Source organism: Amycolatopsis sp. 2-15 (genome assembly GCF_030285625.1).
GTDB lineage: Bacteria > Actinomycetota > Actinomycetes > Mycobacteriales > Pseudonocardiaceae > Amycolatopsis > Amycolatopsis carbonis.
In genome coordinates this window covers 8,941,979-8,997,261 of record NZ_CP127294.1, presented here as the reverse complement: position 1 = coordinate 8,997,261, position 55,283 = coordinate 8,941,979, and the positions used below count along the sequence as shown (strand labels likewise).

The window sequence follows — 55,283 nt, the reverse complement described above, 5'->3', positions numbered from 1 at the left end:
AGAACACCTGGCCGTGGGCCGCGCGCAGCCGGTTGGCGAAGATGCGGTCGAAGTCCTGCGGGGTGGGGGCGTTCTGCAGTTCGTTGAGCCAGCCCATCTGCTCGGCCGACGGTTCGGCGGGCAGCGCGACGTTGAGCTTCGCGGCGAGCTGGCGCGTCATCACGTCGAGCCGGCCGTGGTCGACCATGATCGCGGCGCCGACTTCCCGCACCTTCGGGCTCGCGCCGCGGGTTTCGGCCCACGTCCCGGCGGGCATCTCCCACAGACCGGCCTGGCGCACCTTCACGAGCAGCAGCTGGTCGCCGGCGTCGACGCCGGTCTGGGCGGACGCGGGGGCCGGCTGCAGCACCACGACAGCGGCGAGCACGACGAAAACAACGCGGAGGAACCTTCGGGCGAGCTCAGATCCGGAACGCATCGGTCCGCCAGGTATCGGTCGTGGTTTCGATCTTGCGGCCGTCGGGCGACAGCGGGAACCAGGCGCGGTCGGCGCCCTGTCCGGCGGTCTGGCCCGGCATTTCGTCGCCGGTGAAGCGGTAGAGCGGCCAGCCGGCGAGGGTGACCTGGTCCGTGCCGTCGGGGCGCGTGACGCTTCCCACAAGGTCGCGGTCGATGCCGGTGAGCGTCACGTCACCACTCGCGCGGACGGGTAGCCACTTCTGCGCGCACTCGTCGGTGCAGCGGGAACGAGACGGCTTGGCGCTGTCGCGGTCGTAGCGGTAGATGGCGAAACCGCTTCCGTCCACGACCACCGGGCCGAGGTCGAACGCGCGCGCGGCCCGCAGGGCGGCTTTCGCCGGGTCGGTCTGGTCGGCCGGCATCTCCATCGGCATGGTCATCGAGCCTGCTGCGCTCGAAGAATAGCCACCGGGAGCGGTTCCGGACTGACAAGCGGTCAATACTGTGAATGCGGCCAGGCACACAGCGGGCGGTCCCGCTGTGCGGAACAAGCGGTTCACGGCTTCCTCCAGGGGGCGGAACTGCGCACCGTCGCGGGGGAACGACGGGAAAAGGGCGCAGTTGATCCACTGTGGACAGTAAGCCCAGGGTGAATGCGGCGCGTCGCGGGGGAACGACGCTTTGTCGGGGTCTTCGACGGGGGATACGGACACGGGTTCGACACGGTTCAAAAAACTTTCGTGACCAGTGCCCGTGAATTTGGTACTGGACGAAATGGTGCCGTTGCCACAAAGATGTGCGGCGTGGGACGGCACAATCGAACGCTGAGCCCGACGGACGATCATGAAACCGAAACCCCCGGAGTTCATGACGACCTGGCCAAAGCGTTGTACCAAGAGTTCGGCGGAGCCTTGATGGGCTTCGCGCTGCGCCTGACCGGTCACGACCGGCAGTGGGCGGAGGACGTGGTGCAGGAGACCTTGATCAAGGCGTGGCGCAACGCCGACAAGCTCGACCGGAGGCCGGCGATGCTGCGCGCGTGGCTGTTCACCGTCGCTCGGCGCATCGTCATCGACGGCTGGCGCAGCCGCAGTGTCCGTCCGCAGGAGCTCGAGGAGATCGAGTCCGACGCCGTGTTCGTGTCCGACGAGTCGGACAAGACCGTGGCGGCCATGATCCTTTACGAGGCGCTGCAAGGGCTTTCGCCCGAGCACCGGGAGGCCGTGCAGCAGACGTACCTGGCCGACCGGACCGTGAACGAGGTCGCCGCCACCCTGGGGGTGCCGCCCGGCACCGTCAAATCGCGAATCCACCACGCCGTCCGCGCCTTGCGGAAGGCGATGCGCGAGCGGGGGTGAGGTGACGGTGGCCGAGTCCCCGCACACCGACCTCGCCGCGTACGTGCTCGGCGTGCTCAGTGAAGCCGACAACACGCGGTTCGAGGAACACCTGCTCGACTGTCCGCACTGCCAGCTCGACCTCGTCGAGCTCCATCAGCTGCCCGACGTGCTCGACTTGGTGAAGAAGAACTGGCCGGAGCCGCCGGTACCGGTCACGCCGGGCCGCACGCTGGCGCCCGGCCCGCGCGTGCTGCGGGCGTTGATGGCCGAGGCGACGGTGAAGCGCAAGCGGCGCCGGCGCGCCGGGCTCGTCGCCGCGGCGGCCGCGGCCGCGCTCGTGGTGGCGGGTCCGCTCGTGACGCTCGCGGTGCGCCCGGCCGACGCCGCCGGTCCGGCCGTGAGCCTGGCCGCGCCGACGTCGGTCCCGCCGTCGCCGGCTTCCTCGCTGTCCGCGCCCGGCGGTGGCACGTCGTCGGGTCAGGGCGCTTCGGCCTTGACCGCGCGCGTGACCGTGACCCCGCGCGAGTGGGGCAGCTCCGTGGACCTCGACCTGAGCGGGGCCGCGGGACCGATGAACTGCCAGCTGCTCGCCATCTCCTCGGCCGGCGACATCCGCACGGTCACCGGCTGGTCCGTGCCCGCGAAGGGCTACGGGATCCCGGGTTCGCCCGACCCGCTGCACGTGACCGGCGGCACGTCGCTGCCCGCCGACGAGATCACGCGGTTCGAGGTCCGGTCCGACGACGGCACGCTGCTCGTGGTCGTCGACCGCTGACCCTTCTCCCTGGGGAAATATTCCGTCCTTTGTGGATTTGAAGGGCGGAAATCCCGATCACGTGCGGATAACGCGGCGATTTCTTTTTGAACCACTTCGCCTTCCCGTCCGTATTCCCCAGTGCCGGCACCGGATTCCCCCGCATCCGAGGTGCCGAGCGTCTTGACTCCAAGTAGTTCACACCCGGGCCGCGGCCGTAGTTCGGCGCGCCCGGAGGATCGAACGAGGTGAGCACAGCACCATGACCAGGAACCATCCCCGGCACCGGTCGTCGAAGCGCGTCACGATCGTCACCGGTGCACTCGGCCTGGCCCTCGCGGTCGGCGCGCTGGCCGTGAACGCGACGTCCGGCGAGCCCGACCGCGCCGGCGCCGACCCGGCCGACAAGTCTTTCTTCCTGGACATCAACAAAGTCCCGAAGGGCTCGAACCTGAGCCGGACGCAGAACCGCGGTGCGCGCGGCACGTTCACCGTCGACTGTGGACGCAACGAGAACGGCCACTTCAACCCCGACAACTTCATCGCGCAGCCGGGTGTGCGCAACGGCGCCCAGCACCTGCACGACTACGTCGGCAACCTCTCCACCAACGCCGACTCGACCAACCGCAGCCTCGCCAAGGCCGGCACGACGTGCAAGAACGGTGACAAGTCCACCTACTACTGGCCGGTGGTCCGCATCGACACCGACGACGAGGAGGAAGCTCCGGCTTCGTCCGAAGCCGCTGCCCCGACGGAAGGCGAGGACGTGGCCGCCGACCGCGCCGACGCGGCCAAGGACGCCGCCGCGCCGCAGGTCGAGTGCCCCGACGTGGTGAGCGAGCTGCCCGACGTGCCCGACGCGGCGATGGACGCGGTGAACACCGAGCTCGACGCGATGGACGCGCAGGTCGACCAGGCCGACAAGCAGGTGGAGACCGGGCAGGACGCCGATGAGGTACTGAGCTCGTTGAAGGGCAAGCGGTCCGCGTCCCTGAAGAAGATCTCCGACACGATGACCGCGCAGGGCGTGAAGCCGGAAGACCCGGCTGCGCTCGCGGGCTGCGCCGTGCAGGACCCGGACGACGCGGGTCTCGACAACGGCGGCGCCAACAGCGACCCGGCCGCCGGCGAGAGCGCCACGGAGCAGAAGCAGAAGCAGGACAACGGTGCGGCCGCCGAGCTCCCGGGCGTGAACGACGAGAACGAGGTCGCCGGCAACGACGGCGAGATCCAGCGCGTGGTGTCCGCGACGCTGTCCTTCGGCAGCGGCGGCGCGCGCCGGGTCGTGGCGATGCCGCGGTTCCTGCGGGTGCTCTACGGTGACGCGAAGGAAGGCGCCAATGGTCCCGCCAACGCCCGCGCGAGCTGGACGTGCTCCGGCTTCGAGGACCGGCTGACCGACCATTACCCCATCTGCCCCGACGGCAGCAAGGTCGAGCGCATCCACGCCTTCCCGAACTGCTGGGACGGCAAGAACATCGACAGCGCCAACCACCGCACCCACATCGTCTTCTCGGATGCGAACGGCAACTGCAAGCGCGGCTTCAAGGCGGTGCCGCAGCTGAAGATCACCCTGGTCTACAACATCCCGCACGACGTGCAGGTCAAGGGCCAGTACAAAGTGGACGCGTTCCCCGAGGAGAAGCACAACCCGCGCTCGGATCACGACGACTTCGCCAACGTCATGACGCAGTCGCAGATGAACCGTGTGGTCACCTGCATCAACACGGGCAAGCGCTGCAACGAATGACCCGGGGAGCGGGCGGCTCGGGGTGGTGTCTCGCTCGGACACCATTGGGACCCGGGCCGCCCCCGCCCCGCCCAGCGCCACGACCACCCGCACGGCACCCGTGGCGCCGGTCGCGGCCCGGCCGGTGGAATTTCGGCCGGGCGAGGAAAGGAGTTTCGATGCGGATGTCCCCGAGCCAGGCGGAGTTCACGGCCCGCCGCCGTCGGGTGGGCACCCGGGTGCTGCGCTTCGGCCGCCCGGGCCGGCGGCGCGATGTGGTGCCTCGCTCGGGCGCCGCGCCCCTAGCGTTGCCGGAACACGGAAAGACCCAGGAGCAGTGATGAATTTCCCATACCACACAGAGGATTTCGACCGGGACGCTCGCGAGGATCCGGCGCGCGACACCGCTGCCGAGCTGCCGTGGCGTGACGGAAGCGGACGGGCGGCAGGTTCCGGCCGGTTCTCGGGTGTATTGCCCGTGCCCCCGGTGTCCACTTCGGAAACCGGCTGACCCCTCCGGAAAAAGCTCCGATCCGGCGAGGTTCCCTCTCCTTCACCCACCCCCCACTCGCCGGGTCGGGTTCCTTGCCGGTCCGGCGGGCGCTTCCCTCCCACATCCCCCCGCACCCGCCGGACCGGTCAAGGGTTTTTCGTCACCGGGGACCAGAAGTCCAGGGGGAGGTGGCCGGCGGCGAGGCCCTCGTCGTCGAGCAGGTGGCCCATGAGCTTGATCCCGCGCAGGGTCACGGCGCGGTCGACGATCTCCAGCCACGGCAGCTTGGCCGCCAGGGACCCCTCCAGTGGCAGCAGGTCGTGCTGGGAACCCAGCCACACCACCAGCATCAGGTTCGCCGCCCCGCTGAGGGCGGCGCACATGCGCACCTGCGGCAGCATCGCGAGCGAGCGCGCGGTCGTCTCGAGCTTGTCGGGCGGCACGCGCAGCCACAGCATCGCCGTGACGGGTGCGGGGGACAGGGGCCGCGCGATCTCGCAGCGCAGGCGGACGGCGCCGCGGGCCAGCAGGGCGTCGAGGCGGCGCCGGACGGTGCTCGCGCCCATGCCCAGCTCCACCGCCAGCGAAGCGGCCGACGCCCGGGCGTCCTCGCCGAGAGCCAGGATCAGTGCGCGGTCGAGCTCGCCGAAGCGCAGTGGTCCGGACGACCGCGCAGCGGGCGACACCAGAGCCTCCCGCTCACCCGGCGAGATCGCGCGGACGCGCCACCGGCTGCCCTCGGTGAACAGCCGTGGCGACACCACCGTGCGCGTCGCCGTGATGCCCGGCAGCGCCGACAAGTGGTGCAGCACGTAGTCGGAGATCGCGCGGAGTGTTGGCGCCACGAGGTGGATGTGCAGGTCGCAGTGCCCGGCCAGGTACTCGACCGTCGCCACGTGCGGGTCGGCCGCGAGGCGCTGCGCCACCGCCATAGCCGAGCCCGGCGCGCAGTCGATCTCCACGAACGCCAGCGCCAGCTGCGCCACCAGCTCGCCGCCCGGGTACGCGGTGAGCCAGGCCTGCCCGCGCGACACCAAAGTCTCCCAACGGCGCGCGGCCGTCACGGCACCGATGCCCAGCGCCTGGCCCAGCACGGCCCACGTCGCACGCGGCCGGGTCTGCAGCGCGTCGAGGAGTTTGAGGTCGCTCTCGCTCAACATGGCCGATCCTTCGTCCGCGCGGCGCCGATTTGGCGGATTCCTGCGATCCGGGCGGCAGGAGCGTTCGACACTCGCATCATCTTCGGGCCAGCATATGTCGATGTTCCAGCGAGGGAGACCCATGTCCTTGCACTCCGACGCCGCAGCCCTGCGCCCCGACCTCGTCGCGCTCCGCCGATCACTGCACCGCACCCCCGAGATCGGCCTCGACCTGCCCCGCACCCAGGAAAAAGTGCTCCAGGCACTCGACGGCCTCGGCCTCGAGCTGAGCCTCGGCCGCGACCTGTCCTCCGTGACCGCCGTGCTGCGCGGCGGCGGGGGGCCCGGCGGCACCGTGCTGCTGCGCGGCGACATGGACGCGCTGCCCGTCACGGAAGCCTCCGGTGAGGAGTTCTCCTCCGAGATCGACGGCGCCATGCACGCGTGCGGCCACGACCTGCACACGGCCGGGCTCGTCGGCGCCGCGCAGCTGCTCGTCTGCCGCCGCGAGCAGCTGGCCGGCGACGTCGTGTTCATGTTCCAGCCCGGCGAAGAAGGCTGCGACGGCGCGAGTTACATGATCGACGAAGGTGTGCTCACCGCCTCGGGCCGTCAGGTCGACGCCGCCTACGGGCTGCACGTTTCGGCCTCGCGCCACGCGCGGGGCCTGTTCACCTGCCGGCCCGGGCCGCTCATGGCCGCGTCCGACGCGGTGAAGGTGCGCGTGGTCGGCGCCGGCGGCCACGGTTCGGCGCCCGAGGCTTCGCGGGACCCCATCCCGGCCGCGTGTGAGATGGTCACCGCTCTCCAGACCCGCATGACCCGGGCGTTCGGCGCGTTCGAGCCGGTGGTGCTCACCGTCGGCAGCTTCCACGCCGGCACCCGCCGCAACGTGATCCCGGACGACGCGGTGTTCGAGGCGACCGTGCGCTCGTTCGACCCGGAGGTGCGCGAGCGCATCCGCACGCAGGTCGTGCGCGTGTGCGAGGGCATCGCCGCCGCGCACGGCCTGGACGTCGAGATCACCTACGACGCCGAGTACCCCGTGCTCGTGAACCACGACGCCGGCCACGAGTTCATCGCCGGCACCGTGCGCGAAGTGTTCGGCGAGGAACGGTTCGAGCTGCTCGAAGAGCCGATGACGGGGTCGGAGGACTTCTCCCGGGTGCTCGGGAAGGTGCCGGGCGCGTTCGTGTTCCTCGGCGCGTCGCGGTCGGACGATCCGGTCACCGCGCCCAACAACCACTCGCCACGCGCCGCGTTCGACGACTCGGTGCTCGCCGACGGCGCGACCCTGCTGGCCGAGCTGGCGTGCCGGCAGCTCGCGGTCCTGGCAGCGTGATCACATGCGCAGCTACCACCTCCCCCGATCATCCCGGTGATCGCGCTGGTCCTCATGCCGTTCCTGCCGTTCGTCAACTCCACCGGGCTGTGGCTCGGCCTGCCGAAGATGCTGGTGTGGGGCGCTTTCTGGTGCCTCATGTTCACCCCGGCCCTGGTGCTGAGCGAGCGCATGATGGCGCGCGCGGGAGCGGGTGACGACTGATGATCCTCACCTTCACCCTCGTTGGCATCGTCCTCATCGGCGTGCTCGGCTTCGTCGGGCGCCGCAAGCCCGCGGCGGACCTGAGCGAGTGGACCGTCGGCGGCCGCAAGTTCGGCGCGCTCACGATGTGGTTCCTGCAGGCCGGGGAGGTGTTCACCACCTTCACGTTCCTGGGCATGGCGGGGCTCGCGTTCTCCGGTGGTGTGGCGGCGATGTACGCGCTGCCGTACGTGCCGATCGCCTACGTGGTCCTGTTCTTCCTGGCCAAACGCCTGTGGCGGATGGGCAAGGAGCGCGGCTACCTCACGCAGGGCGATTTCCTCGAGGACCGCTTCTCCAGCAAGTTCCTCGGCACGCTTTCGGCCGTGCTCGGCGTGATCTTCGTGCTGCCCTACCTGCAGTTGCAGATCACCGGCCTCGGCCTGATCGTGCGGCTGGTGACCGGCGACGCGGCGTCGGGCACCCTGAGCATGGTGCTGGGCAGCGTGCTCATCGTCGCGTTCGTGCTGTGGGCCGGGCTGCGGGGCGTGGCCGCGACGTCGTACTTCAAGGACGCGATCATGCTCGTGGTCCTCGTGGTGCTGATCATCGCGGTGCCCGCGCACTTCGCCGGCGGCGTCTCGGGCGTGTTCCACAAGATCGAGCAGCTGCACCCGGAGAAGCTCTTCGTCCACGCCGGCGCCAACGACCACACGTGGTTCATCACCAGCATGCTCGTGAGCGCGATCGGCGTCGGCCTCATGACGCTGCCGCACTCGTGGCCCGCGCTGATGGCCGCGCGCGACCCGAAGGTGCTGCGGCGCAACTACACGTGGATGCCGATCTACGAGCTGTGCCTGCTGCTGCCGATGATCATCGGGTTCGCCGCGATCTTGGTGGTGGACAAGACCAGCGACCCCAACGGCGTGCTCCTGACCCTGAGCAAGGACGCGCTGCCGGGCTGGGTCACGGGCCTGGTCGTCGTGGCGGCCACGGCCACCGCGATGGTGCCCGCGGCCGGCATCCTCATCGGCATCTCGTCGCTGGTGGCCCGCAACATCGCGCGGGTGCGCGGGGAGCGCAAGCAGTTCTGGATCAACCACGGCACGGTCGTGCTCGCGAGCGCGCTCGCGTTGGTGCTCGGCATCTTCCGGCCCGATCTGCTCGCGAACCTGCTGCTGCTCACGTACTCCGGTTCGGTGCAGCTCGCGCCGGCCAACCTGCTGGGCTTCCTCAAGAAGGTGCCGGTCGGCAAGGGTCCGGTGCTCGCCGGGCTGATCGCCGGCGAGATCGTGGTGATCTGGCTGACGTTCTTCGACACCAAGTTCGCCGGCACCGTGAACGTCGGCCTGATCGGGCTCGCGGCCAACGTCGTGGTGCTCGCCGTGGCCGCCGGCATCGAGCGTGCCGTGACGCGGCCCGGTGTTCCCGTGAAGACAGGAGAACCGGTATGACCCGCACGGTGTTCAGCGGCGGCTCGGTGTTCGACGGCACCGGCAGCGCCCCCGCCCCGGCCGACGTGGTGGTGGAGGACGGCCGGATCGTCGAGGTCGGCTCCGGCCTCGACGGCGATCGTTCCGTCGACTGCACCGGCGCGACGCTGCTGCCCGGCCTGTTCGACTGCCACGTGCACGTGACGGTGTCGGACCTCGGATTGCTGCCGCGTGTGCAGAAGCCGTTCTCGTACCAGTTCTACGAGGCCGCCCGAAACCTTTGGACCACGCTCAAGCTCGGCATCACGACCGTGCGCGACGCGGCCGGCGCCGACCTCGGCATCAAGCAGGCCGTGGCCGACGGGCTGATCCCCGGGCCGCGGCTGCAGATCGCCATCGGCCTGATCAGCCCCACCGGCGGCCACGGTGACGGCTGGATGCCTTCGGGCCACTGCGTTCCGCTGACGCTGCCCCACCCCGGCCGTCCCGACGCGACGGCCGACGGCCCGGACGAGATGCGCCGCGTGGCCCGGACGCTCTTGCGGGCCGGCGCGGACGTGCTGAAGGTCTGCACCACCGGCGGCGTCCTGTCGCCCCGCGACGACCCGCGGCACTCGCAGTTCACACTGGAGGAGCTCGACGTCCTCGTCACCGAGGCCCAGATGCAGGGCCGCGCCGTGATGGCCCACGCCCAGGGCGCAGAGGGCATCAAGAACGCCGTGCGCGCCGGCATCCGCTCCATCGAGCACGGCATCTACCTCGACGACGAGGCCATCGAGCTCATGCTGGCCCGCGGCACCTGGCTCGTGCCGACGCTGGTGGCGCCGGTGAACGTGATCCGCGCGGCCGCTGCGGGTGCCTCGCTGCCGGATGCCGTGGTGCAGAAGGCGAAGGAGGTCGCGGAGGTCCACGCCGATTCGGTGCGCCGGGCGGTTGCCGCGGGCGTGCGGATCGCGATGGGGACCGACAGCGGCGTGGGTCCCCACGGGACGAACCTGGAGGAGCTGGAGCTGATGCGCTCGTGCGGCATGAGCCCGGCCGACGTGCTCGTGGCGACGACGTCGTCGGCCGCCCGGCTGCTCGGGATGGACGGTGAGCTGGGCCGGCTCGCGCCGGGCCATCGCGCGGATGTCGTGGTGGTGGCCGGGGATCCGTACGACTTCGCGAACCTGGCGGCCAATGTCCGCGAGGTCTGGCAGGACGGCGTGCGGGCGGTCTGACGCGTCTGTGGTGCTCCGGTTCTTCCGGGAGCCCGAGCACCACGGCATGCCATGCTCGGCTGATGACCATGAGCAGAGTCCCGGCTTGGGACGGGTTCCACAACACTCGGGATCTCGGCGGCTTGCCCACGACCTCAGGCCGCACGACCCGCCACGGCGCGTTCTTCCGCTCGGGCGACCTCCGGTTCGTCACGGCCGAGGGCTGGGCCCGGGCGCACGAGGGCGGCGTGCGGACCGTGATCGATCTGCGCAACGCCGACGAGATCACCGCCGCGGAATCCCACGCCGGTTCGGCGCAGTTCGCCGGCGCGGCGGGCGTCACCACGCCGGCCGGCCTCGAGCGCGTCGAAGTACCGCTCGACGACGTCGCCGACGTGGCGTTCTGGGAGTATGTCAACGACGAGCAGCTCGACGGCAGCCCGCTCTACTACCGCCCCTTCCTCGAACGCAAAGCCGAGCGCTGCGCCGCCGTCGTCACCGCGCTCGGCCGATCCGGGCCGGGCGGTGTCGTGTTCCACTGCGGCGCGGGTCGCGACCGGACCGGCCTCGTCGCCCTTCTGCTCCTGGCTCTCGCCGACGTCGAACCCGCCGCCATCGCCGCGGACTACGACCTGTCCACCGAAGCCGTGAAGCCGCTGTTCGCCGCGCTGGGCAAGGAGGATCAGGGGCCGCTCATCAAGACCTTCCTCGCGAACCGCGGTACCACGGTTCGAGGCGCGCTCTTGGCCGTGCTCGACGGCTTCGACGCCGAGCGATACCTCCTCGACGCCGGCGTCAGCAGCGCCGACCTCGCGGCGATCCGCCACCGGCTCCTCGGCTAGAACGCGCCGAGTCCCACCGGCACGCCCAGCCCGGTCGGGCCGTCCCAGCCAGGGCCGGCGGAGCAGACCACGGGCTTGAACTGCGCGCAGTCGGCGGGGCCGTGCTGGGCGTTGGAGCCGGACGAGACGTCGGCGAGGGTGCCGAGAGGGGCGCTGTACAAGGTGTTCGGACCGTCCACACCGGACAGTCGGCCGCCGCGGGCGTAAAGGCCGGCGACGAAAGGCGAGGCGGCGCTGGTGCCGCCGACGATGAGCCAGCCGGCTTTGCCGTTGTTCGGTGCGTAGGACCGGTAGACGGCGACGCCGGTGAGCGGATCGGCGACCGCGGAGACGTCGGAGCCCGCGCGATGGCCCGAGCAGTTGGCGGCGATGCCGGCCGGCTGGCCTTGCGCGGGACCTAGATCGAGCGCGCAGCCGCTGCCGGCGCCGACCCAGCGCTGCTGTTCGCCGTGCGGAGCGAACAGGCTGCCCCAGGCCTTCTGCACGAACGAGCCGCCGGCGCCGCTCAGCGACGTGCCACCGACCGACGTGACCCACGGCAGTTCCTGCGGCCACAGCTGCGGCCCGCCGAGATAGCCCTTGTCGCCCGACGCGGCGACCACGGCCATGCCCGGGTGGTGCAGCGCCACGGCGGGCGCACCGGTGCCGAGGTAGTCGCCCTGCAGGCCGGTGGGCACGCCGTAGCTCATGCTCACGGCGCTCGAATGTTGGCTCGCCGCGTAGCTCACGGCCGTGCCGAAGTCGTCGGCGAGCAGGCCCGGCAGCTGCAGCAGCACGGCGTTGAGCAGGCGCCCGACGTCCATCGGGATCTGGACCATCGTGATGCGGCACATCGGGCACGCGGCGGAGGCGAGGTCGACGTCGAGCGCGGTCTCGGTGGCGTAGGCCTCCTCGATCTCGCCGAGCCCGCCGACGGGCTTGAGCGCCGGGCCGCCGTGGTAGTCGGCGATCTTGAGGCAGCCGTTGGCCGTGGTGCACTCGGGCAGGCCGAACTGGCTGCGGTAGGTCGTGAGGTCCGCCTCCAGCGTCGGGTACGCGCCGATGCCGACGATCGTCACCATGCCGCGTTCGCCGGTCTTCGCGTCCGGCAGGTGGTAGGCCCGCGCCAGATCGGCGGGCGAGAACCCGGCCGGCGCCGGGGTGGTGAGGGGATCGGCCGACGCCTTGTCGCGCGTGACGACGTTCGTCAGGCAGCCGAGGTCCACCTGGTGCCCCTGCACGACACCGGTGCACGAGTCGGCGACCCCGTGGCCCTGCCCGAGCGTCCCCGCGCGGACGGCCTGCGCGACCTGAGCCGTCGCGACGTCCGGCGGCGTGGCGGTGGCGGATGCGGCGTCAGGCGGCGTCGCCGTGGCGGGTGCGGCAAGCGGAACAGCGACGACCACGGCCAGCACGAGCGCCCGACCCAGCTTCATGCCCACTCCCCTCGGCGGCGACCTCCTCAGGCCTACACCGCCCGGCCGCATACGGCAGGAGCGAACGCGTCCTCGCACCCGCACGAGTGAACCGTCACCGGCCGAAGGTGACCGCGGCCCGGATCGTGGCGGGGCTTTCGTGCGCAGCTCGGGGTCGGGCGCCGCGCGGAGGGCGCCGTTGACCGTCGCGAACGCCGGCCGCAGCGCGATCCACGTGGTGGCGTCGAAGATCTCGCGGTCGTCCAGACCGGCGATGCGCAGCTGGGCCACGTCGACGGCGGTTCGGCCCTCAGCGCCGCGATCACCGGGTTCTGTCGGGGTGGCCGATGGAATGGACATGGGCGCGCCCCCTTGGGAGGCGGTTTCCACGGGTGGTTGCAACACAGCTGCTGGTCGGTGGTGAGTGACTGTGTCCTGCGTTCGGCGGGGCTGTCCCAGCCCAGGGTCATGCGAGGCTGGTTGTTGAGCTCGAACGCAAACGCGTCCAGGTGCTCGGTGTGGACCGGCAGATCGGTGCTCTTGGGCAGATGCGGTCGATGCTGAATGCGCCCGGTCCGCGGCCAGGTTGCGGCTTCTCGACATCACCACCGGGACCTCAACCGGCGCGGCGGCAAACAACCCCCCGATCACTCAGGTGTTGCAACCGCCCCCAGAAACCGCCGACGACGGGGTTTGTCTGGTCCGGGGGACTGTCCGATGTCCTCAGTGTGCGTGAGAGTCCCACCAACCGAGCACCCTCGTCGCGTGGAAGGTGAGCCACTTCGACGGTTTCCCGGCCGGCGCGTCGATCTCGAACCAGACTTCGCCGGGGTGGCGCCGGGCCTGCAGCCAGGTGCCGTCGGGTTGCTGGGCCGCGCGGATGAGGTCGAGGGCTTCGGCCATCCGCGGATCCGGGGTGGTGCCGTCGAACAGTGCGGCGGCGCGGAAGTAGTCGGCGGCGTTGAGGACGTCGTAGAACCAGCGGAACGGGTAGCTGAAGTGTCCAACCCACGGCGCGATCGGCTCACCCGTCGACAGCCGACGGAAGAGGCTGCGGGACAACAGGTATTCCTCGCCGCCGCGGCGCGCGTCAGCGGCGGAGCCCACGGGATCGCCGGCCTTCTCGTGGTCCAGCAAGGCCTTCAGCGCGTTGAGGGTCGAGTGGACGGACGAGCGCTCGGCCCCCTCGACCCAGAGGCAGTTCCAGCCGTCGTCGGGCAGGCGGTGCTCGACGAACCAGTCGGCGATGCCGTGGACGTCCGCGCCCAGCCAGAGGCCGTTGGACAGCGTCCACGAGTTGATGCAGACGTCGACCTCGCCGTCCCAGTAGGGCAGGTTCTCGTACTCCCACCGGCTGTTGCGCTCCAGCAGCTCGGCCGTGCCGCTGAGCACCGACGCGTCGAGGCCCCAGTCGCGCAGCGCGTTGAGCGACCACGTGGTCGCGGTCCACGGCTGGCCGTCTTCCGGCGAGCCCTTGAACCCGGCCGGGAAGAACGCGCCGCCGGCCCACTGGCCGTCCGGGTCCTGCAGTGCGAGCAGCCGTGCGCCGAAGCCCTCCGTGGCGACGCGGGCGCGCGTCGCTTCCCAGACCTCCGGCGGCGAGCCCGCCAGGTCGCGTTCGACCTGCCAGCGCAGTGCCGGGTCGGAGTCGAGCAGCCACGCGAGCACCTCAGCCATGGCCCGGACTCTACGGGTGCCTCATCCCGAAGTCAGCCCGTGGCGGTAGGCGTAGCCGACGGCCTGCGCCCGGTCGCGCGCGCCGATCTTGCCCAGGATCCGGTTGATGTGGGTCTTCACGGTGGCCTTGGCGACGAAGAGCCGCTGCGCGATCTCGGTGTTGGACAGGCCGTCGGCGATCAACGTGAGCACGTCCACTTCGCGTGGCGTCAGGCCGTCGGGTGCTTCGGTGGACGGCGGGCGGGGCGCGCCGGACGTGAGCGCGTCCACGAGGTGGTGTTGCACCGCAGGGTCGATCACGGCGGCACCTTGCGTCACCTGGCTCAGTGCGCGCCGGATGTCGTCGGCGCCGGCGTTTTTCGTGAGGTAGCCCCGGGCGCCGGCCTGCAACGCGTCGAGCACGGACTTGTCGTCGGCGTAGGTGGTCAGCGCCACGACTTGCACGTCACGGTCGCGGGCGCGGATGCGGCGCGTGGCCTCGATCCCGTCGCAGCGCGGCATGCGCAGGTCCATCAGCACGACGTCGGGCTTCAGCTGCCCGGCCAGCCTGAGTACCTCATCACCGTCGGCCGCGGTGCCGACGACCTCGACGCCGGGCAGCAGCCCGAGCAGCATCGACAGGCCGTCGCGCACCACGCGCTGGTCGTCGGCCACCAGCACGCGGATCACGCCGGCGCCCACAGGCTCACCCGGAACCCCGTGCCGGTCGGCGCGGCGTCGAGCTGCCCGCCCAGCAGCTCGGCGCGTTCGCGCATGCCGCTCACGCCGTAGCCGTGGTCGCCAGGCTCCGCACCCGGGCGGCCGAGGTCCTCGACGGTCAGCAGCGTGCCGCCCGGTTCGTAGCTCAGCAGCAGGTTCACGCGCTCGGCGTCGGCGTGCTTGCGGACGTTGGTCAGCGCCTCCTGCGCCACCCGGTACAGCGTCAGCCGCGTCTGCGCGGCCAGCTCCGGCGCCTGCCCGCTCACGGTGACCTCGCACGGGATCCCGGTGTCGCGTTCGAACTCCGCCGCCAGCACCGGCAGCCGCTCCGGGCCAGGCAGGTCCTCGCCCCGCAGCGCGCCGATCGCCTGGCGCGCCTCGGCGAGCCCGCTCTGCGCGAGCTGGTGGGCGCGTTCCACGGTGTCGGTCAGCCGCGGGTCGGATCCACTGTGGACGGACAGCAGCCGGGCTCCTTCGAGGTGCAGCAGCAGGCCGGACAGCGAGTGGGCGAGCACGTCGTGCATCTCGCGCGCGAGCCGCTGCCGCTCGGCGAGCGCCGCCGCGCGGACCTGGGCCGCGCGGGTCTGTTCGAGCTCTTCCGTGCGTTCGCGCAGCTTCCGCATGTAGACGCCCAGGCGGTAGAACGCCAGCATGCCGAGCGCGCTCAGCAGCGTCGGCACAGCCTCGTGGCGCGCGCCGAACAGGCTCGCCGCCACGAGCGTCGCCACGACCAGGCCGACGACGATCCCGCCCCTGCGCGGGTCCAGCCGCGCGGATGCCGTGGCCGCCAGCAGGAACCCGCCGAAGAACCCCGTGCCGTTGGGCTCGAGCCACACGAGCGTCACGGAGCTGGCCAGCACGAGGAGGAACAAGCCGATCTCGATCGGCGCCGGCAGCCGCCACTGCTGCACGCCGTACATCAGCATCGCCCCGCCGAGCAGCACGCCGAGCAGGCCGAGCAGCACCCCGAGGCCCTGGCCGTGCAGCGCGGGGTGTGGTTCGGACTTCGCCGCGAGCCACGTGAGCAGCACCAGGATGAGCACCGAGACCAGCCGCTGCACGCGGTGGTCGGCGCTGTTCACGGGTGCGTCGGACACCCGGCCGACGATATCGGCGCGGCGCGCGGGAGTCGTCAACCCTCGGGTGTAGATCCCCGGACCACGACCGCACCGCGGCCATACTGTCCGCCATGACCACGACCGAGAAGAGCGAGGAACGGCACGCATCCTGGCTCGAGCTGTTCTTCGACCTGGTGGCCGTGGCCGGGGTCGCGCAGCTGGCGCACCTGGTGCACGGCAGCACGTCCTGGGGCGACGTCGGGCTGTACGCGGTGTGCTTCCTGGCTTTCTGGACGGCGTGGATGTGCTTCACGGTCTACGGGAACGTCGCGAAGGGCGCCGCCCACACGATGCCGGTGCTGCTGGCGATGGCCGGCCTCGCGTTCATGGCCGCGTCGGTGGAGGACATCCACGGCAGCCACGCGAAGGTGTTCGCCATCGCCTACATCGCGGTGCGCGCCCTGGCCTCCGCGTGTGGGAGAGCCGGCGCGGCGGCGTACGCGTGATCGTCGACTGGCCGGTGGCGCAGCTGGGCTTCGGCGTGGTGCCGTGGGTGGTGTCGCTCTGGGTCGACTCACCGTGGCGCTACGGCCTGTGGGCGCTGGGGCTGGCGCTCGACCTGGTGATCACGTTCGCGGTCTCGGGCGACCGGCTGGTCGCCAACATCACCGCCAAGCTCGCGCACCGCGAGGGCCCCGTCCAGCGCCCGACGCCGGCCCGCCTCGACACCGTCCACTTCGGCGAACGGCTGGGCCTGTTCACGATCATCGTGCTCGGCGAAGGCGTCCTCACCGTCACCGATGCGATGGCGTCGACACCCGAGTGGCGCGCCCGCCTGTTCTTCACGGTGATCGCCGCGCTGGCCCTGCTCGCGACGCTGTGGGGCACCGCGCTCAACCAGGGCTTCGGCGGCATTCCCTACCTGGCCGCCGACGCGCTCGGGCCCCGGCTGCTGCTGCCTCTGCATTGCCGGGTCGCCGGCCTGCTGGCCGCGTTCGCGGGGGCGCTGGGCGATGCCGTCGAGTCCGTGTCGGACGGCCACGTCGAGACCGCCACGCGCTGGCTGCTGTGCGGCTGCATCGCGGCGTTCGCGGTGATCGGCTCGCTGGCGGGTCACGCGGCGGGCCGCGGCGTCCGGTGGGCGGTCGTGACGGCGATCCCGGGCCTGGCGATCCCGCTGGCGCTGGGTCTGGCGGGCGAGCGGATGGCGCCGGGGGTGTTCCTGTGGCTGCTGGTCGTGGCGGCGGGCGCCGGGCTGCTGCGGCGTCGATCCGCGAAGCCGGCGGCCGCGTAGACCCGTAGGTGGAGAAGGATTTCCCACCCTGGCGCCGACGCGGTGAAGGTGCGCCGAAGGCCACGCTGAGCAGGTCCGCGTCACCGAAGGGGAGGACCTGCCCGTGAAACCCGAACTGCTGCGCCGACTGCTGCCGAGCCTCGTGCTGAACATCGCGCTGCCGCTGGTCGTGTACGTGCTGCTGAAGCCCGTCGTGGGGAGTGAGGTGGTGGCGCTGGCGATCTCCGCGGCCATCCCGCTGCTCGTCACGGTGGGCGAGTTCGCCGTCCGCCGGCGGCTGGATCCGGTCGGGGTGGTGGCGATCGCGGGGTTCGTGGTGATGCTCGTGGTCCTGGGGCTCACCGGCGGCAACGAGCTCGTGCTGAAGCTGCAGGACTCTGTGCTCACCGGACCGGTGGGGATCGTGCTGCTCGGCTCGGCGGTGGCCGGGAAACCCTTGCTGCTCCTGGTTCTCCGGTTCACCGGCCGTCCCGTGCCGGCGCCGGGCCAACGCCGGGGGATCACCGTGATGACCGCCCTGCTCGGCGGGGTGCTCACGCTGCACGCGGCGGTGCTGCTGGTGCTGGCGATCTCCCTGCCGACCACGACGTTCCTGGCCGTGGGCAAGCCTGTCGGCTACGCCGTGATCGGCGCCGGGCTGCTGGCGATGTTCGTCTACCGCAACCGGCTGCGTGCGGCGTGAGCGAGCCGTGGGTCGTGCGGGTACGCGGAGGACAAGCGGCTCTTCGCCGACCCACGGCTGGAGCCGCTGCCCGCGCGTGACCCGGCCGAGCACCGGCGGATGCGCCGCCTGCTCAGCGGTGCCTTCGCGGCCCGGCGGCTGGCCGTGCTCCGCGACGACGTCGAGGCGCTGGCCGAGCGGCTCCTCGCGGAACTGCCCAGCCCGCCGGTCGATTTCCAGGCGGCTTTTTCGGATCCGTTCCCCGCGTTGGTGATCCGTCGGCTGCTCGGCGCTCCGCCCGGGGAAGACCTGGCCGACGTCGCTCGCTTCAAGCTCGACCACCCGGCGGACGATCTGCTCTCCGAGCTCGTCCGCGAAGTCCCGCCCGTCGAAGCCGCCCGGTACGCGACGCTGCTGCTCTATTCCTCTACGCGGGCCACGTCACCACCACGACCGCGATCGACAAGGGTGTCGTGCTGCTCGACAGCCATCCCGCGCAACGCGCCGCCGTCTGGGCCGATCCCGCGCTGGTGCCCGGCGCCGTCGAAGAGATCCTCCGGTTTCCCCTGCACCCGCCGCGAGGTGGCCGCCCCCGCCGGGCCAAGGCCGGGTTCGCCGTCGGCGATCACCGCGTCGACGCGGGCGACCTCGTCTTGCTCAGCGCGGTGGCGGCGAACCTCGACGAGACGGCGTTCCCGGATCCGCGCGAGTTCGACGTTCGCCGCGACGCCACCGGTCACCTCGCGTTCGGCCACGGCCCGTCCTACTGCCTCGGCGCACCGCTGGCCCGGCTGGAGCTGCAGGCGGTCTTCACGGCCGTGCCGCGGCTGCTGCCGGACCTGCACCTCGCCGTGGCGGCCGAAGAGCTGCGGCTGCGCGCCGACCTCGGGCACACGGCGTTCGCCGAGCTGCCCGTGACGTGGTGAACGGTCAGGCCTGCGCCGACGCGAGCAGCTCGCGCAGCGCGGCCGCGAACTTCGGCGCGTTGCGTTGCGGCGCCAGGTGCGCGCCGGGGACCTCGACGAACGGCAGGCCCAGCTCGAGCGCCAGGATCTTCGCCGGCTGGTAGTGGTAGCGGCCGCGGCTGGCTTCGCCGGCGACGGGCACGATCTCGGTGCTCGCGCGGCGCAGGGCGCGCAGGTCCGGCAGGTAGTCGAAGAACTCGGCGAGCTCGCGGTCGAACAAGCGCAGCCAGTCGGCCTCGTTCGGCAGGCGCAGGTTGGGCAGATCGGGCAGCGCCGCGCCCGCGATCCCGTCGGCGAAGCGGGTGACGGCGCCCATCAAATCACCCGAACGGGCCAGCCGGATCTGGTCGTTCGCGGCTTCGAGCCAGCCCGTGGCGTCGGGCATCAGCTGCACCGCGGGCGGTTCGTGCGCGACGAGCACCGACACCCGATCGGGGTGGCGCGCCACGAGGTCGAGGCCGATCTGCGCGCCGGCGCTGGTGCCGAACACGGGGATCGGGCCGGCGCCGACGTGGTCGAGCACCGCCAGCGCGTCGTCCGCCTGGAGCGAAACCGGCACCGGACCCGTGGTGGTGTCGGTGCTGGCGAAGTGGCCGCGCCGGTCGTAGGTGACCACGGTGTGGTCCGTCTGCAGTTGCTTGACGAGCGCGCGCAGCGAGTCCGCGCCGCCGGTGCCCCCGGGAATGAGCAGCAGCATCGGGCCCTCGCCACCGATGCGGACGGCGAGCTCGCCCTCCGCGACCGGGCAGCGGCTTTCCGAGATCATGCCTTGAAGTCAAGCACAACTGCCGTCGCCGAGGCGGCGCAGGATCGCCTCCGCGTCGGCCACGATCCCCTCGATCAGGTCCGCCACCGAAGGCAGGTCGCGCAGCAGCCCGACGACCTGCCCGGACGCCAGCACGCCGGCCGCCGGGTCGCCCTCGACGAGGCCCGCGCGCAGCAGCATCGGCGTGTTGGCGGCCATCAGCACCTGCGCCCGCGTTGGCCCGCTTGTGCGCAGCCGCAGGCCCTCGCGCACGAGCGCGGCCCACGAAAGCCCGCTCGACCGGCGGAACCGGGCGGCGTTCGCGGCGGCGCGCGCGAACCCGGCGAGCCGGCCGGACTTCTCCAGCGCGTCGACGAGTCCGGTGCGCAGGACGCGGTGCGGGAGGCCGTCGACCTTGCGCGTGACGACGGTGCCGGTGAGGTCGTGGTCCAGGTACAGCTGCTTCACGGCGTCGGGAACGGTGCTTTCGCGCGTGAGCAGGAACCGGGTGCCCATCGCGATCCCGGCCGCGCCATACGCCAGCGCGGCCGCCAGACCCCGGCCGTCGAAGAAACCGCCCGCGGCGACCACGGGGATGTCGACGGCGTCGAGCACGGCCGGCAGCAGCAGCGTCGTGGCGACGCCGCCGGGTGTGCCCGCCGCCTTCGCCGCACTGCACGACGACGGCGTCGGCGCCCCAGGCCGCGACCTTCTCCGCGTGCCGGGCGGCGCCGACCGACGGCAGGACGACCACGCCGTGGTCCTTGAGCTTGGTGATCAGCTCCCGTTGCGGGGCCAGCGCGAAGGACGCGCCTTTCACACTCTCGGTGATCAGCAGCTCGGCACGCCGTGCGGCGTCTTCGGCGTCGGCGCGGAGGTTGACGCCGAACGGGTTTTCGGTGCGGGACCGGGTTTCCTTGATCGCGGCGGCCAGCTCGTCGTAGGTCATGGTGGCGGAGGCGAGGATGCCGAGGCCGCCGGCTTCGGCTGTCGCGCAGACGAGCCGGGGGCCCGCGACCCAGCCCATGCCGGTCTGGACGACGGGGTGGCGGACGCCGACGAGGCCGGTCAGCGCGGTTCTCACGACGGAACTTCCTTGTCGCGCAGGGACTTCGGGTCCGGCACTTCGCGCAGCAGCCGGAGTTCGTCGTCGCTGGGCGCGCGCGTCTGGTCGGTGCCGGAGGTGTCGAGCGGGAACGACGTCGCCGCGGTGACGTCCTCGACGGCGACCCCGGGGTGCACGGAAAGCAGGCGCGGCGCATGGTCGGTGCCGCCGAAGTCGAGCACACCCAGATTGGTCACCACGCGGTACACGTCGTGGTACGGCAGGGCCTCGGCCCGCGCGTAGCCGACGCCCGACACCACGTCCACGCGGTCGACGAACACGCGCCGGCTGTGGCGCGGCACCCAGTAGCTCGTGCGGTGGTTCACGGTGTTGCCGGGCCCGCCGCGTACGCCGAGAAGCTGCTTCGCCGGCTTCGTGTGCGGGCCGATGGCGGAGATATTCTGGTTTGCCTTCGCAGTCGAGCTGGTTCGCGCCCATCACGACGTGCCGTTTTCCGTGCGGGACCACGGTGTCGAGCACCTTGCGGAACGGCTGCCAGCCTTCGACGACGCCGTCGGCGGTGACGAGGGCGGCCTCACCGTCGGCGAGCAGCAGGTCGGGCTCGAACGTCAGCCGCGCCAGTTTCGCGCCCAGCGCCGGGATGAAACCCATGGGGCTGACCAGGATCTCGCCGTCGCCGCGGAACAGCTCCGCGCAGGCGATCACGGCGTACTCGGCCCGCGTCACGTCGGTCATGCGGCTTCCTTGGCGAAATGGGCCGCTTCACGCTGGTACTGGGCTTCGTCGCCGGAGAGGAACCGGTCGGCGAACGCCGGCCACCGATCCAGGTCCTTGGCCGAGACCACGTAGTGGCGCTGGAAGTTCTCGTCGCGGCCGTAGTCGGGCGCGGCGCTGGTGAAGTGCGCGCCGTGCGGGGTTTCGACGACGCCGTGCACGCTCGCGCGGTTCAGTAGCAGGCTCTGCAGGGGTGCGGCGGACAGCTCCGCAGTGGGGACAACGCGTTCGGTGGCGACGTAACAGCGGTCGGCGGCGAGGGCGAACAGTTCGTCGAAGTACGGGTTGGGGCCGAGGTACCGGGCGTTACCGCGGGCGTCGGCGCGGTTGAGGTGGACGAGGGCGACGTCGAGCTTGAGCGCGGGGACGGCCAGGCGTTCCTCTCCGTCGGCGTAGGGGGAGTGGATCGTGCGCAGGTGCGGGTTCAACGGCACGACATCGGAGCCGCGGCCGGCTCGGGTCGGCAGGAACGGAAGCCGTTGTGCCGCGGCGGAAGGCCGGTGCCGAGCACACCTTCGTCGTATTCCGCCACCTCGAACGCGCCGGGTTGGCGGGCGCGGGTGAACCATTGGGTCGTACGGGATGGAGTCGAGCGTGACGAACCCGAAGACCAGCCGGCGGATCTTTGCCCGCGGCGGCGAGGAGGCCGACGTCCGGGCCGCCGTAGGAGAAGACGGTGAGGTTCTGTAGCGGCGAGCGCAGGATCGCGCGCACGAACGCCATCGGCTTGCGCCGCGAACCCCAGCCGCCGAGGCCGACGGTCATGCCGTCGCGCAGATCGGCGACCACCTCGTCGGCCGTCATCCGCTTGTCGCTCAAGGCTTTCTCCTCCGTCGAGGAACTGCTGACGGGCGGCGCCGGACACGCCGGCGAGGTTGAGCTGGAAGGTGAAGCCCGGCTCGAAGCGGCAGCCGCGGTGCACGGGCTGCACGTCGATGCCGTTGATGGCCTGCTTCGCGGCGCGGATCACGCGGGTGTCCTTCGCGGCGATCCTCCGGGCGAGGGCTGTCGCGTCGAGCTCTTCGCGGGGTACGACCGCGTACACGGAACCGTGGTGGTGAAGCTGCTTCGCGGAGATCGTTCGGCGGTGCAGTACAGCGCACGCATGAGGTGCTGCGGGACGAGCCGCGCGAGGTGTGTGGCCGCGCCGAGCGCGCCGCGGTCGACTTCCGGCAGGCCGAACTCGGCGTCTTCGCTGGCCACGACGACGTCGGCATTGCCCACCAGCCCGACCCCGCCGCCGAGGCAGAACCCTTGTACGGCAGCGATCACCGGCACTGCGCAGTCGTAGACAGCGGAGAACTCGGCGGCGCAGCCCTCGTTCGCGCCGATGAGCGCGGTGTGGCCGGGGTCGCGCTGGATCTCGTTGATGTCGACGCCGGCGTTGAAGCCGCGGCCCTCGGCGCGCAGCACCACGACGTGGGTTTCGGGATCGCGGCCCGCGTTGGTGACGGCTTCGGCCAGGGCGAACCAGCCGCTCACGGTGAGTGCGTTGACCGGCAGGGCGGCCACCGTCACCACGGCGACGCGGTGTTCCGTGACGTGGGCGCGCGGGTCGTCGTGTGCGCGCGAAGCGGTGCCGGCCCGGATTTCGTGCGCTGCGACGTGCGTGAGCCGGCGGAGGTGACGCGGCTGGTTTCTTTCGTGGTGACGGAGTACGGCCGGCTCGACGTGCTGGTGAACAACTCAGGGGGAGCGCCGTTCGCGGACACGGCCACGGCATCGGCGCGGTTCCACGAGAAGGTGGTCGCGTTGAACCTGCTGGCACCGCTGGGGGTGGCGCAGGCGGCGATCGCCGTGATGCAGCAGCAGGAAACCGGCGGGGTGATCGTGAACGTGAGCAGTGTCAGTGCGACACGGCCTTCGCCCCGGACGGCGGCGTATGGGGCGGCGAAGGCGGGGCTCGACAACCTGACGGCGACGTTGGCGGTGGAGTGGGCGCCGAAGGTGCGGGTGAACGCGCTCGACGTGGGGATGGTGGGGACCTTGCCTTCGCTTTGTGACCCCTCGGTTGCCGCGACCGTGCCGTTGGGGCGGCTGGCGACGCCGGCGGAGGTGGGGGCGTGTGCGGTGTTACGGGGCGGGTGTTCGAAGTGGACGGTGGCCGCGTGTCCCTCGCGGACGGCTGGCGCCACGGCCCGTCGCGCGACAAGGGTGCGCGCTGGGCGCCGGCCGAGCTGGGCCCGGTGGTGGCTTCGTTGCTGGCCTCGGCGCCTTCACCTGAACCGGTGTACGGCGCTTGAGCTCGTTTTGTCGGTGGCGCGTGCTTGACTCTTTCGCATGACCACCTGGCAGACCTTCGCGGCGGCCGCCCCCTCCCTGGCCGAGCGCGTCCACGAACGCTTCCTCAGCGGCGAGTCCCACGTCCTGGCCACCCTGCGCCGCGACGGCTCACCCCGCGTGAGCGGCTCCGAAGTCTCCTTCCGCGACGACGGCTCCCTGTACATCGGCTCGATGCTCAACGCCCGCAAAGCCCGCGACCTCCAGCACGACGGCCGCTTCGCCCTTCACGCCTTCCCGGGCATCGAAGAAAACGGCCCCGGGGACGCGAAACTCGCCGGCGTGGCCCGGGAAATCACCGACTCCCGCGCTGATGCCGACAGTCATCTCTTCGAACTGGATATCCACGAGGCGGTCTATACGTGGGTCGCGGACAACACGTTGTTCGTGGAGTCCTGGCATGCCGGGGGCGCTTGGGTGCGGTTTGCGCGGCCGGATAACGGTCTGGTGGAGCGCACGGTCCTGGGGTGAGTGTTGTGGGGTTGCGCGTGGGCGGGCGCAGCCGCGGGCGGTCCCGAGCGGTGCCGGGGTGCGTTTCGCTCGGCCGGACATCGGACCCGTGGAGCGCACGGTGCTGGGGTGAGTGGTGCTGGGGTGAGCGGTGCGGTTGTGCGGGGGCTGGCGCAGCCGCGGGCAGCGCCGGGGTGCGTTTCGCTCGGCTGGACAATGGTTCGGCGGTGCGCGCGGTGCTCGGTCGAGTTTTTGCGGGGTTGCACGGGGACCGGCGCTGCTGCGGGCAGCGCGGGGCGGTGCTGGGGTGCGTTTCGCGCGGCCGGATAACGGTCTGGTGGTGCGCACAGTGCTGGGGTGAGTGTTGCGGGGCTGTGCGGGGCGGGCGCAGCTGCGGGCGGGGACAGGCGGTGCCGCGGGCGGTGCTGGGGTGCGTTTCGCGCGGCCGAATAACGGTCCGGTGGAGCGCGCAGTGCTGGAGTGAGTGTTGTGGGTTGTGTGAGGTCCGGCGGTGCGGCGGGCGGTGCTGGGGTGCGTTTGCTCGTTCGGACAACGGTCCAGTGGAGCGCACAGTGCTCGGGGGAGTGTTGCGGGGCTGTGCGTGGGCGGGCGCAGCTGCGGGCGGGGACAGGCAGTGCCGGGTGCGTTCCGGTCCGTTGGGGTATGGGCTTTGTCAGGCCGAGCGGCCCTCGGTGTTCCAGTGGTGCAGTCGAATTTGATCGGGTTTTCGCTGCGGGGCCGGGTGTCCGCGGCGGTGCCGGGGCGCAGTCGGGCCTGATCGGCGCTCGGCCCGGGTGCGTCCGGGTGTCTGACGGCGGCCTCGGGCTGACGCCGGGTTCAGCGTGCCCGGCCGGTGGATCACGCGTGCGGCGCCGGGCCGGGTGGTTGAATGCGGGCATGCGTCTGGTGGAGGACCTGGTCGACGAGCCCGGCACCCTGCTGATCATCGGACCGTCGAAGGCCAAGGTCACCGGGGGCAGTCCCCGCCCGGCGGCGCGTGCGGACTGGCCCGAGGAGCTGCTGCGGGTCCGCGAGGAGCTCTTGCCCCGGTCCGCTGTCGACGACCGGACGTGGCTGCCGGCGTGGCAGCGCTACAACGGCCACTTCTACCGGAACGTCGGCGATGCGCTGCCCGACGCCGCGGCGTCCGGGCGGCTGCTCATCCTCAGCGGTGGCTACGGCGTGGCGAGGGCGGACGAGCCGATCGCGTACTACGACCGGAAACTTCGCCTGCGCGACTGGCCGCCCGGCACGCTCGAGGCCGCGATCCGGTACGAGGTGGATCGGCTCGGTGCCCGGCGGGTCCTCGGGTTCGTGTCGTCGAGCGCGGACTACGCGAAGCTGCTGCGCCGCGTGCCCTGGGAGGTCGAGGCGACGTTGGTGACCATCGACTTCCACGAGGGTGGCGCGCAGGTCGAAGTGCCGAAGCGGCTCGCCCACGCCTTCGCCGCGGTCTGGCGGCGTGAGCCGGGGCGGATGCCGCCCGGGGTTGTCGCCGTGCCGCTGGCGTGAGCCGGTTCAGGGGCGGACCCACAGGCAGAACGGGTGCCCGGCCGGATCGAGGTACACGCGGACGTGCTCCTGCGGCTGGAACGGCGCGAGCCGCGCCCCGGCGGCGACGGCTTTCGCGCCGGCCCGCGCCAGATCGTCGACTTCGATGTCCAGATGCAGCATCATCTGCTGGTAGCCGGGCGCCTGCGGCCACCTCGGCGGCACCAGCTCCCGTTCCAGCTGGAACGACAGCCCGGGCCCACCCCCGGGCGGCCGCAGCGTGACCCAGTCCGGCTCGTCCGCGCCGAGGGGCCACCCCAGCAGCGCTTGGTAGAACTTCGCCAGCGCCCGCGGGTCGGGCGCGCCGAGGACGGTCGCCGTCAGTTTCATCGCTTCAGAGTAAGCCGATCCGCGCCGGGCTTCAGAGGCGTTCGATGATCGTCGCGGTCGACATGGCGCCGCCCCGCCGCCGATGACCTGCTCGACCAGGGCGGGGTCGATGCCGCTGCGGTCGAGTACCGCGAGGTGCGCCGCGCCCAGCAGTTCGGCGGGGTGTCGGCCAGAGAGCCCTCCGCCGCGTTTGCCGATCGGCGTGCGCACCGCCGCGACGAGCACGGCTCATGGGAAGAGCTAACAGTGTTCACCCGGTAAAAATCAGAACGCGTTCTCATTCGACGCAAGAACCCCCAGCTGTCCGGCAATCTTGATCTTCACCGACTGAGCGCTCGGTCACCAGCGCGGAATCGGTAAAGTAAACGGGTATCACCAAATGGGGTTCCGTAAGTTAACGCCGTATGCTCCAATGATCCGTAGAACGTGTTGCAGTGCGCGTTTCACCGCCGATCCCGTGCAGGAGGCAGCCGTGGCCGCTCCGCTTTTGCCCGCCGGTTTCGACTTCACGGACCCGGACCTCTACGCGAACCGCCTGCCGCTGGAGGAGTTCGCCGAGCTCCGGCGCACGGCGCCCGTGTGGTGGAACCCGCAGCGCCGCAACACCGCCGGCTTCGGGGACGACGGCTACTGGGTCGTCACGCGCCACGCCGACGTCAAGGAGGTCTCCCGCGACAGCCAGCTGTACTCGTCGTGGGAGAAAACCGCCATCATCCGGTTCGACGACCGGATGACGTCGGAGAACCTCGACGCCAACCGCCTCGTGCTGCTCAACATGGACGCCCCGCAGCACACGAAGTTGCGCCGCATCGTCGCGAAGGGCTTCACCCCGAAGTCCATCGCCAGGCTCGAAGACACCCTGCGCGAACGCGCCGAGCGCATCGTCGCCGAAGCGCGCAGCAAGGGCGAAGGCGACTTCGTCACCGACGTCGCATGCGAGCTGCCCCTGCAGGCCATCGCCGAGCTCATCGGCGTGCCGCAGGAGGACCGCATGAAGATCTTCGACTGGTCCAACCAGATGGTGGCCTACGACGACCCCGAGTACGAGCTCGAACCCCTCACCGCGAGCGCCGAGCTCGTCGGCTATGCCTGGAACATGGCCGAGGAACGCCGCCGCTGCCCGGTCGACGACATCGTCACCAAGCTCGTGCAGGCCGACGTCGACGGCGAAGCGCTCGGCTCCGACGAGTTCGGCTTCTTCGTGATCCTGCTGGCCGTGGCGGGCAACGAGACCACGCGCAACGCCATCACCCACGGCATGAAGGCCTTCCTCGACCACCCCGACCAGTGGGCGCGCTACCGCGAGGTAAAGCCCAAGACCGCGCCCGACGAGATCGTCCGCTGGGCCACGCCCGTGGTCGCCTTCCAGCGCACTGCCACGCGCGACACCGAGCTCGGCGGCGCGCACATCCGCCACGGCGATCGCGTCGGCATGTTCTACAGCTCTGCCAACTTCGACCCCGACGTGTTCGACGAGCCGGAGCGCTTTGACGTCTTCCGCGAGGAAAGCCCCCACGTCGGCTTCGGCGGCACCGGCTCGCACTACTGCCTCGGTGCCAACCTCGCCCGCCTCGAGATCGACCTCATCTTCTCCGCGATCGCCGACGTCATGCCGGGCATCGCCGAGGTCGCGCCCCCGCAGCGACTGCGCTCCAGCTGGCTCAACGGCATCAAGCACTACCCGGTCCGCTACGCCTGACTGCGCCTGAACCGGGCTCGATCCGCCCGAAACCGGCATGATGGCCAGGTGGCGCAACGCGTGACGGTCGACGTCGAGTTCGGCGTCCGGGTGACGAAGCCCGGTCTCGCCGCGATCGCGGTTGCCGCCGTCCACGCCGACACCGACGAGCTCACCGTCTCCGCCGCCGGCGCCCCCCGCTCCGCCGAGCTCGACCACGGCACGCGCGCCGAGATGTACGACCTTCCCGCCGGCGAGCACCGCGTGACCTACCACGGCGAACGCACGCTCTGCCGCGCCGCCGCCGAGCCCGTCACGCTCGCTGACCTCGCGCGCTACACCCGCCCGAGCCGCTTCTGCCCGTCCGACCGCATGGCGGCCTTGAAACCCGGCCACGACGACCGCACCCGCGTCCGCGCCATCGCCGACCACGTCCACGACCGGCTGGACTACGTCCCCGCCACCCCTGAAGGCCGAGACGCCGCCACCACCCTGAAAGGCGGCGAAGGCGCCTGCCGCGACTTCGCCCACGCCTGCATCGCCCTCTGCCGGGCCGCGGGCATCCCCGCGCGCTTCACCACCGTGTATGCACCCGGCCTCAAACCCATGGACTTCCATGCCGTGTTCGAGGCCGGCGTCGGCGGGCGCTGGCTCGTATTCGACGCGACTCGCCTCGCCCCGCGCCCCGTGATGCTCCGCATCGCCACCGGGCGCGATGCCGCCGATACCGGATTCCTCACCCCGCTCGGCTGCGAGCTCGACTTCCTCGGCGCCACGGTCTTCGCGACGACCGACGCCGCGCCGCCGCCCGACGATCACGACAAACCCGTGGTCCTGGCCTGAACGGTGTGTCCGGTGCGACAAACCCGGCCGCGGCTGGGTAGACAGTGACCGTGAACCCTCAACTGCCCGGGCCGGGCCGGTGGGCCCGCGCGCGTGCCCGGTACCGCTGGCTCGACCACCTCGCGCTGGCCACCAACCGGTACCTCGAGTACGGGGGCTACCACTACGTCGCCTCGATCACGTACTTCAGCCTGCTCTCACTGGTGCCGATCCTGATGCTGGCGTCGTCGGCCGCGGGGTTCGTCCTGGCCACGCAGCCACACCTGCTCGACCAGATGCTGCACGCCATCTCCGGCACACTGCCCGGCTCGCTCGGCGAGAAGGCGTCGGATCTGCTGACCGGGTTCGTGGAGCAACGCACCGGTGTCGGGGTCGCGGGTCTCGTCGTCGGGCTGTACTCCGGGTGGAACTGGATGAACTCCCTGCGCGACGCGCTCACCGCGATGTACGGCCAGAACCGCTCCGACGGGCCGCTGCTGCGCACGATCCTCATGGACGTGCTCGCGCTGCTGGGGCTCGCGGCCGCGTTGATCGTGTCGTTCGGCATCACCGTGTCGGGCACGGCCGTGGGCCGCTACCTGCTGAAACTCGTCGGTGTCGACGACACCAGCTGGGGCCACTCCGTGCTCTCGGCGACGTCGGTGCCGCTCGCGCTGCTGGCCGACTGGCTGGTGTTCCTCTGGGTGCTCACGCGGCTGCCGCGCGAACGCGTCGGCTGGCGCAGCGCGATGCGCGGCGCGGTGGCGGCGGCGCTGGGGTTCGAGCTGCTGAAGCAGGCGGGTGGCATCTACCTGAACCTGATCAGCGCGTCGCCCTCGGGCGTCGCCTTCGGGTCCGTGATCGGTCTGCTGTTCTTCATCTCCCTGATCGCGCGCATGCTCGTGTACATCACGGCCTGGACGGCCACCGCTCGCGACGCGCCGCGGAAACCGGTCCCGCCGCCGTCGCCCACGGAGCTGCGGCCGGTTGTCGCGCCGCGCCAGCGCACGGCCGGTCCCCTCGCGCTCGGCGCGGTGCTCGGGGCGCTCGGCACGTTGTTCGCGCTGCGCGGGCGCCGCCGGTCATGAGCCGGGTTTGGCCGAGCCCACCACCCACATGCTGAAGTACTGCGAGCCGCCGCCGTACGCATGGCCGAGTGCTACGCGCGCGCCGTCGACCTGGTAGCCGCCGGAGCGGCCCATCACCTGCTTGCCCGCCTCGGAGAACCGCCGCATCCCCGACGCGCCGATCGGGTTCGACGACAGCACCCCGCCCGACGGGTTCACCGGCAGCCGGCCGCCCAGCGCCGTGTCGCCGGCCTCGGTGACTTTCCAGCCCTGGCCCTCCGGCACGAACCCGAGGTTCTCCAGCCACATCGGCTCGAACCACGAGAACGGCGCGTAGATCTCGGCGACGTCCACTTCGGACAGGGGATCGGTGATCCCGGCCTCGCGCCACAGCGCAGCGGCCGCATCACGGCCGGCCTGCGGGTTCACCTGGTTGCGGCCGGCGAACGTGGTGGGCTCCGTGCGCATCGCCGTGGCGTGGATCCACGCGGCCCCGCCCGGCACGGCGTCCCCCGCGGCTTCGTCGCCGAGCACCATGGCGCAGGCGCCGTCGGAGGACGGGCAGGTCTCGTCGTAGCGGATCGGTCCCACAGCATCTGCGACGCCTACACGGACTCCACGGTGATCCCGGCCTGGCGCAGGTGCGCGTACGGGTTGAGCGCCCCGTTGCGCCGGTCCTTCGCCGCGACGATCGCCCCGACGTGCGCGGGCGCGCCGCAGCGGCGGATGTAGGAGCGCACGTGGGGAGGGAAGTACCCGCCCGCGCCGGCGCCCACCGGCATCTGGAACGGCGGCAGGATCGAGAGCCCCCACATCGCGTTGGACTCCGACTGCTTCTCGAACGCCACCGTCAGCACGCGCCGGTGGACGCCGGCCTGGATCAGCGACGCGGCGACCAGCGCCGTCGAGCCGCCGACGGAACCCGCGATGTGCACGCGCAGCAACGGTTTCCCGGTCGCGCCCAGCGCGTCGGCCAGGAACAGCTCGGGCATCATCACGCCCTCGAACAGGTCGGGGGCCTTGCCGAGCACCACGGCCTCGATGTCGTTCCAGCCGACCTGCGCGTCGGCCATCGCGTCGCACAGCAGGCCGGGCATGGACACGTCGGTGCGCTTCGCGCGTTGGTGCGTCTGGCCGGTGCCGAGCACCGCGGCGAGCTGCTTGGTCATCGCGCCTCCAGCACGGCGAGGAGGTTCTGTTGCAGGGCCGGGCCGCTGGTCGCGTGGGCGAGTGTCTTGCCCGCCTCGCCGCGGTGGATGCGCGCGGCCGCCTCGCCGATGCGCGCGAGGCCGGCGGAGAACATCGGGTTGCCGGTGAGCGCGCCGCCGGACGGGGTGATCCGCACGCTGTCGCGGAGCCCGAGCGCGGTGCGGACGATCAGCTCCTGGTGCGTGAACGGCGTGTGCAGCTCGGCCGGCTCGATCCCGTCGAGGTCGAGGTAACGGGCGGCCGCTTCGGTTGATGGCACCGAGTCAGGTCGCGGGCGCCCAGCGCAGGGGAGTCGATGCGGTGCCCGACGCCGGTGAGGACGGCCGGCCGGTCGACGAGGTCTTTCGCGCGTTCGGCGCTGGCCAGCCCGAGCACGGCCGCGCCGTCGGTGACCGGCGCGATGTCGTGGGCGCGCAAGGGATCCGCGACGTACGGCGTGTCGAGCAGCGCGGCGACGTCGACCTCACCCGACAGCTGCGCGGCAGGATTGCCGGCCGCGTCGGCGCGGCTGCGGGCGGCGACCTCGGCGAGGTCCTTTTCGGACCACAGCCCGGCGTCCAGGCCCAGCCGGGCTTGCAGGCCGGCGATGGCGAGTGAATCGGGCCAGAGGGGAGCGAGTACGTATGGGTCGAGCTGCAGTGCGAGCACGTGGCGCAGCTGCCCGGCGCTGGCCTTGCCGAAGCCGTAGACCAGGGCGGTGTCGACCTCACCCATGCGGATCTTGGGCCAGGCCTCGTACAACGCCCACGCGGCGTCCATCTCCACGTGCGACTCGTGGATCGGCGGGAAGGCGCCGATGGCATCGACGGCCGCGACGAACGAGAACGCGCGCCCGGCCGGGTAGTCCGACGAGCCGGAGCACCAGAACCCGATGTCCTCTTTGGACTATCCGCTGGCGGCGAAGGCCTCGGCCAGGATCGGCACGAGCATGTCGACGCCGTTGGTGGTGCCGGTGGTCTCGCGGACGTTCGGTGCCCGCGCGAACCCGGCGACGGCGACTTCGGGCATGCGTCCCCCTCACAGGTGGTGGGCGGAGGATTCGTAGGGCGCGTCGGGCTCGCCGGTCGGTTCGAAGTTGCTGATGTTCTCCAGCGACGTGGTGGTGGCGGAACTGGTGAGCGACTACGAGGAAGCGTTGGCACGGCTGGACAAAACCCGCTGAGCCGCTCTGTCTCAGCAGTCCCCGGAGACGGCGTGCCGCCTCAGCGCCACGCCGTCCCCACCGGACGAGTCAGATCTTCGAAGCCGCCGAGGCGATGGCGCTCGCGAAGGTGGTCACCTCGGTGTACACGCCGGGCGCGTGGGCGCGGGCGCAGCCGGTGCCCCAGCTCGTGATGCCGACCTGAACCCACTCCCCGGCGGTGTCGCGGCGGAACATCGGGCCGCCGGAGTCGCCCTGGCACGTGTCGACGCCGCCGGCCGAGACGCTGCCCGCGCAGATTTCCGCGTTCGCGATGAGGCTGGAGTAGTCGCCGCCCTGGGCTTTGCACGTCGAGTCGCTGACGAACGGCACCTGGGCCTTCAGCTGGTAACGCTGCTGGGCGCCGCCCTCGGTCGCGGCGCCCCATCCGGCGACGGTGAACGTGCCGGTGTTCAGGGCAGCGCTGGAGGCGAGCGGCAGCGTCGGGATGCCGGAGACGGGGCTCGCGAGCTTGATGAGCGCCCAGTCACCGCCGGTTGTGTCGTATGTGGTGGACCGGTAGACGTAGCTGGAGCGCACCTTCTTCGCGCTCGAGCTCTGCAGGTCGACCACACCGAGGGTCGCCGTGATCGAGGTGTTCGAGCCGGTGCGCGTGACGCAGTGGGCGGCGGTGAGCACGATCTTCGGCGTGTACAGCGCGCCGCCACAGCCCATGGAAAGCCTTACCATCCAAGGGAACTCGCCTTGCGCTGCCCGGCTGCCGCCCACCACCTGGGTGCCGCTCGCCGACGGCGGCGGGCCGGCCACGGCGGGGGTCGCGAGCCCGACCGCGGCGGCCAGCGCCGTGATGCCGACGAGAGCTTTTCCGAGCAGGGTGAACCGTTTCTTGAAGGTCATGGGGGGATCCGTCCTTCCGGTGTCCACATGGGAACGGGGATACGGGGAGTGATGACACGACTACACCAGACCCCAGGCAACCGGACAACCAACTTTCTTCGGATCTTTCGGGCGAACGGTCCCCTCGCGCCACGGAACCGGTTCAGTGCCGGACAGTCGGCCGCCGCACGGCGTAGGCCAGCGCCCCGAGCGCCGGCGCCACGCACCCCGCCACCACCGACGGCCACGGCAGACTGAACGCCAGCACCGCACACCCCACGAGCCCCAGCACGGCGACAAACCGCGGCGCCCGGTTCTCGTCCGCCCGCAGCCGCAACGCCGCGGCGTTGGCGATCGCGTAGTACGCCAGCACCGCGAACGACGAAAACCCGATCGCCCCAAGGAGATCCACCGTGGTGGCGAGCACGGCCACCACCACACCCACCGCCGGCTCCGCCCGCTGTGGCACCTCGAACCGCGGGTGCACCACGGCGAGCGCGCGTGGCAGGTGCCCGTCGCAAGCCATCGCCAGCGTCGTGCGCGAGACGTCGAGCACCAGCGCCGGCAACGAACCCAGCGACGCCAGTGTCGCGCCGGCCCGCACGACTGGCGAGAGCCACGGCGCCGCCGCCTCCGCGATGGGGTCCGCGCTCGTCGCCAGCCGCTGCGGTCCGAGCGTGAGCAGCAACGCGACGGCGACCACGGCGTAGACCACCGGCGTCAGCCCTAGGGCGAGCGGGATCGCCCGCGGAATGGTTCGCGCGGGGTCACGCACTTCCTCCCCGAGCGTCGCCAGCCGCACGTACCCGGCGAACGCGAAGAACAGAACCCCGCCGCCGTCAGGACCCCGCCACCGTCGAACGGTGTGAACGGCTCGGCCACGAACCCACCTGAGACCGCACTCCCGACCGCCACCGCCGGCACCACCAGCGTGACCACCACGATCACCCGCGTCGCCAGCGCCGACCGGTGCACGCCGAGGCAGTTGACCCCCGTCACGGCCGCAACAAAACCCGACGGCGATCACCGCACGCCACGACAGTCAGCGCCATCGCCGCGCAGCTCGCCGTCTTGCCGGTGACGAACCCCCAGCCCGCGAGGTACCCCCAGAACTCGCCGAGCCGCGCCCGCCCGTACACGTAGGTGCCGCGGCCAGTCGTGCGGACGACGTCGCGTTGCAGAAGGCGACCCCCGCGGCGATCCCCAACGCGGGCAGCAGCCCGGCCCCGGCGGCGCCGGCCGCGGGCGCGAACGCCGCGAACACCCCCGCGCCGATCATCGACCCGAGCCCGAGGAACACGGCGTCGGCCAGACCCAGCCCGGCGGGCGAGTGGCCTCGGGAGTTCCTTTCCCGGTTGCGGGCAGCGACAGCCAACCACAGCGCAGCGCCGAAGGGGGTCGACAAATCCCCACTGTCACACTTCGCGGCCCTCTCTCGTTCCCTCCGCGACCGCCATTCGAAGGGAGACCCCGTGAACGCCGCACTCTGGGCCGGGCAGATCGTCCTCGCCCTGCTGTTCGCCCTGTCGGGCTCGCTCAAGTCCACGATGTCGCGCGAGCGTTTGCTCGAAACGGGCCAGACCGGCGCCGCCGCCTACCCGCTGCCGGTGGTGCGGTTCACCGCGATCTGCGAGCTCATCGCCGTGGTCGGACTCGTCCTGCCCCAGCTCACCGGTGTCGCGCCGAGCCTCACGGGCTGGGCCGCCGTCGGCTTGGTCGTGGTGATGATCGGCGCCATGGCCATGCATGCGCGGCTCGCGATCGTCGGGCACAAGGCCGCGGAGTGGCGCAACGTCACCGTCAACGCCCTGATCCTCGCCGTCGCGGTGTTCGTCGCCGGCGGGCGCCTCTGACCGGAACAACTCTGCCGGAAACAACCTCGAGCCACTCCACCGCACGTCTTCACTTTCCGTTCCCCGCCGCGAAACTCCCCATTCCCACCGCTGAACGACCGTGGCGCTCGTGCGAATCCTCATCGTCGGTGGCGGCGTCCTCGGCACGATGCACGCGTGGCAGGCGATCCGCCGCGGCCACGACGTCGTCCACCTCGAACGCGAGCCCGAAGCCCGCGGCGCCTCCGTGCGCAACTTCGGTCTCGTCTGGGTCAGCGGCCGCGCGGCCGGCCCGGAGCTCACCACGGCGTTACGCGCCCGCGAGCTCTGGCAGACGATCGCCGAGCAGACGCCGGCGCTGGGCTTCCGCGCCAACGGCTCGCTCACGGTCCTTCGCACCGAAGCCGAGCGCGCCGTCGCCGAGACCGCGATGACGAAGGCCGACGCGGCCGAGCGCGGCTTCAAGCTCCTCACCGCGGCCGAGACCCGTCAGCTGAACCCCGCGCTGCGTGGCGACTTCACGGCCGCCCTGTGGTGCGAGCGCGACGCGGCCGTCGAACCCCGCCCCGCCCAGCCCGCCCTGCGCGCGGCTCTGCACCAGACCGGCCGCTACACCTGGCTGCCCAGCCGCGAAGTCCGCACGCTGACCGACACCGGCGTCACCGACGACCACGGCGACCACCACGAAGGCGACGTCACGATCTTCTGCACCGGCGCGTGGCTCAGCGGTCTCGTCCGCGAGCTCGCCGGGGAAATCCCCGTCCGCCGCGTGCGGCTGCAGATGGCGCAGACCGAACCCCTCGGCGAGACGCTGACCACGAGCGTCGCCGACGCCGACAGCTTCCGCTACTACCCGGCCTTCCGCAGCGACGCGCTCGCCGAGCTCGGCCGGACCCAGCCTCAGGGCGACGTCGCCGCCACCCACGCGATGCAGCTGCTCATGGTCCAGCGCCTCGACGGCTCGCTCACCATCGGCGACACGCACGAGTACGACCAGCCCTTCGGCTTCGACGTGACCGAAGACCCGTACGAGCACCTCGCCGAGGTGGCCGGCGCGCTGCTGGGCCGGCCGCTGCCGCGCATCCGCCGCCGCTGGGCCGGCGTATACGCCCAGGCCCTCGACCCGGCCGCGGTAGTGCACCGGGAACGCTTGGCGGACAACGCTTTCCTCGTGACCGGTCCCGGCGGGCGCGGCATGACGTGCTCGCCGGCGATCGCCGAGGACACCGCGCTGGAGCTGGGCCTGTGACGACCGAGCTCGTGGTGCTGGACCTCGCCGGCACCACCGTCGTCGACGACGGGCTCGTGGTGCGCGCCTTCACCGCCGCCATCGGCAGCGCCGGGGTGTCCGAAGTGGACGAGCGATTCCCGGCGATGCTCGCGCACGTGAACGCCACCATGGGCCAGTCGAAGATCACCGTCTTCCGCGCCCTGTTGCCGACCGAGGAGCTCGCGCAGCGCGCCAACACCGAGTTCGAACGCGCCTACGCCGACCTGGTCGCGGCGGGGGAGTGCAAGCCCGTCCCCGGGGCGGAGGAGGTGATCCGCGGACTGCGCCACGGCGGCGTGAAGGTGGCGCTGACCACCGGCTTCGCGCCCGTCACGCAGCAGGCGATCCTCGAGGCGCTGGGCTGGCGCGACCTCGCCGACCTCGCGCTCGCCCCCGGCGAGGGCCGGCGCGGCCGCCCGTACCCGGACCTGGTGCTCACGGCCGTGCTGCGCCTGGGCGTCACCGACGTGCGCCACGTCGCCGTCGCCGGGGACACGCCCTCGGACGTGCGCACCGGCTTGTCCGCGGGCGCGCGCGTGGTGGCCGGGGTGCTGACCGGCGCCGGCACGCGCGCCGAGCTCACCGAGGCCGGGGCGACCCACGTACTGGACTCCGTGCGTGACCTGCCGGACGTGCTGGACTGAAATTTCCGCCCGGCGGGTGCAACCACCCCGGCCCGGATTCCGTCCGCACGGTATGCGGACAACGGTGAAAGTCCTGGGTGTGAGCGTTCTGCTGCTTTCGGCCGCGGCGTGCGGCGGCGGAGGGGCCGCGCCGGCGGGGCCGGGTGCGTCGACCCCACCGCCGGCGACGTCCTCCGTGCCCACCGAGACGCCGTCCCCGATGCCGCTGCCGTCTCCGTCCGGCCCGCCCCAGAGCCGGCCGACGCAGGGCACCCCGCCCGGCGACACGGCACCGGCCGCCGGCCAGATCGACGCGTCGGCGCTGCCCGCCGGCTACCCCCACGACGTGACACTCGCGCAGGGCGGCAAGGTCGTCGTGATCCACGCCGAGGAGGGCGGCTGCGACCACATCATGGCCGCCGCCGGCGAGGAGACCGCGCAGCAGGCCGTCGTGGTCGTCACCGTCACCAAGGCGCCCCACGGCCAGATGTGCCCCATGCACGTGCGCGAGGTGTCGCTGCCCGTGCCGCTGGCCGAGCCGCTCGGCGGCCGCAAGCTCGTGCTGCGCCCCGGTCCGTGAGCGGATGCAACCGGATGCGGCCCCCGTTCCGTCCTTGGCGCATGAGGAACTTGACGAAGCTGGTCGGCACGGGCTTGATCCTCGCCACGGTGACAGCCTGCGGCGCCCAGGGGACCATGGCCACGAACCCCGCGTCCGGAGGCGACTCCGTGGCGCCGAGCGGCAGCATCTCGACCTCGCCGTCCTCGGTGCCGAAGCCCCCGCCCAACCCACCGGGCAAACCCCGGTTCGAGGTGCCGGCCGGCAGCACGCCGGTGCCCGCGGACAAGGTCGACGCGAAGGCACTGCCGTCGGGCTTCCCGCACGAGGTCTACACGGCCAATGGCGGCACGATCATCAACCTCCGCGCCGAGGAGGGCGGCTGCGGCCACGCCCTCGGCGAGGCGATCGAGCAGACCGCGCAGCACGTGGTGCTGGACCTGAGCGAGACCAAGGCGCAGACCGGCCAGATGTGCACGATGGACCTGCGCTACCCGTACATCTCCGTCGCGCTCGCCGCGCCGCTCGGCGAGCGGACGGTGGTCCTGAAGCAGTCGCCGCCTCGGTGACGGCTTCGCCGAGGTCGGCACCGCGCGGCTCGTTCGGGGGGTTACCGGCCCGAGCCGCGCGGCACCGGCCGAACGGTCACCCGGGTGCCACACCCGCCCCCGTGGCACCCGGGTGATCTCCACCGTGCCGCCCGTCGCTCGAATCGTGGGCGCGCCGGTGGAGCCCTAGGCTCACCGGGCATGGGAACCCGCCAGATCTCACGCACCGCGGTCGTCGCCGCGTCCCCGGAGCAACTGTTCGACCTGCTCGCCGATCCCGCCAACCACCCGCTGATCGACGGGTCCGGCACGGTTCGCCGCGGCCGTGACGGCGCCCCTTCCCGGCTCTCGCTCGGCGCGAAGTTCGGGATGGACATGAAGCTGGGCGCGCCGTACCGGATCAGCAACACCGTCGTGGAGTTCCAGGAGAACCGGCTCATCGCGTGGCGCCACTTCGGGGGCCACCGTTGGCGCTGGCTGCTGGAGCCAGCCGGCGAGGGCAAGACCACGGTGACCGAGACGTTCGACTACTCCACCGCGGCCTCGCCGCTGGCGATCGAGCTGATGGGCTTCCCGAAGCGCAACGCCGACGGCATCGAGAAGACCCTTGCCCGGCTTACGAAGATGTTCCCCGGCTGACCGCAATGCGGCGTGAGCTGTACCGCGTTCGGCGGTAGGCGCGGACAGTTAGTTGTAGTGTGCTAAATGTTAGGATTATACAACTACCTTCTGTGATGACTCTGAGGGGTACCGTGCCGGAGCTCAGCCGTCGGCGGCGCCAGATCGTGCTGGCTGTCTGCTGCATGAGCCTGTTCATCGTCGGGCTCGACAACACGATCGTGAACCTGGCGCTGCCCTCCATCCAGCACGACCTGGGCGCGTCCGTGTCGAGCCTGCAGTGGACGATCGACGCCTACACGCTCGTGCTCGCGAGCCTGCTCATGCTGTCGGGCTCGACGGCCGACCGGCTCGGGCGGCGAAGGACGTTCCAGACGGGCCTGGTGCTCTTCGGCGTCGGCTCGCTGCTGTGCGGTCTCGCGCCCAGCGTGGGGCTGCTCATCGCGTTCCGCGCGCTGCAGGCCATCGGCGGGTCGATGCTCAACCCGGTGGCGATGTCGATCGTCACCAACACGTTCACGGATCCGAAGGAGCGCGGGCGCGCGATCGGCATGTGGGGCGCCACCATGGGGTTGTCCATGGCCGTGGGCCCGGTGCTGGGCGGCATCCTCGTGGGCGCGGCCGGCTGGCGCTCGATCTTCTGGATCAACGTGCCGGTCGTCATCGCGGCGCTGGCGCTCGCCGCGGTGTTCGTGCCGGAGTCGCGCGCGCCGCGGCCGCGCCGGATCGACCCGGTGGGCCAGCTGCTGGTGATCGTGTTCCTCGCCGGGCTGACCTACGGCATCATCGAGGGCCGCGACGCCGGATACGGCTCGCCGCAGATCCTCGTCGCGTTCGTGCTCGCGCTGGTCTCGGTGGCCGTGTTCGTGCCGTACGAGCGAAGGCGGCGAGACCCGCTGCTGGAGCCGCGGTTCTTCCGCAGCGCGCCGTTCTCCGGCGCTACGCTCACGGCGGTGTCCGGCATCGCGGCGATGGCCGGGTTCCTCTTCCTCAACTCGCTCTACCTGCAGGACACCCGCGGCTACAGCGCGCTGCACGCGGGCCTGCTGACGCTGCCGATGGCCATCATGTGCGCGATCTGCGCGCCCATCTCCGGCCGGCTCGTGGGCACCCGCGGCGCGCGGCTGCCGCTGGTGGGCGCGGGCATCGGCACCGTGATCGGCGCGCTGCTGATGCTCGACCTGTCCTCGACCACACCACTGTGGCGGCTGATCATCGCCTACATCGTCTTCGGCATCGGGTTCGGCCTGGTCAACGCCCCCATCACCTACGCGGCGGTGTCCGGCATGCCGCGTGCACAGGCCGGCGTCGCCGCCGCGATCGCCTCGACCAGCCGCCAGGTCGGCACGTCGCTGGGCGTGGCGGTGATCGGCGCGGTGGTCACGGCGCGGGTGCACGGCTCGTTCGCCGACGGCCTCGCGGCCGCCAGCCACGCCGGCTGGTGGATCATCGGCGGCTGCGGTCTGCTGGTGCTCGTGCTGGGGCTGGTGACCACCACGCGCTGGGCGTACGCCACGGCGCGGCGCGTGGGCGTCGAAGAGGAAGCCGACACGGGATTGGTGCGGGCCTGACATGAGTACCGCCTCCGACACCGAGATCGCCACCCGGGTGTGGGCCCGCATGCGCGCGCTGGTGCTCGACCGCCACGAACGCAAGCGCGAAGTGTGTGAAGCGCTCGGCATGAGCTTCATCAAGATCAAGGCCCTGCGCCGGGTCGCGGCCCGGCCTCTGACGATGAGTGAACTCACCGAGCAGCTCAACACCGACCGGCCCTACACCACCCACGTCGTGGACGAGCTCGTCCGCCGCGGCCTCGTGCTGCGCGAGCCGCACCCCGAGGACCGGCGCAGCCGCGTCGTCACCGTCACGGCCCCCGGCGCCGTGGCCGCGGCCCGGGCCGAGCGCATCCTGGGGGAGCCGCCGAAGTCGATGCTCGCGCTCTCGTCCGCGGAGCTCGCCGAGCTGGACCACCTGATCGCCCAGGTCACCGACGACTGACCCGACCACCCCAATGTGGCGTTCGGTGCGCTGAACGCACCGAACGCCGCATTGGGTGCGCTGAACGCAACCAACGCCACATTGGGGCGGAACCGGCGGACGGCTAGCGGAAGCTGATCTGCAGCACCGGTTCGCTGGTGGCGGCGAAGAAGTCGTTGCCCTTGTCGTCGATGACGATGAAGGCGGGGAAGTCCTCGACCTCGATCTTCCACACGGCTTCCATGCCGAGCTCGGGGTACTCCAGCACGTCGACCTTCTTGATGCAGTCCTTGGCCAGCCGTGCGGCCGGGCCGCCGATCGAGCCGAGGTAGAAGCCGCCGTGGTTCTGGCACGCGGCGGTGACCTGCTTGGAGCGGTTGCCCTTCGCGAGCATCACCATCGAGCCGCCCGCGGCCTGGAACTGCTCGACGTAGGAGTCCATGCGCCCGGCCGTGGTGGGGCCGAACGAACCGGACGCGTAGCCGTCGGGCGTCTTCGCCGGGCCGGCGTAGTACACCGGGTGGTCCTTGAGGTACTGCGGCATCTCCTCGCCGGCGTCGAGGCGCTCGGCGATCTTCGCGTGCGCGATGTCGCGCGCGACGACCAGCGGCCCGGACAGCGACAGCCGCGTCTTCACCGGCAGCTGCGAGAGCTGCGCGCGGATCTCCGCCATGGGGCGGTTGAGGTCCACGCTCACGACCTCGTCGGACAGGTCGTCCTCGGTCACGTCGGGCAGGAACTGCGCGGGGTCGCGCTCGAGTTGCTCGATGAACACGCCGTCGGCGGTGATCTTGGCCTTGGCCTGGCGGTCGGCCGAGCACGACACGGCGATGCCGACCGGGCAGCTCGCGCCGTGGCGGGGCAGGCGGATCACGCGCACGTCGTGGCAGAAGTACTTGCCGCCGAACTGCGCGCCGATGCCGAACTGGCGCGTCATCTCCAGCACCTGCTGCTCGAGGCTCGGATCGCGGAACGCGTGGCCCAGCTCGGAACCCTCGGTCGGCAGCGTGTCGAGGTAGCGCGCCGAAGCGAGCTTCGCGACCTTCAGGTTGAACTCCGCCGACATGCCGCCGACGACGATCGCCAGGTGGTATGGCGGGCAGGCCGCGGTGCCGAGGCTGCGCAGCTTCTCGTCCAGGAACCGGGCGAGCCGCTTGGGGTTCAGCACGGCCTTGGTCTCCTGGTACAGGAACGTCTTGTTCGCGCTCCCACCGCCCTTGGCCATGAACAGGAACTCGTAAGAAGGATCTGACGACTCCCCGGCAGTGTTGTCCTTGTGGTAGAGCTCGACCTGCGCCGGCAGGTTGGTGCCGGTGTTGCGCTCTTCCCAGAAGTTGGTCGGCGCCATCTGCGAATAGCGCAGGTTCAGCTGCTGGTAGGCGTCGAAGATGCCCTCCGACAGGGCCCGCTCGTCGTCACCGCCGGTCAGCACGCCCTCGGAGCGCTTGCCGATGACGATGGCCGTGCCGGTGTCCTGGCACATCGGCAGCACCCCGCCGGCCGAGATGGCCGCGTTGCGCAGCAGGTCCATCGCGACGAACCGGTCATTGCCGCTCGCCTCGGGGTCGTCGACGATCGCCCGCAGCTGCTGCAGGTGTGACGTACGCAGCAGGTGCTGGATGTCCGTGATGGCCGTGCGCGCGAGCGTGGTCAGCGCCGCGGGGTCGACCTTGAGGAACTTCCGGCCGGCCGCTTCGACGGTTTCGACGCCGTCGGCCGTGACCAGCCGGTATTCGGTGGTGGTGTCCTTGCCGAGCGGCAGGACTTCGGTGTGCTGAAACGTGGTGGACGGCACAGCCAGGCTCCTTTGCCCTGATCGGGATCCGACCACGGTACTCAGCGGTCCCCGGCTCCCCGCACGCCCGCGCGGCGACTGTGTTGCAGGGCACTCGGCCCGGCTTCGTCACGGGCCTCGCGGGATTTGGTTCGGGAGGCCGGGCCCACCCCGACGGACCCGACCTCCCGGGGAAAGCGGCCGGATGCGAACACCCGTACCGCGTGGCTCACACCTGGCGTTCCGTTCGCCTAGCACGACAGTCTCGTGACGTAGGTCATAAGTCAACGCGGCCGAACGGGTGTTGCCCACTGATTGCTACCCACTCAACGACAGGCTCAAACGCCGGTGATCGTTGGCCTTGTCGCACGCGGGAATCCACCCGGAACGCCGAAGACCCCGTGGACCGGGGGCCACGGGGTCTTCGGGACTACTGAGCTTTACGAGGCATACGCGCGGAGCCGGTCGGCCCGCTCGCCCTGGCGGAGCTTCGCCATGACCTCACGCTCGATCTGACGCACGCGCTCGCGCGAGAGACCGAAGTGCTTGCCGATCTGGTCCAGCGTGCGCGGCTGGCCGTCGTCGAGGCCGTAGCGCAGGCGGATGACGTGCTGTTCGCGGTCGTCGAGCGTCGCGAGGACGCGGCGCAGGTCGTCCTGCAGGAGGCCGGAGATGACGGCGCTTTCGGCGTCGGTCGCTTCCGAGTCCTCGATGAAGTCGCCCAGCGGGGCGTCTTCCTCGGCGCCCACGGGCATGTCGAGGCTCACCGGGTCACGGGACTGGTCGAGCAGGTTCGCGATCTTGTGGACCGGGATGCCGGACTCGGCGGCCAGTTCGTCGTGCGTCGCGTCACGGCCGAGCTGCTGGTGCAGGTCGCGGCGGATGCGGGCGAGCTTGTTGACCTGCTCCACGAGGTGGACCGGCAGCCGGATGGTGCGACCCTGGTCGGCCATCCCCCTGGTGATGGCCTGGCGGATCCACCAGGTGGCGTAGGTCGAGAACTTGAACCCCTTGGAGTAGTCGAACTTCTCCACCGCGCGGATCAGACCCAGGTTCCCCTCCTGGATCAGGTCGAGCAGTGGCATCCCCCGGCCGGTGTAGCGCTTCGCGAGCGAGACCACGAGGCGGAGGTTGGCCTCCAGCAGGTGGTTCTTCGCCACGTGCCCGTCGCGCACCAGCGCGGTGAGCTCGGCGCGGCGCTTGGTCGTGAGGTCTTCGGCGGTGTCGAGCATGTGCTGCGCGAACACGCCCGCCTCGATGCGCTTGGCCAGCTCGACCTCGTCGGCCGCGGTGAGCAGCGCGGTCTTGCCGATGCCGTTCAGGTACACGCGCACCAGGTCGGCGGCCGGGCTCTGGGCGTCGAGGTCGGCGTCCGTGAGCGTCCCCACACTCACGGGCTCCTCGTTCTGCTGTGCTGGAATCCCACGCTCGCGAATCCCGCGCGCTTCGCGTTCGAGAGTCTGGACTGACATTCTCTGCCTCCCCGGTCACGGGCTGAACGTGTCTCGCCTGTGCTGTGCCTTCGGTGTCGGGCCCTGTGGAAACCCTGACCGCCGACCCAGCCGGCTTAGCTGGACACTTGTGGTAACGCGTCGGGTTTCCAAAACGTTCCCGGCTGCTGAAGAAAGGACGGGCACACCCGCCGCCCGGTTGCTCCACCAAAACTGAGCTTTTGCTGAGAAGTGCGCCACAGCGGGAATAATCATGAGAATTTCATGAGAATCCGTGCCTGAGGTGAACCACTCGGTGCCCGGTTACGTTCCCGGGCACCGAGGGAAGAAGTGGTCTAGACCTCGACGAGAACGGTGAACGGACCGTCGTTCACGCTCTCCACCGCCATCATCGCGCCGAAGCGCCCGGTGGCCACGGATGCCCCACGGTCACGCAACTCCTGCACCACGGCGTCCACCAGGGGCTCGGCTACTTCGGGGCGCGCGGCGGCGACAAAGGACGGCCGGCGGCCCTTGCGGGTGTCGCCGTAGAGCGTGAACTGGGACACCACCAGCAACGGCGCGCCCGCGGTCGCGCAGGACTGCTCGTCGCGCAGGATCCGCAGTTCGTGGAGCTTGCGCGCCATCGTCGCCGCTTTCACCCGATCATCGTCAGCGTGAATTCCCAGCAGCACCAATAGTCCCGGTTCTTCGAGTGCGCCGGTCACCTCTCCGCCGACCGTCACACTCGCCCGGGTGACGCGCGCCGCGACGGCCCTCACTGTGACATCGGAGCCGGAGCCGGAGCCGGAGCCGAAGCCGAAGTCGGGGCCGGCACGAGCATCCCGTGCCGCACGAGCTCTCGCACCACGGGCAGCGCGGCGGCGGCCAGCTCGGCCGGGTCGAGGCCCTGCGCGGCCGCCAGCAGCTCCACGAGGTCCTCCAGCGCCAGCACGCCCCGGCAGCCCGCCAGCAGCCGCGTGGCGAGCTCGTCGACCTCGTGCTGCCACCCGGGTCCGTCGGTGCGGTGCAGACGCCGCACGGTGGTCTCCCATCCCTCGTCGCCGGGGGAGTCGACGCGTTCCAGCAGCACGCTGTCGGGCACGCGGAAGGCGGTTTCCATGAGTTCGCCGCCGTGCGTGCGCAGCCAGTCGACGCGGTCGAGCCAGTTCGCGGCCTCCGGGCCCAGCGGGTCGTCGTAGGCCTGGCGCAGGTCTTCGCACACCACGGTCGGCGTCTTCCCGGCGGCGCGGCGCAGCGTGACGAAGCCGAAGCCGATGCCCTGCACGCGGTTCTCGGTGAACCAGTCGAGCCACGCGGCGGCCTTCACGCGGCCTTCGGGCGAGCGCGGGTCGATGCCCTCGTCGCGCAGCCAGGTGCCCACGTACAGCGCGGGGTCGGCGACGTCGCGCTGCACGAACCACGCGTCCGTCTCCGCCGGCAGCCAGCGCGCCACCCGATCGGCCCAGTCCTCACCGCCCTTGTGGAGCCAGGAAGCCAGCAGCTGCCCCGTGCCGCCGTCGTTGAGGAACCCCGGCAGCTGGCGCACGACGAGCGCGCTGGCGTCGTCGCCGGCCAGGCCCGAGTCGCGATAGGTGTAGTCCACGCGCGGAGGTCCGACCACGAACGGCGGGTTGCACACGATCTGGTCGAACCGGCGCCGCGCGACCGGCGCGAACCACTCGCCGCGCACCAGTTCCACGTCGAGCTCGTTGAGCCGGAATGTGCCGGCGGCCAGCGCCAGCGCCCGCGCGGACACGTCTGTGGCCGTCACGCGCCGGGCGTGGCGCGTGGCGTGCAGGGCCTGCACGCCGTTGCCGGTGCCGACATCGAGCAGCGTGCCGACCGGGCGCCGGCTGGTGGCGCGGATGAGGCTGAGCGACGCGTGGCCCACGCCGAGCACGTGGTCCTCGGGCACGACGTGGCCGAGCATGTCGGCGTCGAGGTCGGCCACCACCCACCACGAGCCCTCCTCGTCGCCGTGCGGGCGGATGTCGAGGGCAACCTTGTACCCGTCCGTGTCGGCCGCGAGGATGCCCGCCGCGACGGCGGCTTCGGGGCTCAGCGGCGAAAAAGCGGACTCAACGGACTTTTCGGGCTCGGTCAGGCCGAGGAGGAACAGCCGCACGAGCGTGCCGAGGTCACCCGCGTCGAGGCTCGCGCGCCGGGCGGGCTCGGGCTCGCCGCGGCCGAGCGCCGCGTGGGCCGCGCCGCCGAGGGCGTCGACCACCCCGTCGGCGTCGTAGTCGGCGCGCCGGAAGGCCTCGCGCAACCGCGCGCAGACGTCGTCGGACAGGTCGGGCAGAGGCGTGTTCGTGCTCACGGTGGGTAAGCCTGCCACGATGGGTTCCGTGACCTCCCATCCCGTCGAACGTGTCCTCGCCCCGCTCGCCGCGGCCCTGCCTGGCCTGGAGGCGCTCTACGTCGACTTCCACCGCCACCCCGAGCTGGCCTTCGCCGAGACCCGCACCGCGGCCGAGCTGGCGCGCCGGCTCGAGGCCGACGGGTTCGAGGTCCACACCGGCGTCGGCCGCACCGGCGTGGTCGGGGTGCTGCGCAACGGCGAGGGCCCCACGGTGCTGCTGCGTGCCGACATCGACGCGCTGCCCGTGGAGGAGAAGACGGGCCTCGAGTACGCGAGTACCGCGCGCGGCGTGGACGAGGCGGGCAACGACGTGCCCGTGATGCACGCCTGTGGCCACGACATGCACGCCACCTGGCTCTCCGGCGCCGCGAGCCTGCTCGCCGCCGCGCGCGAGGAGTGGTCCGGGACGCTGCTGGTCGTGTTCCAGCCCGCGGAAGAGGGCAGCGGCGGCGCGTCCGAGATGATCGCCGACGGGCTGTTCGACCTCGCCGGGCGCCCCGACGTGGTCTACGGCCAGCACCTCGTGCCCGGCCCGGCCGGCTGGGTCCTCACCAGGGCCGGTGTGCTCATGGCGGCGTCCGACACGCTGCGCATCACGCTGCACGGACGAGGCGGCCACGGCTCGCGGCCCGAGACCACCGTCGACCCGGCTGTGATGGCGGCGTCGGTGGTGCTGAAGCTGCAGACGGTGGTCTCCCGCGAGGTCGCGGCCACCGAACCGGCCGTGGTCACCGTCGGTTCGCTGCACGTCGGCTCGGTCGGCAACGTCATCGCCGACCACGCCGTGCTCGAAGTCAACACCCGTGCCTTCGACGACGCGGTGCTGCTGCGGCTGCGCGCGGCCATCGAACGCATCGTGAACGCCGAGGCCGCGGGCGCGAACGCGCCGAAGCCGCCGACGATCGAGCTGCTCAACTCCTACCCGGCGACCTCGAACGACGAGACCGCTTCCGACGAGCTCACCGAGGTGTTCCGCGGGCACTTCGCCGACGGCACCATGTTGCCGGCGCCGCTCGTGACCGGCAGCGAGGACTTCGGTGAGTTCGGCGCGGCGGCCGGCGTGCCGTCGGTGTTCTGGCTGGTGGGGGGCCTCGAACCGCTGGAGGTGATCACGGCGATGACCGAGGGCCGCTTCGAGACCGACATCCCGTCGAACCACTCGCCGCGCTTCGCGCCGATCCTGCACCCGACGCTGCGCGTGGGCGTCGAAACGCTCGTGGTGGCCGCGTTGTCACGGATGTCCCACCCGGGTGTCGGATGACGGCCCGGAGTGGGAGCATGAGCGGTGGAGGTGGTGCTGTGAACGAGCCCGCCCGAGGTTCCGATCCCCGCCCGGCCCCGGTGCTGATCACCGAGGCAGAGCCGTCCTACGACGATCAGCTGGCCGCGCGGAAGAAGAAGTACATCATCATGATGGTGTGCCGCATTCCGTGCCTGATCCTGGCCGGGCTGACCTACCACACGTGGTGGCTCGCAGTCACGTTCCTCGTGATCTCCGTGCCGCTGCCGTGGATCGCGGTGCTGATCGCCAACGACCGGCCGCCGCGCAAGACGCAGAACGTCAACCGCTACGAGCGGGAGGCGAAGCAGATCGAGAACAGCGAACACCGGGTGATCGACGGCTGACCCGTTCTCGTGAGTGCTGCCGCGGGAATTCCCGGGCAGCACTCACGAGCCAGGGACTTCACCCGGGCTGGGGTCCGAGGCGGCTCACGGCCAGCGCGCCCAGCCGCGTCCCCGCGCGCAGGACGTCCACAGTGGACTGCCCGGCGAGCCACGTGGTGAGCACGCCGGCATCGAACGCGTCGCCGGCGCCCGTGGAGTCCACGCACTCGGCCTCGACCGCGGGCACGGTGGTCACGCCCTGGGCGTCGACCCACGCGGCGCCGCCGAGGCCCGCCGTCACCACGACCGCGCCGACGGTGCCGAGCAGTTCCTTGGCCGACAGCGGATCGGCCGAACCCGTGAGCGCCACCAGTTCCTCGGTGTTGGGCATGAGCAGGTCGGTGCCGCGCACGTCGTCGAGGAACGCCGCCGGGTCGTGGATATGCGCCGCCGCCTGCGGGTCGACTGACGTGGTCAGCCCGGCTTCCTTCGCCGCGGCCAGCGCCGCGAGCCCCGCGGGCCGCGACGACGGGTCGAGCAGCACGTAGCCCGACAGGTGCAGGTGGCTCGCACCGGCGAGCGCCTCGGGGGTCACATCCTCGGGCCGGAACCGCTTGTTCGCACCGCGATCGGCGAGCATGCTGCGCTGTCCTTCGGCGTCCACCATCACGACGACGCAGCATGTGGCCGCCTCGGGGTCGACCGCGAACGCGCAGCGCACCCCCGTCGCCTCCAGCTCGGCCTTGATCAGCCGGCCGCCGGAGTCGTCGCCGATGCGGGCCACCAGCGTGGTGTCCGCGCCCAGAGAACGTAGCCACAGCGCGGTGTTCGCGCCCGCGCCGCCGCCGGTGAAGCGGATCTGCGCGCGGGCGTCGCCGCCGTGGGGGAGCGGTTCGTCGTGGCGGGCGACCACGTCGAGGCCGGCGTCGCCGACCACCACGATGCCGGTCACGCCCGCACCGCCAGTGCGACGGCGACCTCGGTGGCGAGCTTCGCGTTGTTGAGCACCAGAGCCTCGTTGGCGTCGATGCTCACGCCGCCGCTCGCGGTGTGGAAGTGCTCCAGCAGCACAGGTGTTACGTCGGAGCCGTGCACGCCGCCGTCGTGCAGCTTCGCGAGCCCGTCGGCCAGCAGCCGATCGTGGAGTTCACGGTCCATTTCGGACTCTTCCGGGATCGGGTTCGTCAGCAGCACACCGGAATCCGCGTACGCGCGGTGCGCGGCGATCACGGCGGCGGCTTCCTTCGCGTCGTTCACGCGCCAGCCGACCCGGTGGCCCGACGAGCGGAGGTAGAACGCGGGGAACTCGTCGGTGCGGTAGCCCAGCACCGGCACGGAGTTGGTCTCCAGCACTTCCAGCGTCGCGGCGATGTCGAGCACCGACTTCACGCCGGAGCACACCACGACCGTTGGCACCTTCGCGAGCACACCGAGGTCCGCCGACACGTCCCAGCTCTGCGCCGCGCCCAGGTGCACCCCGCCGAGCCCGCCGGTGGCGAAGACGCCGATCCCGGCCGCGGCGGCCAGCGCCGACGTGCCCGCCACGGTGGTCGCGCCGGAGCGGCCGAGGCCGACAGCCGGGCCGAGGTCGCGCAGCGACAGCTTGTCCAGCCCGGCGCCGGGTGCGCACACGCGCTCCAGCTCCGCGGGCGACAGGCCGATCACCGGACGCCCGTCGAGCACGGCGATCGTGGCCGGCACGGCACCGCCGTCGCGCACGACCTGCTCCAGGCGGTGGGCGACGTCGAGGTTGCGGGGGTGGGGCAGCCCGTGCGACAGGATGGTGCTCTCGAGGGCGACGACGGGGTGGCCGTCACGCAACGCCGAGGCGACCTCCTCGTGGAGGAAGAGTTGTGTGGTCACGGACGGACATCATCGGTGATCGCCGGCGTGCTCCCGCCAGCGGGTCAGCTCGGCCGCCAGGTTGCGCCGCGCGGCCGTCTCCCAGCGTGCCCGCGCGGTTTCGCTGCGGTACAGCAGCGGCCGGGCCAGCAGGTTCTCGAGCACGGCCGCGCGGCCGGCGGCCCACGCCGCGTCGTCGTACTTCGCGTACTCGCGGCGGACGGCGGCGGCGTACTCGGCGTAGGCCGCGGGGTCCGCGCCCAGGATCGCGAGGTCGGCGTCGAGCAGGGCGGTGGCCGCTTCGTCGTCTTCCGGAGCTTCGTGGGCCGCGGTGGCGAGCACGAGGGACTCGGCGCGAGCGACGTGCTGTGCCCCGGCCCCCGCCCGGGTGAGCCAGTGGCGCAGCCAGCCGGCGCTCGCGCGTTCGTCCTCACCAGGCACGGCGTCGTAGACCACGTCGTGCGCCCACGCGGCCAGTTCGACGGCGGCGCACTCGCCCGCGCCGAGGCCGGCTTCGGCGGCGAGTTGCGCACCGTCGCCCGCGACGGCCGTGGCGTGGGCGAGGTCGTGGTAGTGGCGGTGTGGTTCGCCGTAGCGTGCTTCGAGGTCGCGCCAGGCTTCGCCGGCCACGTCCTCGTCGCCGCCCACGTGCGCGACCGCGGCACCCCAAGCCGTCACGGCGTGAACTCCCAGCGCGTCGGCGATGTCGTGAAGTCCTTCTCCCGCAAGGCGAACACCGTCTCGGGCCGCACCCGCACGGACGCGTTCACGGCCGGGTCGAGGAAGTCGATCCCGTACGCCGTGTCGTACTTGGCGTTCATCGCGTCGAGGAACGCCCGGATCTCGTCCGCGTCAGCGACGAGCTCGGCCGGACCGCTCAGCACCACGGGCTCCTCGGGGTCCTCCGTGGCGACGGACACGGCCGAGCCGGCAGCGACGTTGCGGGCCTTCACCGAGCGCAGCGACGAGGAGACCCACAGCACCTCGCCGGTCCACACCGCCCACACGGGCATGAGGTGGGGCAGGCCCGCAGGGGTGACGGTGGCGAGCCAATAGTCGTGGGAGGTGCGCAGCCGCTCGTCGGCCCAGCGCCACGGCAGCAGCCCGGCCGGAGCGGGCGTGATGCCGTAGCCAGGCATGTGCGGCCTGGTCGCGGTCGGTGCGTCCATGGCGCGGCTCCCGCCGTTCGGTGGCCCGTGCGCCCTGACGATAGACCCGCGGCCGGTGATTCCGGCACCCGCGCGACTGAGGCATGATGGACGCGTGAGCACCGAGACGCTGACGAAGCCGGAGACCGACAGCACCGAGTCGACCGACGACGACTCCCCGAAGATGTTCCACTACGTGCGCAAGAACAAGATCGCCGAGAGCGCGGTCATGGGCACGCACGTGGTGGCGCTCTGCGGTGAGGTCTTCCCGGTCACGAAGTCGCCCAAGCCGGGTTCCCCGGTCTGCCCGGCCTGCAAGGAGATCTACGACGGCCTTCGCCCCGGCAAGGACGAGTAGGCACCGACCAGCCGCTCCGGGCGTGGCCGCTGAGGCACGCCCGGGCGAACAAACGTGAAAATCATTCACCCGGTGGCTGTGGAGCCGGGAAAGAACTGGTAGATCTGCGATCCCGCCAGTTCCTTCCCGCAGCAGGAGACCTCCACATGCGCAGAACCGGGATCGTCCTCGCCCTCGTCGTGGTGCTCGCGGCCGCCGTGCCGGGGCTCGCCCAAGCCGTCACCGGGTGGACCGCCGTCGGGTCCGACCACGCCCGCCCGCTCGACGAGAGCCAGGGCCTCGCCACGATCGTCCGCCCGTCGGGCACCACCATCCGCTACACCGGCGTCGCCACGGTCGACGTCGGGCCGGCCGTACAGGGCTGGAACCACGTCGGCGACCCGGGCTCGGCGCAAGGCTGGTACGTGGAGCCCTACCAGCGCGACGACCGTGGCGCGAAGCTCTTCCGAGTGCAGGCACCCGACGGCACGCAGACCGACTACAAACACGCGCTGGAGCCGTGGGAGGCGAGCAACAACTCCTTCGCCGCCGTCTCGCCCGACGCGCGCTGGCTGGTGGCCGGCGAGTGGGGCACGATGGACCGCCTCCTCGTGCACCCCATGCCCGGCGTCGCGTTCACCGACCCTTCGCAGAACCTGCCCTATGCCTCCGCGATCCGCCTCGACCACCAGGTCCGCGACGTGCAGGGCTGCGACTTCGTCACGGCCACGCGTCTGATGTGCGCCTCCGACGACCCCGACGGCAGCCTCTTCGGCGCGACCAAGCCGCTCCTGCAGGTAGACCTCGACGCGCCGCTGTCCGGCTCCGACGTGACCGGCCACGTGACTTCGCTGGGCCAGCTGCCGCTGCAGAGCGGCTGCAGCGGCACCTTCGAGGTCGAGGGCATCGACTTCGACGAGCGCGACAACACCCTGCGCGTGATCGTGATGTCGCCGAGCGTCTGCATCGTCGCGGACAGCAAGACCTGGCGGTTTCAGCAGCGGTGACCGAAGTCCGTGAAGGGCGCCTCTACCGAGCCGGGGTGTCCTTCACGGCAGCTTGCGCACGGGGCCGTGTTCGGACCGGTCGGGCAGCTCGCCCGCTGCATCCTCCTCCGGAACCGCTTCTTCGTGCGGCTCTTCGGGTTCGGCGTCCGCGGCGCGTTTGGGGCGCCGCAACGGGATCGTCGTGCGGTCCCAGAGTTTGCGCCCCTCCTCGGCCCGCATGCGCTCGTTGGCCCGCTCCATCTCCAGCCGGCGCCACTTGCGGCGCTGGCGCCGGGTCGCCTTGGCGGGCCACAGTTCCTGGATCGCGCTGTTGAAGTAGGCGCCGAAGACCACGGCCAGGCCGATGAAGAACATCAGCAACAGGAACGCGATCGGCGCGGCGAGCGCGCCGTAGGTGTAGCCGGTCTTGGTGATCCAGTTGAGGTAGATGCGCAACCCGATGCTGGAGACCAGGAACACGAGCATCGCGAGCACCGCGCCCGGCAGGCCGCGGTGCCAGGGCAGCCGCCGCGGCAGCGCCAGCTTGTACAGCGTGGTCAGCGCCAGCACGATCATCACGCCCAGCACGGGGTAGTAGAGCGTGCCGACCCACGCCGACACCGTGTCGCGCCAGGCAACGGGGAAGAACTCCGGCAGCAGGTCCGGCCCGATCGCCAGCAGCGGCAGCCCGACCACGAGGATCACGAGCCCGCACAGGTACAGCAGCAACGCGAAGATCCGTTGCCACACCTCGTTGCGCACGCCGTACTGGTCGTGGGCCACGGTGATGGCGTCGACGAACGACGACATCGCCGACGAGCCCGCCCACAGCGAGATGACGAAACCCACCGACACGATCTCGCCCTTGCCGACCGTGAGGATGCTGTTCACCGTCGGCTCGATGATCTCCTGCACCGCGTTGGTGCTGAAGATGGTGCGGCAGAACGTGATGATGCGGTCGTGCACGGCCGTGACGACACCCTGGCCGAACCACTCGCCGATGAAGCCGAGGCTGCCCAGCAGCCCGAGCAGCAGGGGCGGGAGCGAGAGCGTCTGCCAGAACGCGGCTTCGGCCGCCTCGGAGAAGATGTTGCCGTCCCACGCCTTGGCGAAGGTGCGCGTGATGAGGCGCCACGGCCCTTTGCGCGCCGTCTTCGTCGCCGTCGCCGCCTCGGCGTCCGGTCTCACCTCACCCATGGTGGGTCCCAGCATGGTCCATTCGCGGGAATTTGGCTCGTCGCGGGTCCCCTCCCCGGGCGTGTCGGGGGACATCACCCGTGGCGGTGCCGGGCACCGCGGCGCCCGGAAGGTAAGCTGCCCGAAGTGCCCTCACCGCAGTCGCCGGCGTCGAAGCCGGTACCACAGTGGGGGTTTTCGCACGTCACGGCCGCGACTCGCGGCCCGGGGAGGGGGTGAGCGAGGTTGTCCGAGACGACGACGCAGGGGGTCCTCGGGGCACCACCCGCCGAGCGGGACAGCACCGCGCGACCGCTGCGCGCGTGGCAGCGCCGGGCGCTCACGAAGTACCTCTCGAGCAAGCCGAAGGACTTCCTCGCGGTCGCGACGCCGGGCGCCGGCAAGACCGTGTTCGGTCTCCGCATCGCCGCCGAACTGCTGTCGGACCGCACGATCGAGGCGGTCACGATCGTCACGCCGACCGAGCACCTCAAGCACCAGTGGGCGGCCTCGGCCGCGGCGGCCGGGATCCCGATCGACTCGAACTTCCGCAACACCACGGGTGTCACGTCGCCGGACTACCTCGGCGTCGCCGTCACCTACGCGCAGGTCGCCGCGCACCCGACGCTGCACCGCGTGCGCACCGAGAACCGCAAGACGCTGGTCATCCTCGACGAGGTGCACCACGGCGGCGACGCGAAATCGTGGGGCGACGCGGTGCGCGAGGCGTTCACCCCCGCCCGCCGGCGCCTGGCGCTGACCGGGACCCCGTTCCGCAGCGACGACTCCGCCATCCCGTTCGTCACCTACGAGCCCGACGCGGGCGGCTTCCAGCGCAGCAAGGCCGATCATTCGTACGGCTACGCCGACGCGCTGGCCGACGGCGTGGTCCGGCCCGTGGTCTTCCTCGCCTACTCCGGCGAGGCCTCCTGGCGCACGAGCGCGGGGGAGGAGTTCACCGCGCGGCTGGGCGAGCCGCTCACGGCCGAGCAGAACGCCCGCGCGTGGCGCACCGCGCTGGACCCGGCGGGCGAGTGGATCCCCGCGGTGCTGCAGGCGGCCGACACGCGGCTGTCGCAGGTCCGCCAAAGCGTGCCGGACGCGGGCGGTCTGGTGATCGCGACGGACCAGGAGTCGGCGCGCGCGTACGCGAAGATCCTGCAGCGCATCTCCGGCGAGATGCCCACGCTCGTGCTCTCGGACGACCCGAAGGCCTCGGGCCGCATCAAGGAGTTCTCGGAGACCAACGAGCGCTGGATAGTGGCCGTTCGCATGGTCTCCGAAGGCGTCGACGTGCCGCGCCTGGCGGTCGGCGTCTACGCCACCAGCGCGTCGACCCCGCTGTTCTTCGCCCAGGCCATCGGCCGCTACGTGCGGGCCCGCAAGAAGGGCGAGACGGCAAGCGTCTTCCTGCCCAGCGTGCCCGTGCTGCTGGAGCTCGCGAGCGAGCTGGAAGCGCAGCGCGACCACGTGCTCGGCAAGCCCCACCGCGAGAAGGACGGCTGGGACGACGAGCTGCTCGCCCAGGCCAACCGCACGGAGGACGAACCGGGCGAAGAGGAGAAGGCGTTCACCTCGCTCGGCGCGTCGGCCGAGCTCGATCAGGTGATTTACGACGGTAACTCGTTCGGGACCGCCGTCTTCTCCGGCTCCGACGAGGAGCAGGAGTACCTCGGACTGCCGGGGCTGCTCGAACCGGACCAGGTCCGCGCCCTGCTGCGCAAGCGGCAGGAGGAGCAGATCTCCGACGAGAAGCGCCGCAAGCCGGAGGCCGAGAAGGCCGCTCCGGCGCCCGCGCGGCCCCAGTCCGTGAGCGAGCGCCTCGGCTCGCTGCGCAAGGAGCTCAACGCGCTGGTCGGCGTCTACCACCACCGCACGAAGAAGGCCCACGGCGCTATCCACAACGAGCTACGCAGGGTGTGCGGCGGCCCGCCGACCGCCATGGCGACCGTGGAACAGCTCGAAGAGCGGATCGTCACGCTGCGTTCCTGGTGACCCCTGCCGCCCCTCCCGACCCCTAAACCACCCCAATGCGGCGTTGGGTGCGCTCAGCGCACCGAACGCCGCATTGGGTGCGTTCAGCGCACCGAATGCCACATTGGGGTTGTTTCGAAGGGGCGTGACCGGGGTGGTTACCGAGTGTGTGTGGGTGACCCCGTTGAGGTGTGTAGGTCACGGAGAGTCAGCCGAGTCGATCTCGTCACGCTCGGTGCGCACTGGCGATCACTCCGTCAGTGGATTTACCCTTTCCGGGCTGTGGTCGGGCCGTGTTGCCGAACCGTGTCCAATTGGTGTCATTTAATCGATCCAGCTATCTTCCGCGAAGCTGCTCAGCGGCATATGTTGTCGGCCACAACATATGCGCGTCGGTGCGCCGGGCCTTCCGGATCACCGCCCCGCGAGCATGATCCGGAAGGAACGAGGATGCGCAGCAGAACCCTTACCCTCCTTGCCGCCACGGTGAGCGCCGGCCTGGTGCTGACCGCGTGCGGTGCCAACTCGAACTCCGGGGGCACGGGGGACAGCTCCGCCTCCGGCTCGGCCTCCGCCCCCGCCGGCGGCGGCGCCAACGGCAAGGTCGGCGTGATCCTGCCCGAGACCGC

General features: G+C 71.4%; 52 protein-coding genes and 9 pseudogenes (2 of these 61 running past the window's edge). 33 read left to right on the top strand and 28 right to left on the bottom strand.

Annotated features, from left to right (window positions below):
• Together QRX50_RS44385 and QRX50_RS44380 are read right to left on the bottom strand one after the other, a co-directional pair.
• Nucleotides 1-418, bottom strand: partial view of a DUF4142 domain-containing protein gene (locus tag QRX50_RS44385; RefSeq protein WP_285969052.1) — the 5' portion only. The gene continues 323 nt to the left of window position 1, outside the view; only the first 418 of its 741 coding nucleotides appear in the window; the start codon lies at nucleotides 416-418; the stop codon falls past the left edge of the window.
• Nucleotides 402-1,343 carry a hypothetical protein gene (locus tag QRX50_RS44380; protein WP_285969051.1) on the bottom strand — a complete coding sequence of 314 codons (942 nt, stop codon included), beginning with the start codon at nucleotides 1,341-1,343 and terminating at the stop codon, nucleotides 402-404. Before QRX50_RS44380 ends, QRX50_RS44385 begins: the two co-directional genes overlap by 17 nt.
• Here QRX50_RS44380 and QRX50_RS44375 point away from each other — a divergent pair.
• From QRX50_RS44375 to QRX50_RS44360, 4 genes are all read left to right on the top strand, one after another.
• Entirely contained in the window at nucleotides 1,314-1,757 is a 444-nt protein-coding gene (locus QRX50_RS44375) for a sigma-70 family RNA polymerase sigma factor (protein ID WP_285969050.1), read from the top strand. The two genes, QRX50_RS44380 and QRX50_RS44375, sit on opposite strands and share 30 nt — an antisense overlap.
• A 7-nt stretch (nucleotides 1,758-1,764) precedes the next feature.
• Nucleotides 1,765-2,514, top strand: coding sequence for a zf-HC2 domain-containing protein (locus QRX50_RS44370; RefSeq protein ID WP_285969049.1), 750 nt, complete (start codon nucleotides 1,765-1,767; stop codon nucleotides 2,512-2,514).
• A 241-nt stretch (nucleotides 2,515-2,755) separates the two neighbouring features.
• Nucleotides 2,756-4,243 carry a DUF1996 domain-containing protein gene (locus QRX50_RS44365; RefSeq protein ID WP_285969048.1) on the top strand — a complete coding sequence of 496 codons (1,488 nt, stop codon included), beginning with the start codon at nucleotides 2,756-2,758 and terminating at the stop codon, nucleotides 4,241-4,243.
• A 158-nt stretch (nucleotides 4,244-4,401) separates the two neighbouring features.
• On the top strand, nucleotides 4,402-4,563 hold the full coding sequence (locus tag QRX50_RS44360) for a hypothetical protein (RefSeq protein ID WP_285969047.1): 162 nt from the start codon (nucleotides 4,402-4,404) through the stop codon (nucleotides 4,561-4,563).
• Between the two features lie 298 nt (nucleotides 4,564-4,861).
• Here the strand turns inward: QRX50_RS44360 and QRX50_RS44355 are convergent, their stop codons facing one another.
• Complete coding sequence (locus QRX50_RS44355; RefSeq protein ID WP_285969046.1) at nucleotides 4,862-5,875, bottom strand: Lrp/AsnC family transcriptional regulator; 1,014 nt, start codon at nucleotides 5,873-5,875, stop codon at nucleotides 4,862-4,864.
• Between the two features lie 121 nt (nucleotides 5,876-5,996).
• On the opposite strand from QRX50_RS44355, the gene QRX50_RS44350 reads away from it, so the two are divergent.
• From QRX50_RS44350 to QRX50_RS44330, 5 genes are all read left to right on the top strand, one after another.
• Complete coding sequence (locus QRX50_RS44350) at nucleotides 5,997-7,196, top strand: M20 metallopeptidase family protein (RefSeq protein WP_285969045.1); 1,200 nt, start codon at nucleotides 5,997-5,999, stop codon at nucleotides 7,194-7,196.
• Between the two features lie 36 nt (nucleotides 7,197-7,232).
• Nucleotides 7,233-7,400: a hypothetical protein gene (locus QRX50_RS44345; protein ID WP_285969044.1), complete on the top strand. Its 168-nt coding sequence runs from the start codon at nucleotides 7,233-7,235 to the stop codon at nucleotides 7,398-7,400.
• A complete protein-coding gene (locus QRX50_RS44340) occupies nucleotides 7,400-8,833 on the top strand; it encodes a sodium:solute symporter family protein (protein WP_285969043.1) in 1,434 nt (477 codons plus the stop codon). Before QRX50_RS44345 ends, QRX50_RS44340 begins: the two co-directional genes overlap by 1 nt.
• On the top strand, nucleotides 8,830-10,032 hold the full coding sequence (locus QRX50_RS44335) for a metal-dependent hydrolase family protein (protein ID WP_285969042.1): 1,203 nt from the start codon (nucleotides 8,830-8,832) through the stop codon (nucleotides 10,030-10,032). The genes QRX50_RS44340 and QRX50_RS44335 overlap by 4 nt, the downstream gene beginning before the upstream one ends.
• 62 nt (nucleotides 10,033-10,094) lie before the next feature.
• Complete coding sequence (locus QRX50_RS44330) at nucleotides 10,095-10,853, top strand: tyrosine-protein phosphatase (RefSeq protein ID WP_285969041.1); 759 nt, start codon at nucleotides 10,095-10,097, stop codon at nucleotides 10,851-10,853.
• Here QRX50_RS44330 and QRX50_RS44325 read toward each other — a convergent pair.
• The 5 genes and pseudogenes from QRX50_RS44325 to QRX50_RS44305 form a co-directional block, all read right to left on the bottom strand.
• On the bottom strand, nucleotides 10,850-12,607 hold the full coding sequence (locus QRX50_RS44325; protein ID WP_285969040.1) for a S8 family serine peptidase: 1,758 nt from the start codon (nucleotides 12,605-12,607) through the stop codon (nucleotides 10,850-10,852). The genes QRX50_RS44330 and QRX50_RS44325 overlap by 4 nt on opposite strands.
• Before the next feature lie 59 nt (nucleotides 12,608-12,666).
• Nucleotides 12,667-12,804 (bottom strand): annotated as a pseudogene (locus tag QRX50_RS44320) (IS30 family transposase); the annotation flags it as partial.
• A gap of 166 nt (nucleotides 12,805-12,970) precedes the next feature.
• Complete coding sequence (locus QRX50_RS44315) at nucleotides 12,971-13,924, bottom strand: squalene cyclase (RefSeq protein ID WP_285969039.1); 954 nt, start codon at nucleotides 13,922-13,924, stop codon at nucleotides 12,971-12,973.
• A 21-nt stretch (nucleotides 13,925-13,945) separates the two neighbouring features.
• Complete coding sequence (locus QRX50_RS44310) at nucleotides 13,946-14,539, bottom strand: response regulator (protein WP_285974721.1); 594 nt, start codon at nucleotides 14,537-14,539, stop codon at nucleotides 13,946-13,948.
• Nucleotides 14,540-14,589: 50 nt separating this feature from the next.
• Nucleotides 14,590-15,720 (bottom strand): sensor histidine kinase, encoded by a 1,131-nt coding sequence (locus QRX50_RS44305; protein ID WP_285969038.1) that lies wholly within the window; start codon nucleotides 15,718-15,720, stop codon nucleotides 14,590-14,592.
• Between the two features lie 92 nt (nucleotides 15,721-15,812).
• Between QRX50_RS44305 and QRX50_RS44300 the strand changes: the two genes are divergently transcribed.
• The 4 genes from QRX50_RS44300 to QRX50_RS44285 all read left to right on the top strand — a co-directional run bounded on the left by QRX50_RS44300 (nucleotide 15,813) and on the right by QRX50_RS44285 (nucleotide 18,562).
• Nucleotides 15,813-16,187 (top strand): low temperature requirement protein A, encoded by a 375-nt coding sequence (locus tag QRX50_RS44300; RefSeq protein WP_285969037.1) that lies wholly within the window; start codon nucleotides 15,813-15,815, stop codon nucleotides 16,185-16,187.
• On the top strand, nucleotides 16,184-16,975 hold the full coding sequence (locus QRX50_RS44295; RefSeq protein ID WP_285969036.1) for a low temperature requirement protein A: 792 nt from the start codon (nucleotides 16,184-16,186) through the stop codon (nucleotides 16,973-16,975). Before QRX50_RS44300 ends, QRX50_RS44295 begins: the two co-directional genes overlap by 4 nt.
• Before the next feature lie 103 nt (nucleotides 16,976-17,078).
• Nucleotides 17,079-17,657, top strand: coding sequence for a VC0807 family protein (locus QRX50_RS44290; protein WP_285969035.1), 579 nt, complete (start codon nucleotides 17,079-17,081; stop codon nucleotides 17,655-17,657).
• Between the two features lie 452 nt (nucleotides 17,658-18,109).
• Nucleotides 18,110-18,562, top strand: a complete 453-nt coding sequence (locus QRX50_RS44285; protein WP_285969034.1) for a cytochrome P450 — start codon at nucleotides 18,110-18,112, stop codon at nucleotides 18,560-18,562.
• Between the two features lie 4 nt (nucleotides 18,563-18,566).
• Here the strand turns inward: QRX50_RS44285 and QRX50_RS44280 are convergent, their stop codons facing one another.
• The 5 genes and pseudogenes from QRX50_RS44280 to QRX50_RS44260 form a co-directional block, all read right to left on the bottom strand.
• Nucleotides 18,567-19,367: an alpha/beta fold hydrolase gene (locus tag QRX50_RS44280; RefSeq protein WP_285969033.1), complete on the bottom strand. Its 801-nt coding sequence runs from the start codon at nucleotides 19,365-19,367 to the stop codon at nucleotides 18,567-18,569.
• A gap of 9 nt (nucleotides 19,368-19,376) precedes the next feature.
• A pseudogene (locus QRX50_RS44275) lies at nucleotides 19,377-20,430 on the bottom strand (NAD(P)H-dependent flavin oxidoreductase).
• Nucleotides 20,427-21,147 (bottom strand): annotated as a pseudogene (locus tag QRX50_RS44270) (CoA-transferase). Before QRX50_RS44270 ends, QRX50_RS44275 begins: the two co-directional pseudogenes overlap by 4 nt.
• Nucleotides 21,144-22,005: pseudogene (locus QRX50_RS44265) on the bottom strand (CoA transferase subunit A). The pseudogenes QRX50_RS44270 and QRX50_RS44265 overlap by 4 nt, the downstream one beginning before the upstream one ends.
• A gap of 10 nt (nucleotides 22,006-22,015) precedes the next feature.
• Nucleotides 22,016-22,707 (bottom strand): annotated as a pseudogene (locus QRX50_RS44260) (enoyl-CoA hydratase family protein); the annotation flags it as partial.
• A gap of 9 nt (nucleotides 22,708-22,716) precedes the next feature.
• Between QRX50_RS44260 and QRX50_RS44255 the strand changes: the two are divergent.
• From QRX50_RS44255 to QRX50_RS44245, 3 genes are all read left to right on the top strand, one after another.
• On the top strand, nucleotides 22,717-23,457 hold the full coding sequence (locus QRX50_RS44255; RefSeq protein ID WP_285974720.1) for an SDR family oxidoreductase: 741 nt from the start codon (nucleotides 22,717-22,719) through the stop codon (nucleotides 23,455-23,457).
• A 9-nt stretch (nucleotides 23,458-23,466) separates the two neighbouring features.
• Entirely contained in the window at nucleotides 23,467-23,937 is a 471-nt protein-coding gene (locus QRX50_RS44250; protein ID WP_285969032.1) for a pyridoxamine 5'-phosphate oxidase family protein, read from the top strand.
• Between the two features lie 876 nt (nucleotides 23,938-24,813).
• Nucleotides 24,814-25,428, top strand: coding sequence for a YaaA family protein (locus QRX50_RS44245; RefSeq protein ID WP_285969031.1), 615 nt, complete (start codon nucleotides 24,814-24,816; stop codon nucleotides 25,426-25,428).
• Nucleotides 25,429-25,434: 6 nt separating this feature from the next.
• Here the strand turns inward: QRX50_RS44245 and QRX50_RS44240 are convergent, their stop codons facing one another.
• The gene (locus QRX50_RS44240; RefSeq protein ID WP_285974719.1) at nucleotides 25,435-25,797 is read right to left on the bottom strand and encodes a VOC family protein; all 363 of its coding nucleotides are present in this window, start codon (nucleotides 25,795-25,797) and stop codon (nucleotides 25,435-25,437) included.
• Between the two features lie 132 nt (nucleotides 25,798-25,929).
• Nucleotides 25,930-26,007 (bottom strand): annotated as a pseudogene (locus tag QRX50_RS44235) (hypothetical protein); the annotation flags it as partial.
• 262 nt (nucleotides 26,008-26,269) lie between these two features.
• On the opposite strand from QRX50_RS44235, the gene QRX50_RS44230 reads away from it, so the two are divergent.
• From QRX50_RS44230 to QRX50_RS44220, 3 genes are read left to right on the top strand one after another with little or no spacing between them, the layout of a single operon-like run.
• Entirely contained in the window at nucleotides 26,270-27,496 is a 1,227-nt protein-coding gene (locus QRX50_RS44230; RefSeq protein WP_285969030.1) for a cytochrome P450, read from the top strand.
• Nucleotides 27,497-27,544: 48 nt separating this feature from the next.
• The gene (locus tag QRX50_RS44225) at nucleotides 27,545-28,318 is read left to right on the top strand and encodes a transglutaminase-like domain-containing protein (RefSeq protein WP_285969029.1); all 774 of its coding nucleotides are present in this window, start codon (nucleotides 27,545-27,547) and stop codon (nucleotides 28,316-28,318) included.
• A gap of 50 nt (nucleotides 28,319-28,368) precedes the next feature.
• The gene (locus QRX50_RS44220) at nucleotides 28,369-29,385 is read left to right on the top strand and encodes a YhjD/YihY/BrkB family envelope integrity protein (protein WP_434533200.1); all 1,017 of its coding nucleotides are present in this window, start codon (nucleotides 28,369-28,371) and stop codon (nucleotides 29,383-29,385) included.
• Here the strand turns inward: QRX50_RS44220 and QRX50_RS44215 are convergent.
• The 4 genes and pseudogenes from QRX50_RS44215 to QRX50_RS44200 form a co-directional block, all read right to left on the bottom strand.
• Nucleotides 29,380-30,533 (bottom strand): annotated as a pseudogene (locus tag QRX50_RS44215) (thiolase family protein). The gene QRX50_RS44220 and the pseudogene QRX50_RS44215 overlap by 6 nt on opposite strands.
• A pseudogene (locus QRX50_RS44210) lies at nucleotides 30,530-31,581 on the bottom strand (thiolase family protein). Before QRX50_RS44210 ends, QRX50_RS44215 begins: the two co-directional pseudogenes overlap by 4 nt.
• Nucleotides 31,582-31,804: 223 nt before the next feature.
• The gene (locus QRX50_RS44205) at nucleotides 31,805-32,611 is read right to left on the bottom strand and encodes a S1 family peptidase (RefSeq protein ID WP_285969027.1); all 807 of its coding nucleotides are present in this window, start codon (nucleotides 32,609-32,611) and stop codon (nucleotides 31,805-31,807) included.
• A 142-nt stretch (nucleotides 32,612-32,753) separates the two neighbouring features.
• Nucleotides 32,754-33,869 (bottom strand): annotated as a pseudogene (locus QRX50_RS44200) (APC family permease).
• 193 nt (nucleotides 33,870-34,062) lie between these two features.
• Here QRX50_RS44200 and QRX50_RS44195 point away from each other — a divergent pair.
• The 8 genes from QRX50_RS44195 (at nucleotide 34,063) to QRX50_RS44160 (ending at nucleotide 40,038) form a co-directional block, all read left to right on the top strand.
• Nucleotides 34,063-34,443 (top strand): DoxX family protein, encoded by a 381-nt coding sequence (locus tag QRX50_RS44195; RefSeq protein ID WP_285969026.1) that lies wholly within the window; start codon nucleotides 34,063-34,065, stop codon nucleotides 34,441-34,443.
• 109 nt (nucleotides 34,444-34,552) lie between these two features.
• The gene (locus QRX50_RS44190; RefSeq protein WP_285969025.1) at nucleotides 34,553-35,671 is read left to right on the top strand and encodes a TIGR03364 family FAD-dependent oxidoreductase; all 1,119 of its coding nucleotides are present in this window, start codon (nucleotides 34,553-34,555) and stop codon (nucleotides 35,669-35,671) included.
• On the top strand, nucleotides 35,668-36,336 hold the full coding sequence (locus QRX50_RS44185) for a phosphonatase-like hydrolase (RefSeq protein ID WP_285969024.1): 669 nt from the start codon (nucleotides 35,668-35,670) through the stop codon (nucleotides 36,334-36,336). The genes QRX50_RS44190 and QRX50_RS44185 overlap by 4 nt, the downstream gene beginning before the upstream one ends.
• A 79-nt stretch (nucleotides 36,337-36,415) precedes the next feature.
• On the top strand, nucleotides 36,416-36,895 hold the full coding sequence (locus QRX50_RS44180; RefSeq protein ID WP_285969023.1) for a hypothetical protein: 480 nt from the start codon (nucleotides 36,416-36,418) through the stop codon (nucleotides 36,893-36,895).
• Between the two features lie 41 nt (nucleotides 36,896-36,936).
• Nucleotides 36,937-37,443 carry a hypothetical protein gene (locus QRX50_RS44175; protein ID WP_285969022.1) on the top strand — a complete coding sequence of 169 codons (507 nt, stop codon included), beginning with the start codon at nucleotides 36,937-36,939 and terminating at the stop codon, nucleotides 37,441-37,443.
• A gap of 180 nt (nucleotides 37,444-37,623) precedes the next feature.
• On the top strand, nucleotides 37,624-38,061 hold the full coding sequence (locus tag QRX50_RS44170) for an SRPBCC family protein (protein WP_285969021.1): 438 nt from the start codon (nucleotides 37,624-37,626) through the stop codon (nucleotides 38,059-38,061).
• Nucleotides 38,062-38,156: 95 nt separating this feature from the next.
• Nucleotides 38,157-39,611, top strand: a complete 1,455-nt coding sequence (locus QRX50_RS44165; RefSeq protein ID WP_285969020.1) for an MFS transporter — start codon at nucleotides 38,157-38,159, stop codon at nucleotides 39,609-39,611.
• A 1-nt stretch (nucleotide 39,612) separates the two neighbouring features.
• Nucleotides 39,613-40,038, top strand: a complete 426-nt coding sequence (locus tag QRX50_RS44160; protein WP_285969019.1) for a MarR family winged helix-turn-helix transcriptional regulator — start codon at nucleotides 39,613-39,615, stop codon at nucleotides 40,036-40,038.
• Nucleotides 40,039-40,141: 103 nt separating this feature from the next.
• Here the strand turns inward: QRX50_RS44160 and QRX50_RS44155 are convergent, their stop codons facing one another.
• From QRX50_RS44155 to QRX50_RS44140, 4 genes are all read right to left on the bottom strand, one after another.
• Nucleotides 40,142-41,812 (bottom strand): fumarate hydratase, encoded by a 1,671-nt coding sequence (locus QRX50_RS44155; RefSeq protein WP_285969018.1) that lies wholly within the window; start codon nucleotides 41,810-41,812, stop codon nucleotides 40,142-40,144.
• 419 nt (nucleotides 41,813-42,231) lie between these two features.
• Nucleotides 42,232-43,263, bottom strand: a complete 1,032-nt coding sequence (locus QRX50_RS44150) for a sigma-70 family RNA polymerase sigma factor (RefSeq protein WP_285969017.1) — start codon at nucleotides 43,261-43,263, stop codon at nucleotides 42,232-42,234.
• Nucleotides 43,264-43,577: 314 nt separating this feature from the next.
• Nucleotides 43,578-44,003 carry a D-aminoacyl-tRNA deacylase gene (gene dtd, locus QRX50_RS44145; protein WP_285969016.1) on the bottom strand — a complete coding sequence of 142 codons (426 nt, stop codon included), beginning with the start codon at nucleotides 44,001-44,003 and terminating at the stop codon, nucleotides 43,578-43,580.
• Complete coding sequence (locus QRX50_RS44140) at nucleotides 44,000-45,544, bottom strand: DUF7782 domain-containing protein (RefSeq protein ID WP_285969015.1); 1,545 nt, start codon at nucleotides 45,542-45,544, stop codon at nucleotides 44,000-44,002. The genes dtd and QRX50_RS44140 overlap by 4 nt, the downstream gene beginning before the upstream one ends.
• Nucleotides 45,545-45,563: 19 nt before the next feature.
• Here QRX50_RS44140 and QRX50_RS44135 point away from each other — a divergent pair, with 19 nt between their 5' ends.
• Together QRX50_RS44135 and QRX50_RS44130 are read left to right on the top strand one after the other, a co-directional pair.
• Complete coding sequence (locus QRX50_RS44135; protein ID WP_285969014.1) at nucleotides 45,564-46,847, top strand: amidohydrolase; 1,284 nt, start codon at nucleotides 45,564-45,566, stop codon at nucleotides 46,845-46,847.
• A gap of 38 nt (nucleotides 46,848-46,885) precedes the next feature.
• Entirely contained in the window at nucleotides 46,886-47,212 is a 327-nt protein-coding gene (locus QRX50_RS44130; RefSeq protein WP_434533199.1) for a DUF3099 domain-containing protein, read from the top strand.
• Between the two features lie 58 nt (nucleotides 47,213-47,270).
• Here the strand turns inward: QRX50_RS44130 and QRX50_RS44125 are convergent, their stop codons facing one another.
• Genes QRX50_RS44125 through QRX50_RS44110 form a run of 4 tightly spaced genes read right to left on the bottom strand, consistent with a single transcriptional unit; the run spans nucleotide 47,271 to nucleotide 50,202 of the window.
• Entirely contained in the window at nucleotides 47,271-48,143 is an 873-nt protein-coding gene (locus tag QRX50_RS44125; protein ID WP_285969012.1) for a carbohydrate kinase family protein, read from the bottom strand.
• Nucleotides 48,140-49,054 (bottom strand): pseudouridine-5'-phosphate glycosidase, encoded by a 915-nt coding sequence (locus tag QRX50_RS44120; protein WP_285969011.1) that lies wholly within the window; start codon nucleotides 49,052-49,054, stop codon nucleotides 48,140-48,142. The genes QRX50_RS44125 and QRX50_RS44120 overlap by 4 nt, the downstream gene beginning before the upstream one ends.
• Nucleotides 49,055-49,063: 9 nt before the next feature.
• On the bottom strand, nucleotides 49,064-49,711 hold the full coding sequence (locus QRX50_RS44115) for an HD domain-containing protein (protein WP_285969010.1): 648 nt from the start codon (nucleotides 49,709-49,711) through the stop codon (nucleotides 49,064-49,066).
• Complete coding sequence (locus QRX50_RS44110) at nucleotides 49,708-50,202, bottom strand: pyridoxamine 5'-phosphate oxidase family protein (RefSeq protein WP_285969009.1); 495 nt, start codon at nucleotides 50,200-50,202, stop codon at nucleotides 49,708-49,710. The genes QRX50_RS44115 and QRX50_RS44110 overlap by 4 nt, the downstream gene beginning before the upstream one ends.
• A 94-nt stretch (nucleotides 50,203-50,296) precedes the next feature.
• Here QRX50_RS44110 and QRX50_RS44105 point away from each other — a divergent pair, with 94 nt between their 5' ends.
• Nucleotides 50,297-50,539, top strand: coding sequence for a DUF3039 domain-containing protein (locus QRX50_RS44105; protein ID WP_285969008.1), 243 nt, complete (start codon nucleotides 50,297-50,299; stop codon nucleotides 50,537-50,539).
• Between the two features lie 146 nt (nucleotides 50,540-50,685).
• A complete protein-coding gene (locus QRX50_RS44100) occupies nucleotides 50,686-51,525 on the top strand; it encodes a hypothetical protein (protein WP_285969007.1) in 840 nt (279 codons plus the stop codon).
• Nucleotides 51,526-51,567: 42 nt separating this feature from the next.
• On the opposite strand, the gene QRX50_RS44095 is transcribed toward QRX50_RS44100, so the two are convergent.
• Nucleotides 51,568-52,701 (bottom strand): YihY/virulence factor BrkB family protein, encoded by a 1,134-nt coding sequence (locus QRX50_RS44095; protein WP_285969006.1) that lies wholly within the window; start codon nucleotides 52,699-52,701, stop codon nucleotides 51,568-51,570.
• Nucleotides 52,702-52,926: 225 nt separating this feature from the next.
• Between QRX50_RS44095 and QRX50_RS44090 the strand changes: the two genes are divergently transcribed.
• Both QRX50_RS44090 and QRX50_RS44085 read left to right on the top strand, forming a co-directional pair.
• On the top strand, nucleotides 52,927-54,675 hold the full coding sequence (locus QRX50_RS44090; protein ID WP_285969005.1) for a DEAD/DEAH box helicase: 1,749 nt from the start codon (nucleotides 52,927-52,929) through the stop codon (nucleotides 54,673-54,675).
• 429 nt (nucleotides 54,676-55,104) lie between these two features.
• Nucleotides 55,105-55,283, top strand: partial view of a sugar ABC transporter substrate-binding protein gene (locus QRX50_RS44085; protein ID WP_285969004.1) — the beginning only. It continues 961 nt past the right edge of the window; the window shows 179 of its 1,140 coding nt (coding positions 1-179); the start codon lies at nucleotides 55,105-55,107; the stop codon falls past the right edge of the window.

What these genes read in the sequence shown, in the direction of transcription:
- QRX50_RS44375 (WP_285969050.1), top strand. Translation starts at nt 1,314, where the DNA reads ATGGGCTTCGCGCTGCGCCTGACCGGTCACGACCGGCAGTGGGCGGAG.
- QRX50_RS44365 (WP_285969048.1), top strand. Translation starts at nt 2,756, where the DNA reads ATGACCAGGAACCATCCCCGGCACCGGTCGTCGAAGCGCGTCACGATC.
- QRX50_RS44360 (WP_285969047.1), top strand. Translation starts at nt 4,402, where the DNA reads ATGCGGATGTCCCCGAGCCAGGCGGAGTTCACGGCCCGCCGCCGTCGG.
- QRX50_RS44355 (WP_285969046.1), bottom strand. Translation starts at nt 5,875, where the DNA reads ATGTTGAGCGAGAGCGACCTCAAACTCCTCGACGCGCTGCAGACCCGG.
- QRX50_RS44350 (WP_285969045.1), top strand. Translation starts at nt 5,997, where the DNA reads ATGTCCTTGCACTCCGACGCCGCAGCCCTGCGCCCCGACCTCGTCGCG.
- QRX50_RS44340 (WP_285969043.1), top strand. Translation starts at nt 7,400, where the DNA reads ATGATCCTCACCTTCACCCTCGTTGGCATCGTCCTCATCGGCGTGCTC.
- QRX50_RS44335 (WP_285969042.1), top strand. Translation starts at nt 8,830, where the DNA reads ATGACCCGCACGGTGTTCAGCGGCGGCTCGGTGTTCGACGGCACCGGC.
- QRX50_RS44330 (WP_285969041.1), top strand. Translation starts at nt 10,095, where the DNA reads ATGACCATGAGCAGAGTCCCGGCTTGGGACGGGTTCCACAACACTCGG.
- QRX50_RS44325 (WP_285969040.1), bottom strand. Translation starts at nt 12,607, where the DNA reads ATGTCCATTCCATCGGCCACCCCGACAGAACCCGGTGATCGCGGCGCT.
- QRX50_RS44315 (WP_285969039.1), bottom strand. Translation starts at nt 13,924, where the DNA reads ATGGCTGAGGTGCTCGCGTGGCTGCTCGACTCCGACCCGGCACTGCGC.
- QRX50_RS44310 (WP_285974721.1), bottom strand. Translation starts at nt 14,539, where the DNA reads ATGCTGCTCGGGCTGCTGCCCGGCGTCGAGGTCGTCGGCACCGCGGCC.
- QRX50_RS44300 (WP_285969037.1), top strand. Translation starts at nt 15,813, where the DNA reads ATGACCACGACCGAGAAGAGCGAGGAACGGCACGCATCCTGGCTCGAG.
- QRX50_RS44280 (WP_285969033.1), bottom strand. Translation starts at nt 19,367, where the DNA reads ATGATCTCGGAAAGCCGCTGCCCGGTCGCGGAGGGCGAGCTCGCCGTC.
- QRX50_RS44250 (WP_285969032.1), top strand. Translation starts at nt 23,467, where the DNA reads ATGACCACCTGGCAGACCTTCGCGGCGGCCGCCCCCTCCCTGGCCGAG.
- QRX50_RS44245 (WP_285969031.1), top strand. Translation starts at nt 24,814, where the DNA reads ATGCGTCTGGTGGAGGACCTGGTCGACGAGCCCGGCACCCTGCTGATC.
- QRX50_RS44240 (WP_285974719.1), bottom strand. Translation starts at nt 25,797, where the DNA reads ATGAAACTGACGGCGACCGTCCTCGGCGCGCCCGACCCGCGGGCGCTG.
- QRX50_RS44205 (WP_285969027.1), bottom strand. Translation starts at nt 32,611, where the DNA reads ATGACCTTCAAGAAACGGTTCACCCTGCTCGGAAAAGCTCTCGTCGGC.
- QRX50_RS44175 (WP_285969022.1), top strand. Translation starts at nt 36,937, where the DNA reads ATGAGGAACTTGACGAAGCTGGTCGGCACGGGCTTGATCCTCGCCACG.
- QRX50_RS44170 (WP_285969021.1), top strand. Translation starts at nt 37,624, where the DNA reads ATGGGAACCCGCCAGATCTCACGCACCGCGGTCGTCGCCGCGTCCCCG.
- QRX50_RS44165 (WP_285969020.1), top strand. Translation starts at nt 38,157, where the DNA reads ATGACTCTGAGGGGTACCGTGCCGGAGCTCAGCCGTCGGCGGCGCCAG.
- QRX50_RS44160 (WP_285969019.1), top strand. Translation starts at nt 39,613, where the DNA reads ATGAGTACCGCCTCCGACACCGAGATCGCCACCCGGGTGTGGGCCCGC.
- QRX50_RS44150 (WP_285969017.1), bottom strand. Translation starts at nt 43,263, where the DNA reads ATGTCAGTCCAGACTCTCGAACGCGAAGCGCGCGGGATTCGCGAGCGT.
- QRX50_RS44135 (WP_285969014.1), top strand. Translation starts at nt 45,564, where the DNA reads ATGGGTTCCGTGACCTCCCATCCCGTCGAACGTGTCCTCGCCCCGCTC.
- QRX50_RS44110 (WP_285969009.1), bottom strand. Translation starts at nt 50,202, where the DNA reads ATGGACGCACCGACCGCGACCAGGCCGCACATGCCTGGCTACGGCATC.
- QRX50_RS44100 (WP_285969007.1), top strand. Translation starts at nt 50,686, where the DNA reads ATGCGCAGAACCGGGATCGTCCTCGCCCTCGTCGTGGTGCTCGCGGCC.
- QRX50_RS44095 (WP_285969006.1), bottom strand. Translation starts at nt 52,701, where the DNA reads ATGGGTGAGGTGAGACCGGACGCCGAGGCGGCGACGGCGACGAAGACG.